Origin of the sequence: Mahella australiensis 50-1 BON (genome assembly GCF_000213255.1) — a bacterium.
Taxonomy (GTDB): Bacteria; Bacillota; Clostridia; order Mahellales; family Mahellaceae; genus Mahella; species Mahella australiensis.
Window position 1 is genome coordinate 747,336 of sequence record NC_015520.1, and the last position, 57,671, is coordinate 805,006.

A 57,671-nucleotide genomic window follows, 5' to 3' on the forward strand; every position below is an offset into this window, starting at 1 on the left:
CTATATTGGTGCGCGGAGATGTTATAGGGGATGTAATGTTCTACGGCATGGGTGCAGGTAAATTGCCAACGGCCAGTGCGGTAGTGGCTGATGTGATAGATGCGGTTAAGCACTTGAAAACGCGCAAAAAAGAGGTATGGGCGGACAGCGAAGGTTACCCTGTTATGGATATAAATGACGTTAAAAGCCGGTATTTCATAAGGGCGGCATATAAAGATAGGTCGGATGCTGTAAACGCTGTGAGAGAATTATTCGGAGATGTAAACTTGGTATTTTGCAATGACCCCATAGTAAAGGATGAATTTGGCTTTATATCCGATGAAGAACCTGAATCCATGCTTAACGACAAGATGGCTATATTAAGCGACAATGATGCTGTCAGCGCTGTTATAAACCGTATACGAGTAGAAGACAATTTATAGGAGGCCGATTATGTGGAAAGGACTTATAGATAGATACAGAGATTATTTGCCGGTAAACGATGCTACGCCGGTTATAACACTGAATGAAGGCGATACGCCGCTTATAAAGGCGCATAATATAGAGAAAGAATTGGGTGGCATAGAGCTTTATCTGAAATATGAGGGATTAAATCCTACCGGTTCATTTAAAGATAGGGGAATGACTATGGCTATATCCAAAGCTGCAGAAGAAGGGTCTAATACCGTTATGTGCGCCTCTACCGGCAATACGTCGGCATCTGCAGCTGCTTATGCGGCCAGGGCTGGTATGCGCTGCATAGTGCTTATACCCAATAATAAAATAGCATTGGGCAAATTAGCTCAAGCAATGGCATATGGTGCGGAAATAGTGGCTATAGACGGTAATTTCGACCAAGCATTGCAGCTGGTAAGAGAAATAACTTCATCACATCCCATAACGCTTGTAAATTCCATAAACCCGTTCCGCATAGAAGGCCAAAAGACGGGGGCATTCGAGGTATGTGACCAACTCGAGGGGGCACCGGCCTATTTGGCAATACCGGTTGGCAATGCCGGCAATATAACAGCTTATTGGAAGGGATTTAAACAATATTATGAAGGCGGAGTTATAAGTGTGCTTCCTAAAATGTTGGGTTTTCAAGCGGCCGGTGCAGCGCCTATAGTGGAGAATAGGGTAATAGAGCATCCAGAGACCATTGCAACGGCTATACGTATAGGTAATCCGGCTAGTTGGAAGGGAGCAAGCAATGCTATAACGGAATCCGAGGGCCATATAGATAAAGTAACCGACGATGAGATACTTGAAGCTTATAAGCTACTGGCGAGTGCCGAAGGCGTATTTGCAGAGCCTGCATCATGCGCTTCTGTGGCAGGTGTTATAAAATTATCACGCCGTGGATTTTTCAAGAGAGGTCAGCGCGTTGTCTGTATTTTGACGGGCAACGGTTTAAAAGATCCAGATACTGCTATAAGCTTAGGCGGTCAGCCTAAAGTATGGCCAGCTGATTTAAAGGTATTGGAACGAGAACTGCTCGCTTAAATGATTTCTGAAAGGACTGGCTTAATGATTAGAGTAAAAGTGCCGGCTACAAGTGCGAATATGGGAGCCGGATTCGATTGTTTGGGTATAGCTTTGGATTTATATAATATAATAGAAGCAGAGGAAATAGAAAGTGGCCTTAAAATAACTATACCAGAATCGGATAGGGGATATATAGAAACCGATGAACGAAATTTAGTCTTCATATCGATGAAGCGCTTGTTCGATGAGGTGGGATATCGACCTAAAGGCCTGCATATCAATCTTATAAACAATATACCCATCACGCGCGGTTTGGGTAGTAGCGCAGCATGTATAGCCGGAGGTTTGGTTGCTGCAAATGAATTAATAGGATGCCCGCTGAATAAAAATGATATAATATATTTGGCGGCTAAAATGGACGGTCATCCGGACAATGTACTGCCTGCGCTTATAGGAGGCATGACAGTGGCATGTATAGTAGAGGGAGAAGTCAAGTATGTGCGCATAGACCTGCCAGATTGTATAAAGCTGCTGGTTATGGTACCCGACTTTCAGTTGCCCACCTCGAAGGCACGCGCCATATTGCCTCAGAATGTGCCGTTGCAGGATGCGGTATTTAATATAAGCCGAGCAGCTTTGCTGACGGCATCGCTTATAACGGGCCGGTTGGATAATTTGCCGGCAGCTGTAGATGACAGGTTGCATCAACCTTACCGAAAGGGCCTCATACCTCACTGGAATGAGATAATGTCCAAAATGGCAGAACTAGGAACAAAAGGTACTTTCTTGAGCGGCGCCGGGCCCACTTTGATAGCAATAATGGATAAGGACTATGATAAGATACGAACAGAAATGGATAAATTTTTAGCTGCTTTTGAACAGCATTGGGATGTATATGTAATGGATGTTTGCCGTTATGGCGTAGAATTGCTTGCACAAGGGAAAGGAGAGATAGTTTGTCGTTAATAGTTCAAAAATATGGTGGTTCATCAGTGGCCAATGCCGAGCGTTTAATGAATGTGGCCGGAAGGATAAAAGCTGCTAAGGAGGCCGGAAACGATATAGTGGTAGTGGTCTCAGCACAAGGCGATACTACAGATCACTTAATGGATATGGCCATGGAAATAAATTCTAATCCATCCAAGCGCGAATTAGACATGTTGCTTTCTACCGGTGAACAGATATCTATAGCGTTGCTAGCGATGGCTATAGAAGCCTTAGGATTACCAGTTATCTCGCTGACAGGCCAGCAGGTGGGCATAAAAACCAGTAATTTGCACACCAATGCCCGAATAGAGGCCATAGATGGCAGCCGTATACGCAAGGAGCTAGACGGTGGCAAGATAGTGATAGTAGCCGGTTTTCAGGGCATGGATGATAATGACGATATAACCACCCTTGGTAGGGGTGGTTCAGATACTACTGCAGTAGCATTAGCTGCAGCTCTAAACGCTGATATGTGTGAAATATACACCGATGTGGATGGGGTATATACTGCTGACCCTCGTTTAGTACCAGAGGCCCGTAAGCTGGCTGATATATCATATGATGAGATGTTGGAAATGGCTAGCCTTGGAGCAAAGGTATTGCACAACCGCTCGGTAGAGCTGGCCAAGAATTTTAACGTTCCTTTAGTTGTAAAATGCAGCTTTAATAGTAATGATGGCACATATGTAAGGGAGGAATCAATTGTGGAAAAGATGGTAATCAAGGGCGTAGCCCATGATGTTGATATAGCCCGTATAGCGGTTATAGGGGTAGCTGATAAACCTGGTATGGCGCATAAGCTTTTTAAAGCACTGGCTGACCAAGGGATAAACGTGGATATAATATTGCAGAGCATAGGGCGTGGTGGTACAAAAGATATATCGTTCACGGTGAGTAAGTCAAATTTGAAGCAAGCTGTAGATATTATAAAGGGCCTATTGGATGAGCTCGGTGCTACTGATGTTAAGTATGCAGAGGATATAGCCAAGATATCCGTGGTAGGTGCTGGTATGGCCAATAATCCCGGGATAGCGTCCCTTATGTTCGAAGCATTGGCTGAAGAAGGTATAAATATAGAAATGATAAGCACGTCGGAAATAAAGATATCCTGTTTGATACCCAAAGAAGATATAGAAAGAGCGGTGAAAGCAGTTCACAAAAAATTTCGGTTGGATTCTGTTGCTTGACCTTGCCTTGACCGATCGTGTAATTGGGCTTATAATATAGTAGTCGGTGTAAGTAGTGTGCCTGTAGCTCAGTGGATAGAGCGTCTGGCTCCGGACCAGAAGGCCGTAGGTTCGACTCCTATCAGGCACACCAAAAATAAAGCTTAAAATAGCGGTTTGTAGCTGATCTACAAGCCGTTTTTTACTGTTTATGCTTTGACTAAAATAATGAGATCAGAAAACAAATTACATAGAAAATAATTGGAGGGCTTTATGGCAAAGTTTAGAGAGATTCTTGCCCCGAAGGATATGACTCAAGGGAGACCTTGGAAGAGAATTGTGGAGTTCGCCATACCGATGTTGATAGGCAATATAGCTCAGCAACTTTATAACACGGTTGATTCTATCGTTGTTGGAAAATATATTGGCGATAATGCGCTTGCGGCAGTAGGAAGCGCTTTCCCAGTATTAAATCTTTTGCTTGTATTTTTTGTAGGCATCGCGACGGGTTCGGGGATAATGGTTGCACAATATTTTGGAGCAAAATATCGGGAAGGGCTCTCTCGTTCAATTGGTGTATCCATTACACTCACTGCTATAATGTCGTTGATAATTATGATTATAGGGCCGCTGATTACTCGGCCTATGCTCATGCTTCTCAATACGCCGGAGACAATATTAAACTGGAGCAGCGAGTATCTTATAATCTTCTTTGTCGGTATAGCGGGTTTCTCTTACTTTAATATATTATCTGGCATTTTACGCGGATTAGGGGACTCTGTTTCGGCACTCGTATTTCTTTTGGTTTCTACTGCTATTAATGTATTGTTAGACATATGGTTTGTTGCGGGCCTTAATATGGGCGTCGGAGGGGTGGCATTGGCAACTATAATAGCTCAGAGCATATCGGCCATCTTATGTTTTAGGAAGCTAATGCAAATGAATGAGTTCTTTGATCTAAATTTTGAAATGTTAAAGCCTCTAAAGCAATATACCGTTAAGCTTATAAACCTTGGTTTACCGTCTGGATTGACCCAGGCTATATTTTCTTTGGCAATGATTGTTGTGCAGTCGTTGACCAATAGTTTCGGAGAAATGGTGATTGCATGCAATGTTATTGTCATGCGTGTGGATGGATTTGCTATGATGCCTAATTTTACCTTTGGCAATGCGATGACTACATTTGTCGGTCAGAACATAGGGGCCAACAGAATGGACAGGGTGGAAGAAGGTGTTCGAGACGGCACAAAAATAGCGGTAGGAGTTTCTGCTGCTATAACTGTTATTATTCTAATATTCGGTAAACACCTCATGTATCTATTTACTGATACGGTTGAACTGGTGGATCTTAGCATGCATATGATGCGCATTCTCGCGATAGGTTACGTTGCGGTGGCGGTGACTCAGAGCTTATCGGGTGTGATGCGCGGTGCCGGTGATACTATGACGCCGATGTGGCTCTCGCTTATTACTACGATTGTTCTGCGATTGCCGCTTGCTTATGGGATTGCTTATTTCACAAGGAATGAAGCTTATCCTGTGGGAAGACCTGAATCACTTTTTATATCGCTTGTCATTGCATGGGTGGCAGGTGCAGTTATTACAACGATCTTTTATAGGAAAGGCAAGTGGAAAGACAAAAGGATTATAGAAAATATAGCGTAAAGTTTAATAGATAAATAAAAGATGTTATAATATATATAGAATTTGCTGTTGCAGAAAGAAGGGACGATTGTGAGACGTTGGTTGGGTTTGGCGATAGTTACCGTACTTGTGTTTCAGTTTATAGCTGTAGGATGCCAGAATAGCGGATTGAACGGTGCAGGGGATATTGAAAACGTCAAAAATGAAGAATCTGCAGAAGAAGGGTCTGGGTTATCGCAACAGCCTGTTGAAAACGAAGGGAATGAGGATGACAAAGGTGAGGTATCAGACGAGGCGTCCAACGCACAAGCTGATCCGGGATTAAATATACCGATCATAACAGGGCTTTTGCCCAGTCAAACAGGATATAAGTGGCAGTATTTTGGTTTTGTCGAATATGCCCACACGATGACGTTGGATTCTATACAGCACGACCAGAACCGTATTATATACAATATAACCGGTGAAGTGGCAGACATGTCGGACGGCGAATCTGATAAGGATTTTTCATTGACTATAACGTATATTGTAGAACCAACTCGTTTGATTCAACAGAAGCAAGAGCAAGTTATGATGGACTCGAACTTTGACGAGATAGAGCTTATAAGGACGCCATTGGCAGCAGGTACGTCGTGGACGCAACAGGTGACAGATAAGCTGGGTAATCAGGCCACTCTGGAGTGCCAGATAGAAGACGTAACAGTAGATACGGATGGTAAGAAGGTCTATACGATTTTATACGATGGTCAAAACAGCGATTATTATGAAAAACGCAAGATCAAAGAGGGTATAGGCGTCATATTTTTTGAAAAACTTTATATAGATGCGGAACAGAGTTTCCCCATAAGCTACTCCATAGCCGATTAGAATATTATGGTTTGGAGCGGGTATTGTAAAAGGCCATCACATATAGTATAATCTCTAATATGAGCGGCAGCTTCTGCCGCTTTATTTATAGCGATCAGAGGAGTTTATAAACAGATGCATAGAATAGGGCTGATGGGTGGCACTTTCGACCCCATACATTATGGCCATTTGGTTACGGCTGAAGAAATTCGGGATAAATTCAATTTAGAAAAAGTGATATTTGTGCCGTCTGGTCATCCGCCTCACAAGATAGAACGGCATGTATCCGACCAGGAACACAGATATTTGATGACGTTTCTGGCTACAGCTCCTAATCCCTTTTTTGAGGTATCACGCATGGAAATAGATCGGCAGGGGCCGACTTATACCATAGATACCATAAAGCAGTTTAAGGCCGAATATGGCGATGAATATGAGTTTTATTTTATTACAGGCGCTGATGCTATATTTGAGATATTGACGTGGAAAGATGCCGAACAATTGCTTGGGCTTTGCGAGTTTATAGCTGCGACGCGGCCAGGTTTCAGTAATAATGATATAAGGGATCAATTGGAACATATAACATCGCGATACGGTAAAGAGGTTTATTCGGTGGAGGTTCCGTCGCTGGCTATATCTTCTACCGATATAAGACAACGGACGCGCGAAGGGCGTCCGATAAAATATTTATTGCCGGAATCGGTGGAATATTATATAAAAAAATGCAATCTTTATGTTAATCGAGATGTATGATGGAACTGGAATATATAGAGCAAAAGCTCAAAGAGATGTTAACGCCTTGCAGGTTTGAGCATTCATTGGGCGTACGTGAGGCTGCTGTACACCTGGCAAATATATATGCAGCGGATCGCGATAAAGCTGCTTTGGCCGGATTGGTACATGATTGTGCTAAAGATTTGAATTATCAGCAAATGAAGGCATTGATGATAAAATATGATATGGAGTTGGATGATGTGAGCAGCCATGAACCAGCGCTTATACATGGGCCGCTCGGAGCGCACATAGCGCACGATATGTTTGATATAAATGATGAAGAGGTATTGAACGCTATACGTTATCATACCACAGGCAGGCCGGGTATGGGGTTACTGGAGCAAATAGTTTACCTTGCTGATTATATAGAACCCAATCGGGATTTCCCTGGTGTGAATGAGCTGCGCGAGATTTCCGAGCGGGATTTAGACCAGGCATTACTTATGGCGTTCGATAATACTATAATGCGCGTTATATCTCGTAAGCGCTTATTGCATCCGAATACGATATTTGCTAGAAACGATTTTATAATGCATTTGAGTTCAAAGGAGTGACCTAGATATAGATAAAAGATTTATAAGGAATTTCTGCATAATAGCCCATATAGATCATGGCAAGTCCACGCTGGCCGATCGGTTGATAGAAAGAACCGGGGCGGTGGCCCAGCGCGATATGCAGGCTCAGCTACTGGATACAATGGAAATAGAACGCGAGCGCGGCATAACTATAAAAGCCCAGGCCGTACGGCTGGCGTATAGAGCAAAGGACGGCAATATTTATCAGCTTAATCTTATAGATACGCCGGGGCATGTAGACTTCACATATGAGGTATCCCGCAGCCTTGCAGCATGCGAAGGGGCTGTATTGGTGGTTGATGCTACGCAGGGCATAGAAGCTCAGACATTAGCCAATGTATATCTGGCAATGGAACATGACCTTGAGATAATACCGGTTATAAATAAGATAGACCTACCCAGCGCTGATCCGGATATGGTGCGCCGTGAGATAGAAGAAGTCCTTGGGCTGGATGCCGCGGATGCGCCGCTCATATCGGCAAAGATGGGCACAGGCATAGAAGAGGTGTTGGAGCAGATAGTGCAGCGCATACCGCCGCCTACGGGGAATGAGAGCGCACCGCTGAAGGCTCTTATATTCGATTCGTATTATGACCCTTATAAAGGTGCTGTGGCTTATGTAAGGGTGAAGGATGGTTATATACAGCCCGGCATGACCATAAAGATGATGTCGTCTGGTATGACGTTCGATGTTACTGAGGTGGGTGTATTTGCTCCGCGCCTGCAGCCCATCGAGCGCTTATCTGTGGGTGAGGTAGGTTATGTAGCAGCTAGCATGAAAGATGTTAGAGATACGCGCGTTGGAGATACTATAACCGATGCGGACCATCCTGCTGACAAACCATTGCCCGGCTATAAGAAGGTTACGCCTATGGTATATTGCGGTATATATCCTGCCGATGGCGCGCATTACGAGGACCTTCGCGATGCGCTGGAAAAACTTCAGTTAAATGATGCTGCCTTGGTGTTTGAACCGGAAAATTCAGCGGCGTTGGGTTTTGGTTTCAGGTGCGGCTTTTTGGGTCTGTTGCATATGGAGATAGTACAAGAGCGGCTGGAGCGCGAGTATGATATGGACTTGGTTACCACGGCTCCCAGCGTCATATACAGGATTGTAAAGACTGATGGGAGCGAGATGATGCTGGATAATCCCACCAATATGCCGCCTACAACCGAAATCGATCACATAGAAGAACCTGTAGTGGAAGCGCAGATAATGACGCCGTCGGATTATGTGGGCGCTATTATGGAACTATGTCAGGAACGGCGCGGCGTATTTAAGGATATGTCATATTTAGATGAAAAGAGAGTGATGCTCAGATACGAACTTCCGCTTAACGAGATCATATTCAATTTCTTCGACGCATTGAAATCAAGGACCAGAGGATATGCGTCGCTGGATTATGAGCTCAAGGGTTATAAAGAAGCTGATCTTGTGAAGCTCGATATATTGCTGAACGGCGAAGTGGTCGACGCTTTGTCCACCATTGTCCATCGAGATAAAGCGTATGCAAGAGGAAGGGCGATAGCCGAAAAGCTCAAGGAGGTTATACCGCGCCAGCTTTTTGAGATACCCATACAGGCGGCTATAGGTCAAAAGATCATTGCCCGGGAAACGGTCAGCGCATTGCGCAAAGACGTGTTGGCCAAATGCTACGGCGGCGATGTTACGAGGAAGCGCAAGCTGTTGGAAAAACAGAAAGAGGGCAAGAAACGTATGCGCCAGGTGGGATCGGTTGAATTACCTCAGGAGGCCTTTATGGCTGTATTGAAGGTGGATTGATTGGCTGACTCGATAGGATTATATATCCATGTACCGTTTTGTGCTAAGAAATGCTTATATTGCGACTTTACATCATACGCGGGTGTATTGGATAAACAATACGTGTACAAGGACGCGATAATAAAGGAAATGGGTATGCGCGCCAATATAATCGGTAATAAACATATATCCACCCTATTTATAGGCGGTGGCACACCTAGCATAGTCGATACGACTGTTATAAATGCGATAATAGATGAGGTGTATAAAAACTTTCATGTAGATCAAAATGCCGAGGTGACCATCGAGATAAACCCCGGTACAGTGAGTGTTAAAAATCTGACGGATTATAAGTCTATAGGAATCAATCGCCTTAGCATAGGTCTTCAAGCGTGGCAAGACGAGCTATTAAAGGCTATAGGGCGTATTCACACATCCGCTGAATTCGTGAATTCCTATAATGAAGCAAGGGAAGTCGGATTCGATAATATCAATGTGGATCTCATGTTCGGTTTGCCGCAGCAAACCATAGGCCAATGGATACGTACATTGCAAGCTGTGGTATCGCTGGGTCCTGAACATATTTCGTGCTATGACCTTCAGATAGAGGAAGGTACGCCGATGCATAAAATGGTGGTCGGCGGCGATATAAAGCCACTGGATGAGAATACCGACAGGCTTATGTATAAAACGGCTACCGCGTTATTGCGGAGTGAAGGTTATGAACGTTATGAGGTTTCTAATTTTGCAAAACCAGGTTTCAGATGCAGGCACAACCTGAATTATTGGCACAATGGCCCTTATGTTGGTCTTGGTTGCGCTGCCCATTCACATTTAGACCATATAAGATGGGCCAATGTGTCCGGCTTGCAATCATATATAGATACCATATTGGACGATAATATTCCTATAGCTTTTGAAGAATATATAGATCGTGATACTGAAATGTTTGAAACGATGATGCTGGGGCTTAGGACGAGTGAAGGAGTTGATAAGAAGCTCTTTGAAGAGCGGTTTGGAATACGGTTGTATCAGCGATATGGTCATGTTATAGATAAATTGTCTGCCATGGGGTTGATGCACAATGATGAAAGCGCTGTAAAGGTTAGCGATAAAGGTGTGGACGTGCTGAACAGCGTGCTGGTGGAATTTTTGCCATAGAATATTGACAAAAATTTTAGGAAGTGTTATCTTTATTTATAGATTAGCACTCTATTGCGGTGAGTGCTAATGATCAGCAGTATTTTGTATTTTGGCAAATGGGGGAGTGAAAATGGAATTAAATGAGCGCAAATTGATGATTTTGCAGGCTATAGTGGAAGATTATATTATGACCGGGGAGCCTGTTGGTTCACGCACCATTGCCAGAAAGCATGGCTTAGGCTTGAGCTCGGCTACTATACGTAACGAAATGTCGGATTTGGAGGAAATGGGATACTTGGAGCAGCCGCATACATCGGCCGGAAGGGTACCATCCGATAAAGGCTATAGATTTTATGTGGATCGCTTGATGCGTGCCAGGGCGCTTTCCAAAGCCGAGATCGAGAGCATAAAATCGCGTTATAATCAGCGCTTAGGCGCTGTAGAACAAATAATTATGGAGACAGCCAGGATATTGGCTGATAATACCAACTATACGTCGCTTGTGTTGGCGCCAAGGCTTAACTGCGTCAGAATAAAGCACGTAGAATTGGTACCTATAAGCGCTAATGTGGCTCTTATAGTTATAGTTACTACTGCCGGTATAGTAAAAGACAGCTTTATAGCTATACCCGATGGTGTAGACGATAATATGCTGCACAGGATATCAGCCGCCATATCCGACAGGGTTAATGGCCATATGCCTAGCGAACTGAGCGCTGACATGCTCGACGATCTGGAAAATGAATTGATGCGCGATAGGCACATGTTTAACATGATACTGGATAGTATCATAAACAGCCTTTTAGCATCGCAGGAACGTGATTTATATATGGAAGGGACCAATAATATCTTTAATTTTCCCGAATATAACGATTTGATAAAGGCGCGAGCCTTTCTGGATATATTGGAGGATAAGAAAGTTCCGATAGAATTATTGGCCGCTACCATGAACAACGATGTGAGCATAATAATAGGCTCAGAGAATGCATATAAGGAACTGCAGGATTATAGCGTTATTACAGCTACTTATAGGTTAGGCGATCAGATAATAGGTACTATAGGTGTATTGGGACCCAAACGCATGGAATATTCTCATGCGTTGTCTACTGTAAGATTTTTGAGGAACAAATTGAGTGAGATCCTCACTAAAATAGGCCAATAGGAAGGAGCAGATATTTATGAGCGATGAGTTTGAAACCAATAAGCAGTGTTGCGATGCAGATGATGAATGCTGTAAAGTTGATGAAATAATTATGGAAAGCGGCGAGGTTGCCGATGATGCTGCCAAGCAGCTAAAAGAGGAAATAGCTTTGCTAAAGCAGCAGGTCGAGTCGAATTCGAAACAAGCCGATGAGTATAAAGATTTACTGCAGAGGGTGCAAGCTGATTTTGATAACTATCGCAGGCGTAATGCCAGCGCCGTGCAGGACGCTTATAAAAATGGTATGCTGGACGCTGTGAAACAATTTCTACCAGTATTGGATAATCTCGAAAGAGCGGTAGAAGCGTCTGAATCGTCACAGGATTTCAAAGCACTGGCTGATGGCATCGACATGGTGGTAAAACAATTCCATGATGTCATGAATAAAATGGGCATAGAAGAGATAGAGGCGCTGGGCAAGCCGTTTGACCCAAATCTCCATGATGCAGTTATGTCGGTGGATAAAAATGGTGATCAAGATTCAAATACTGTAGTGGAGGTTTTTCAGAAGGGTTATAAAGTGGAAGATAAAGTATTAAGGCATAGTTTGGTTAAAGTTACAAACTGATTTTATGTAAATATATTATATTGAACATGATGAGGAGGATATAAAAATATGGCAAAGATTATAGGTATAGATTTGGGGACTACGTTTTCGTGCGTAGCCGTTTTAGAAGGCGGGGAACCTGTAGTCATACCGAATTCTGAAGGTACAAGGACCACGCCTTCTGTAGTGGCATTTACAAAAGAAGGAGAGCGTCTGGTAGGATGGCCTGCCAAACGCCAGGCTGTTATCAACCCAGAACGCACTATAATGTCCATAAAGAGGGATATGGGCACCAATCGTCGGATTAAGATAGACGATAAGGAGTATACGCCGCAGGAAATATCGGCTATGATACTTCAGAAATTAAAACAGGATGCTGAAAGCTATCTTGGAGAGCCTGTGACACAGGCTGTCATAACGGTGCCTGCATATTTTTCCGACAGTCAGAGACAGGCCACGAAGGATGCCGGCAAGATAGCCGGATTAGAGGTTCTGAGGATTATAAATGAGCCTACGGCCGCAGCGCTGGCTTACGGCTTGGATAAAGAAGGCACGCAGAAGATACTGGTATACGATTTGGGCGGCGGTACTTTCGATGTATCTATTCTGGAAATAGGCGATGGCGTATTCGAAGTGCTGGCTACCAGCGGCAACAACCGTTTGGGCGGCGACGACTTCGATCAGCGCATCGTGGATTACCTCGCCGATCAATTTAAAAAGGAAACCGGCATAGATTTGCACTCCGATAAAATGGCTATGCAGCGTTTGAAGGATGCTGCCGAGAAGGCCAAGATAGAGTTGTCCAGTGCTATGAGCACCAATATAAGCTTGCCGTTTATTACTGCCGATGCGAACGGGCCGAGGCATTTGGATACAGTGCTCACGCGGGCTAAGTTTGAAGAATTGATATCTGATCTCATAGATAAGACAAAGCAACCAGTACATCAGGCGTTAAAGGATGCCAATCTTACGCCGGATAAAGTAGATAAGGTCATACTGGTAGGCGGCTCTACGCGAGTACCAATAGTACAGCAGACTGTAAAACAGATAATGGGCAAAGACCCGTATAAAGGCATAAATCCGGATGAATGCGTGGCTATAGGTGCTGCCATACAGGCCGGTGTACTGGGAGGCGAGGTAAAGGACGTTCTTTTGCTGGATGTAACGCCGTTGTCGCTCGGTATAGAGACATTGGGCGGCGTATTCACCAAAATAATCGAGCGCAATACTACCATACCTACCAAAAAGAGCCAGATATTCAGCACTGCTGCTGATGGGCAGACCAGCGTCGAGATACACGTGCTGCAAGGCGAACGGCCTATGGCGGCCGACAATAAGACGCTGGGCAGGTTTACGCTGTCCGGTATACCGCCGGCACCCAGAGGCGTACCTCAAATAGAGGTAACGTTTGACATAGATGCCAATGGTATAGTTCATGTGTCGGCGAAAGATAAAGGAACGGGTAAAGAGCAGGCCATCACCATAACGGCGACGACCAATCTGTCCGATGAAGAGATAGATAAAGCGGTTAAAGAAGCCGAGCGTTTCGCCGAGGAAGATAGAAAGCGTAAGGAGCTTATCGAGGCCAGAAATAATGCCGAGTCTATAATATATCAAACTGAAAAAACCATGAATGAAATGGGAGACAAGATACCTGAGGCCGATAAGAAACGGCTACAGGATGAGCTTGATAACCTTAAAAAGGTCAAAGATGCCGATGATGCCGATACTATAAAAAACGCTATAGAAAAAGTAACTCAGATAAGCTACGAGGTATTCGGTAAGATATATCAAAGCGCCGGAGGAGATAGTACGTCGGACAATTCGGATAATACAGGTGGCGATGATAATATCCATACCGATTACGATGTGCACTAAACCGTATGTAGCTGAGCAGTGACTGCATAATATACAGAACGCATCGTGATAGCAATGGCTTATGTCATTGCGTAGCGAGGCATCCTTGTGCAGCGAAAGGCTATACATATATGCTGAGCGGGCTTTTGAAGCGTAGAACCACAGCAATCTTTGATTGCGTAGTGATTCAGCTTCACAGCCGTAGCGAGGCATATATGTTAGCCTATAATAATACGACTTAACCGGTTTTTAGAAAGGTGGTGAGTCAGGACTTGGCTTCTAAGGATTACTATGAAATACTGGGCGTAGATAAGAATGCCACCGATGATGATATAAAGAAAGCCTATAGGAGATTAGCCAAGCAATATCATCCGGATGTAAATAAAGATGATAAAGATGCTGAGGCTAAATTTAAAGAAATAAATGAAGCTTATGAGGTGTTGAGCGATCCGCAGAAACGTGCCCAATACGATCAATTTGGAACGGCCGACCCAAATGCCGCAGGTGGATTTGGCGGTTTTGGTGGGTTTGGTGATTTTGGCCAAAGCCCGTTTGGCGATATATTCGATATGTTTTTCGGCGATGGTTTTGGAGGCGGAAGGCGCGATCGGCGCAACGCACCTCAAAGAGGGGCTGATATACGCTACGATATAGAGCTCACATTTGAGGAAGCGGCTTTTGGCACTAAAAAGGATGTAAAAATAAATCGCACCGAACCATGTCCCGAATGCGGCGGTAGTGGAGCTAGGAAAGGTACCAGTCCAGAGACGTGTCCGCATTGTCATGGCACAGGGCAGATACAGTTTGCTCAGAACACGGCTTTTGGTCGTTTTGTGACCAGCCGTACCTGTGATAGATGCGGTGGTAAGGGCACTATAATAACCGATCCATGTCCGCATTGTCATGGCAGGGGTACGGTTAAACGCCAGCGTACAGTCAACATCAACATACCGGCAGGTATAGACGATGGACAGATACTCACATTGTCCGGAGAAGGTGAATTGGGTAAGAATGGTGGTAGCCCTGGAGACTTGCTCATAGCTGTCAAGGTAAAGCCACACAAAGTATTTCGGCGTCAAGGCGCTGATGTTTACTGCGATATACCAATATCGTTCGTTACCGCTGCATTGGGCGGCGATATCGAGGTATTGACACTAGATGGCAAGATAAAGTATCATATACCCGAAGGCACGCAGCCAGGGACGCAATTTAAGTTAAAAGGAAAGGGCATACCGTATATACGCGGCTACGGGAGAGGCGATCAATATATAAATGTTATAGTGGATATACCAAAAGGCTTGACGCAGGAGCAGAAAGATATTTTGCGCCAATTCGAGGCATCATACTATAACAGCGATAGCAGTGAGAAGAAATCGTTTTTCACCAAGGTGAAAGACGCTTTAGGAGGTTGAAATCATGGATTGGGTAGAGGTATCTATAAAGACCGGTGCTGAAACAGTGGAGATAGCTTCAAATATTTTATATGATGCCGGTGCCGGCGGTGTAGTGATAGAAGATCATAGGGATATAGTGGATTTGCAGCACGGCGATGTTAATTGGGATTATGTCGATGAAGAGCTATTAAAACAAGCTGTGGAAGATCGCGTGGTCGTGAAAGGATATCTCCCCCATGATACCGACCTTTATAACAAGATCGAGGAGATTCGTGCAAAGGTGGCTGATATGGGCAATTATGGCCTAGATGCCAAGGATAGTGCAGTGGTGCTGGCCGATGTGCACGATGAGGACTGGGCTAATAATTGGAAACAATACTATAAGCCGACGCGTGTTGGGGTGCATATAGTCATAAAACCCACATGGGAGTCATATATGCCGGCGGGCGATGATATAGTGGTAGAATTAGATCCGGGGATGGCTTTTGGCACAGGCACGCATGAGAGCACAATGTTGTGCTTGGAGTTGTTGGAGAGCCATATGATGGCTGACAGCAGCATTATAGATGTAGGCTGCGGTAGCGGTGTATTATCTATTGCGGCGGCTAAGCTTGGTGCCAAAAAAGTGTTGGCGCTGGATGTTGATCCTGTGGCCGTTAGGGTAGCCAGTGAGAATGCAAAGCTCAATTGCGTTGAAGATATAGTAGAGGTCCGGAAAAATGACTTATTGGATGGACTCGATGTGCAGGCCGATATCATAATAGCCAATATAGTTGCCGATGTTATAATAAGGCTTTTGCCTCAAATACCACCGCGTCTCAAAAAGCCCGGATTATTCATAGCTTCCGGCATAATAAAAGAGAGAGCTGATGATGTTAAAGCTGCGGTGGAGAGTATGAGATTTATTATAGAGGATGTGGCTGATGCCGGCGAGTGGGTGGCTTTTGTATGCCGAAGGTAGCCTTTTATACATTAGGATGCAAGGTTAATCAATATGAATCCGAGGCTATGGTTGGTTTGTTTCGGAAGGCTGGTTATGAGATAGTACCTTTTGAAGAGGACGCTGATGTATATGTCATAAATACATGTACTGTAACAAATATCAGCGATCGCAAGTCTAGGCAAATGATAAGGCGGGCGGTCAGGCGAAATCCAAATGCCGTTGTGGCGGTGACTGGCTGTTATACGCAACGGGCTGCTGACGAGGTATCATCTATAGAGGGTGTGGATTTAATAATAGGCACTGATGAGCGCCATAACATAGTGGAGCTTGTTCAAAAAGCGCATGGCGCTGATGGGCCGATAAATGTTGTAAAAGATATAAGGAATGTTAAATCGTTTGAGGAGATACCTATAGACTCATATGAGGGCAAGACGAGGGCTTTTGTAAAAATAGAGGATGGTTGTGACAGATATTGCACTTATTGTATCATACCGTATGCAAGGGGACCGGTGAGAAGCCGTGCGCCGCAGGATATAGTCGATGAGGTGAGCAGATTAAGCCAGTCGGGATTTAAGGAGATAGTGCTGACCGGCATACATGTGGCCTCATATGGCAAGGATATAGGCGGTATAGGACTTATAGACATTATAGAAATGGTGCATGGCATAAGCGGAATAGAGCGCATTAGGTTGAGTTCTGTGGAACCCATGCTGCTGGATAATGACTTTATAACCAGAATAAAAGAACTGCCCAAAGTGTGCCCGCATTTTCATATATCGCTGCAAAGTGGCTGTGACACCGTGCTGCGCCGCATGGGACGGTGCTATACAACCGCCGTGTATAAAGATATAGTGAACAGGCTTAGGAAGGCTATACCCGATGTGGCTATAACTACCGACGTAATAGTGGGTTTTCCCGGTGAAACCGACGGAGAATTTGAACAAACCCTGGCATTTGTAAAAGAAATAGCCTTTAGCCAGGTACACGTATTTCCGTATTCGCCTAGAGAAGGTACGCCTGCCGCGAAGCTTAAGGATCAGGTGCCGCCGCATATAAAGGAACAAAGGTCGCATATGATGCTGCAGATGGCTCGTGAGTTAAAGATGTCGTTTATGCGGTCGTATATAGGCAGAATTATGCCTGTATTGTTTGAGCATGAGATAGAGGATGGGTATTATGAAGGCTTAACGCCAAATTATATACGAGTATTGATGCCTTCCGATATAGATATAAGCGGTCGGATAATAAACGTGCAGTTGAACAAAGCAGAGGACGATTATATTGAAGGAGGAGCAGAAGATGGCAGATTGCATATTTTGCAAGATAGTGTCTGGTGAGATTCCCAGCCAAATGGTATATCAAGACGATGCCGTGGTAGCCTTTAAGGATGTTAACCCTCAGGCACCTGTTCATATACTCATAATACCGCGACAACATATACCGTCGCTGATGGATCTGGATGAAGCTAGTGCGGCAGTGGTGAGCCATATTATAGTGGTAGCCAAGAACCTAGCTCAGCAATTCGGTGTAGCAGAAAGCGGTTTTCGCATAGTTTCCAACTGCGGAGCCGATGCTGGACAGAGCGTCGATCACATACATTTTCATTTATTAGGCGGGCGTTCGCTGCAGTGGCCTCCGGGGTGATATAATAAAGAACAGCAGATATATTTTATCTGCTGTTCTTTATTATAATCCTGTTTTTGCCACGATAATGTACGAATACAGTTCTATGATTTATCCAAATCAGCTATAATTATTTTTATCCATATTGGCATTATGGTATAATTGCATGGGAAGGGGGAAGTGCTTTTGTACAAGGTAATCATCGTGGATGATGAGAGCGTTATACGCGAAAGCCTGGCAAATCTCGTGGATTGGCCGTCGCTGGGCTTCGAAGTGGCGGCTCGGTTCCGGGATGGCCAGGAGGCCATTGATTATATAACCAAAGCGCCTGTGGATGTAATATTGACCGATATAAAGATGACATTTGTATCAGGACTTGATGTGGCAAAGTACGTCCATGAAAATAAACTGCCTATAAAGGTCGTGCTTATAAGCGGTTATAAAGAGTTCGAATTTGCCAGGCAAGCCATAAGCTATAACGTGGTTCATTATCTCTTAAAGCCGACGCGCTTAAGTGAGATAAATCGGATTTTTAAGGATATAAAACTGCAGCTCGATAAGGAAGACCAAGAGAAGAGGCAGTATCAGGAGCTTATACCGATATTGCAAGAGCAGTTTCTATTCGATCTCGTTATGGGCGCCATACGCGACGAAAAAGAGATAAAACGCCGCATAGCTCTTTTGGGTATGGATATTTCTCTAGGGAATCGTTGCTGTGTAATCAGCGTGAAATTATCGCAATTTGAACAATATCTTAATAGCCAATGGGAATATGGAAAGGATAACTTTTATACCGCCATACGCAATATTTTGCGCGGCCAACAGGATAATGTAAATTATTTTCCCATATATGACATGCAAGACAATCAAAGCGTCATACAGGTCTTGGCGGTATCATCAGTCGATACTTCCGAGGACCTATTAAGGCAGGGCGTAGAAAGGCATTTTGATGCGGTAAAGCAAAGCATCGAAGGGCTTTTTGGCTTGAAAATATCTATAGACATACACCGAATATATGAGAATATTATCGAGATGGTAGCTGATAATAAATCGATCATGCATGCCGTTGATTTTAAAAATACCGGCAATGCACAAGCTATGGACGTTGAGGCCATCGATAAATTCTCAGAACCATATAAACTCTTTATGTCATATATAAGCGCCGGCAATATCGAAGCTGTACGCAATTTGTTTGATGGCTTTATGGCTGAAATCGGCGGTATGGATGTCAGGACCGTGCGCGACTTCGTGGTTAAGTTATTTGCCATGTTGAGCAATAAGCTGGAAGAGATAGGCGTAAATATGTATATCGCTTCTGATAGATTCAATTATGATGATATATTGAAATCGAAGAATATAGAGGCTATGAGAAGATGGGGCAGAGCGGTGTTGGACGACATAACGGCATATATGAGCCGATATAGGGAAGCATCGGACAAAAAGGTTATTCAGCAGGCTAAACAGTTTATGATGAAGAATTATTATAAGGATATATCATTGGAGGACGTGGCCGATTATGTGTTTTTAAGCCCGGTTTATTTCAGCCGTTTTTTCAAAGAGCAAACCAGTGAGAATTTTGTGGATTATCTCATATCCATAAGAATGAAAAAGGCTATGGAGTTGCTCGCAAAGCCACAATATAAAATCTACGATGTTGCATCTATGGTAGGTTATAAAAGCGCGAAATATTTCTCCAGGCTTTTTAAGGATTATACGGGCTTTACACCATCGGAATACAGGCATAATTTTCTTGAAGGCAGTGCTAAGGCAGATGAGTAATAAATTTCACATCTGGCATTATATAAGAAACTACAAATTCAATAGCATATTTATAAGGAACCTGTTTCTGATAATGATATTGCTTGTATTGCCTCTGATAGGCCTGAGCGTAGGCGTATACAACTACTATAACAATTTGATGAAGGATGAGATAAGCGCTGCCAATACAAGCGCTTTGAGCAGGGTGAAGGATATGGTGGACATGGTCGCTGCCGAGACTGATAAGCTATCGATTAGAATAGCATCGGACAGCGACGTGGAGGTATTTTTGTTGTCCGCCAAGCCCGGCATATTGGACTACGATAATATGTCCAGGATAGCCAATATACAAAGGGCCATAGGCGTTTCCACCATAACCAGCGATTATATAGATTCCATATATGTGTACTCCGAAGAAAATAATTATATAATCACATCCACGCGCAGTACCGGCCAACTAAGCAGCTTTGCAGACGTCGAATGGCTTAATTTTTATCAGGAGCAAAAACCTAAGGCAAATGCTTGGATAGAACCGCGGTCAGTCAAATGGCCACTTGACTCCAATGTCAGTTACTTTATCTCAAGCTTTCGTTTAGCGCCGCTTTATCATCAGCGCAAAGCCGGGGCGGTGGTTATAAACATCGATGTCAATAAGCTTGCGCGGTTGATAAACAATGCGAGCAGAGGGCGCTTTGAAAATATTTTTATCGTAGATAAATACGGCCGTATTTTGTATAACGCCGATACATCTCTAATAAATAAAAGCATGAGCTATATAGAATACCTAAAAGGTTTCTCTCCCGATCCCGGCACCGATCCTCTGATAAGAGATATCGGCGGGGTGAAAAGCATCATATCCTTTGTAAAATCGGGATACAACGATTGGTCCTATATATCGGTTATACCGTTGGTACAATATGAGCAGAAGACGGCATATCTGCGGCAATTTATGATTGTTTCCATAGCCGTTAGCGTCATAATCGCTCTTGTTCTTGCTTTCTTGATATCCATGCGTGTATTTCAACCCATAGGCAATATCATAGACATCATAGAAAATCCGGAACAATGGCTTAAGACAAACAAATTGAATGATAAAAACAAGCTTAATGAATTTAAGTATATTGCCTCCAACATTATAAAATATTTTGACCGTGACCGCCAAATGGAAGAAGAATTGGCTTATCGGACCTCCCTTTTGAGGAAGGCTCAGGTGGCGGCGTTGCAGTCGCAAATAAATCCTCATTTTTTGTATAATACTTTAGAAACCATCAATTGGATGGCTATCGATCTGGGAAAAGGCGAAAACAAGGTATCGGATATGATCTCATCGCTGTCTGAACTCTTGCGCATAAGCCTTGAAACCGAGGATAATTTGATACCATTGCACGTAGAATTAAAGCATGTGCATCTCTATGTGGAAATACAAAAGATTCGTTATGAAGATAAATTCGATGTGATATGGGATATCGACGAAAGCATCCTGGATTATAAGATCATTAAGATAACCCTTCAACCGCTGATAGAGAATGCCATATACCATGGCATAAAGCCCAAAAAGGGAAGAGGCATTATAAAGGTCAGGGGATATATGCAAGAGCCTAATATAGTATTAGAAATAATAGACGACGGCGTAGGCATGTCGCCCGAGGAAATGGAAAGCATCAATCGGGAAATGGCATACCAGTATACCAAAGAAGAACAGCATATAGGTATAAGGAATGTCAATCAACGCATAAAACTATTGTTTGGCAGCGAGTACGGCCTAACAGTGGAAAACGGCATTGGCAATGGTACCGAGGTTAAAATATTGATACCTATGGTAAAATAAACATACCATTTTAGCGACAAGTTGAAATAGCATGCATAATTGTATATAAAAGTCACCATCTTTCCATTTATAAATGCTTAATATCGTTATACAAAATGCTGATTTACAGTCATTTAAAAACGTTAAATAAACTCATATAATAGAATCGTTGACGGATAAAGGGCATTTATAAGGGAAAGGAATGGTGTAATGAGCAAACAGCAGGATATCGCGATTGCGCAAAAAGCGGTACCATCCAACAAGACAAATTCGTGGCAAAGCTTTGTAAGATACTTCATGCAAAATAAGTGGTTGTATATATTGCTTATCCCAGGTATGGCATTTTTTATAATATTTAATTATATACCGATGTATGGCATAGTCATCGCTTTCAAGGATTTTGATGTTGTAAAAGGCATAGGAGCCAGCCCGTGGATAGGCCTGGAAAACTTCAGGTATCTTTTCAAGTCACAGGATTTCTACGAAGTATTCAGGAACTCTTTATTGATAAGCCTATACAGGCTAATATGGGGTTTTCCGGCACCCATACTTCTGGCTATCATGCTCAATGAGGTCAAAAATATAACATTCAAGCGCACTGTACAGACTATAGTGTATCTGCCGCATTTCATATCATGGGTGGTTATAGCCGGTATCGTATTTAATTTCTTATCGCCATCGAACGGTATCATAAACTATATAATTACGGAAGTATTCGGCGGCAAGGCGATCCCATTCCTGCAAAAGCCGGAATATTTCAGGAGCATAATTGTAATAAGCGATATATGGAAGGAAACGGGATGGGGTACAATTATATATCTGGCCGCTATGGCCGGCATTGATCCCGAACTGTATGAGGCGGCTATTATGGACGGCGCCAGCCGCATGCAGCGCATCAGATATATAACTTTGCCTGGCATAATAGGTACAATAACGGTACTCTTTATATTGCGGATGGGTTCGGTATTGCGCAATGGCTTCGAACAGATATTTTTGTTATATAACCCATTGGTATACGAAGTGGCCGATGTCTTCGAAACCTACACATACAGAGTAGGTTTGCTGGAAGGCCGCTTCAGCTATTCCACGGCAGTCGGCATATTCCAGTCGGTCATAGGGTTGATACTGATATTGACTACGAATAAATTGGCCAAGAAATACGGCGAAGGCGGATTATGGTGAGAGGAGGGGGCTCAATTATGAGTAAAAAAAACAGAGAGATAGCTTTTGATATAGTAAATTATACTTTATTGACATTGATAGCCGCGATAATGTTATACCCGTTCTTAAACGTCATAGCTGTGGCCTTCAGCGATTACAGCGCCTATTTGGAAAATCCTCTGATGATCTGGCCGAGGCGAATAAATTTGGCAGCTTTTGAGCATGTGTTTAAGGATCCGTTGATATTGAGCAGCTATAAAAACACCATTATAATTACAATAGCGGGCACGCTTATAAGCTTGCTTTTAACCATAATGACGGCTTATCCTTTATCGAGGAAGGATTTAAAGGGCAAACCTATACTTATGAACATTATAATATTTACTATGCTATTTAGCGGCGGTTTGATTCCAAACTATTACCTTATACGCAGCCTCCATATGATCGATACGCTTTGGGCGTTGATATTGCCCGGGGCTTTGGGAGCTTATAATATCATACTGATGAAGAATTTTTTTGAAAGCATACCCGATAGCCTGGAAGAAGCTGCAAAAATAGACGGAGCATCCGATGTGTATATTTTATTTAAGATAATAGTTCCACTGTCAACACCGATTATAGCCACCATAGCGCTTTTTGTGGCTGTAGGTTACTGGAACAGTTTCTTTAGCGCCATAGTCTATATACGTGATCCTGGGAAGTGGACGCTGCAGTTGGTGCTGAGGGAGATCATAATGGCGGCGAATACTCAATTGCTGCAGACTGGCGGCAACTATGCCGAAATGACCAACATACCTCCTCAGACGCTCAAGTATGCTACATTGATAGTGGCTGTAGTACCTATATTGTGCGTATATCCATTTTTGCAAAAATACTTTGTCAAGGGCATCATGTTGGGTGCTGTGAAGGGATAATAAAGGCAAAGCCTTTGTTATAAATTTATTCAAAAAATGTAAGGAGGAGTTTCTGTGAAACGATATGTGAAGATTTTAGCGTTGTCTCTGGCTATAGTATTGGCCATGGCTGCTTTTGCCGGTTGTTCTGGGTCCGACGAAAAGCAGGGTGCCAGCACGCCGCCGGCTCAAAGCGGTGACGGTGGTGATAAACAAAATGAGCAGCAACAAACAGCTCCTGTGACCATTAAGATGTTTGCTAATTTTACTCCTGCGCAACCTCCAAACGCTGTTAAGTCGGCAATCGAAGCTGTGGAAAAAGCAAATAATGTTAAATTGGAGTTCGAAATACCGCCGGCTACCAATTATGCTGAACGACAGCAGATCATGATGGCTAGTGGCGAATATCCGGATGTGGTGTTGTTCAATAGCAATACCGATAAGATCTTGGTGGATGCGGTCAGCAACGGTGTTGTAATACCGATAACGCAGTATGTGAAGGATGCGCCAAATCTGCAAAAGTACACGTATCCTATGTCATGGGACTCGATGAAACTCAAGGGCGATGAAGATATATACGGTATTCCAAGGACCAGCGTTATGAGGGCCGATGGATATATAGTAAGAAAGGATTGGCTGGATAATGTCGGATTATCCATACCGGAGAACGGGCAGGTCACTTTAGATGAGTTTGCTGAAATACTAAAGCGGTTTACGTCAAATGATCCTGATAAAAATGATAAAAATGATACCTATGGATTTGCGGCTAATGCCGATGGCAATGGCTATATATGGCCAATAATCAGTTGGCCTTTCGGCTTGTTGGGATGGCAGGAACATGCAGGACAATATGCGTATATGGATGAGCAGTACTGCAAAGAACATGATAATTATAAGCAAGCGCTGGAGTATACCGCTAAACTTTATAAAGAGGGCGCCATAGATCCTGATTATCCTGTGCAAAAACGCGAGACGGCCATAGAAAGATTCAAACAGGGCACAGATGGCGTGATAGGAGAATTCTCCGGTTGGATCGCGCAGTATATACAAGATATGGAGAAGATAAACCCCAATGCTGAATTAACTTATATTACAGGGATCAAAGATGCTAACGGTCAAGTAAAAGGTACTGCTTTTGGTACCGGTTATTGGGGATTATGGGTTATAACCAAATCGGCTAAGAATCCCGAGGCTATAGTTAAGATGTTCGATTGGATGCTCTCCGATGAGGGTTGGCCCATAATAAATTATGGTCCTGAGGGCGTGACATATACTGTGCAAGGCGATAAAAAAGTACCTACAGAGGCGTATGCTGAATATTCTGCTACAGGTGGCTGGTTACGAGCGACGGTTAGACGCAACAATGATCCCGACTTCTTTATCCCACTTAACATGCCCGAAGATTTTCAGCCTAGAGTGCGCGGTTGGCTAGATCAAGCCATCAAACAATGCATACCGTCAAAGAATAGGGACTTCAGGCCGGCTGCGGCCGATAAACCCGAGTACATCGATTATCAAAAGACATATGCTCAGATAGTGGCTAAGATAATAACCGGTGAACTGCCGGTCAGCGAATACGATAAAGCCTTGGATGGCTGGTATAAAGCCGGCGGAGAGGAATATGTGCAGCAGATGAACGACTACATTAAAAAAGCAGAGGGCAAGTAAAATAACGTTAAAAGGGCAGGCTTTAGCCTGCCCTTATAAATATATGGCTTCATGGAGGAATGAAATATGGAGTTTGAAAGGTACGATGTTACGAAGGACCTCGTGATAATAGGCGCCGGTATGCCCGGCATATGCGCCGCTATACAGGCTGCTCGATTAGGTCTTACGGTAGCGCTGATCAACAACAGAGGCTATGTCGGAGGGAATGCCAGCGCAGAGATAGACGTAAGCGTGGATGGGGCCGATGGAGCGCAGGAATTCAACCTTTATGCCAGAGAGGGCGGTATATTGGAAGAAATTCGACTGGAGAATCTGCATCGTAACCCGCAACGCAATCGCTATATATGGGATGCTGTTCTTATGGATTTTTTGCTTAAAGAAAAAACATAGAGCTATTTCTGAATACCAATATAGATTCGGTTGTGATGAAGGATAAAAACACTATAGAATATGTTTCGGGTTCACAGCAGGGCAGCGAGAAACGCTTTGACTTTTACGGAACGTATTTTCTCGACGATACAGGCGACGCTACCGTCGGTTACCTCGCAGGCGCTGACTATAGGATGGGCAGAGAGAGTAAGGACGAATTCGGTGAGAGAATAGCTCCGGATGTGGCCGATCCATATGTTATACCTAGTACACTGACTTTCTATGCAAAAGATGTCGGTAAACCGGTTAAATATATACGCCCGGACTTTGCCATCGATCTTTTTAAAACCGATGTCCTGAATTATAGGACCATCCCTAAGGATAAATTCTGGCGGTTTCAGTGGTATTATGAGGTCGGTGTAGGAGCAGATCCTATCGGAGATAGCGAAACCATTACACAAAAGCACAGGGCGCTGGTTTACGGTATATGGGATTATATAAAGAACAGCGGCGAATATGACGCTGAGAACTACGATCTCGAGTATGTGGCTTGCATTCCCGGTAAGAGGGAGTCCAGAAGGTTGATGGGCGATTATATATTGAAGGAACGGGATATAGTGGCCCAGACCGATTTCGATGATACGGTGGGCCATGGCGGTTGGTCTATAGATCTGCATGCTATCGAAGGGTTCTTCTCCAAAGAGTTGGTCAACAAACATTTTTATTTGAAAGGAATCTATCAGATACCATATAGGACAGGGTATTCGAGAAACGTAGATAATCTGTTCATGGCGGGGCGATGCATGTCGGCCACACATGTGGCTTTCGGCAGTACCAGGGTTATGGCTACGCTGAGTACACTGGGTCAGGCCTTAGGAGCAGCAGCTTATCTATGCAAAAAATACGATGTGATGCCCAGAGATGTCTCTCAGCATCATGTCAAAGAGCTTCAGCAGTTGCTGCTAAAACATGATCAATATATAGTCGGATGCAAGAATGAGGATGAGGACGATAAAGCCCGAAATGCCAAGATAAAAACATCATCCATAAAACAATGCCGATTACTAGAAATAGCTGACGGAATGATACCGGAAGATAACATAGCCATGCTTATTCCCGTAAAAGCGCGCGTTGAAGACGTGTCATTGTCGGTTAAGGCTTTTAAGGATACATGCCTGCGTTATACTGTTTATGTGCCGAGCAAAAAAGAGAACTATTATCCGGAAACGAAGATAACCGAAGGGCAGATAGACATAAGCGCTTCGGACGACTACCGGTGGATAAAGCTGCCCGTAAATCAAGATGTGGGCGGCAAGATTATATTTTTGGAGATAGAGGCTAATCGGGACATAGAATTGGGAATATCCGATGAGAAGCTTCCCGGTGTGGTCTGCATGCGAAAGAATGAAAATAGAGCGCAGACTTTATGCGATATAGAAACGTTGGAGAAAAAAGACTTCATGTGGCACAATCTCAACGCTCAGCTATGCTTTGACATATTCCCTACACAGGGTGTTTATGAGCCTGAAAACATAAACAACGGTTATGCCAGGCCTTACGGTTTGCCTAATCTATGGCTTTCCGACGGCAAAGTCGACGGCGAATACGTGTCGATTAACTTTGATAATGTAAAGAATATTCATGAAATAGTTTTATATTTTGATTCGGATTTTAACCAGAGATTAGGATATGAGCCGAAAGATTTTGATGTCATGCCTACGGTTATCAAAGACTATGATGTATACTATAAAGAGGGTGAGGCTTACAATAAACTGGTGGAAGTAAGGAACAATTACCAGAGGGTAAACCGGATAGAATTTGATCCTATTGAAACCGATGAGGTAAAAATCGTTTTCAGGGCAACAAACGGCAGCCTTAACGCAGGTTTATTTGAGGCAAGGGTATATTGATGATTTTTGTATTTCAGCAATACTCTCATTTGAGTACAGTAGACAAAATTTAGCTTGTTCAACCCTAAAGTATGCGGTTAAATTAAGGTACGGGCTAAAAGGTGTGATATAATGATAAAGGATTTATTATGATGTTGATCGATAATTTGAAGGGAATGAGTTAAGTGAGGGCCAAAACAACAATAGAGAGGCAGTATGATATTGTAATCGTAGGCGGTGGAATGTCAGGCATTTGCGCGGCAATTGCCGCAGCTCGGCATGGGAGCAAGACAGCGATCATTCAAAATCGCCCTGTTTTCGGCGGAAATGCCAGCTCGGAAATCCGCATGCATATTTGCGGGGCTGATGTCCATGGTAGCCGGTCGGATGCGCGGGAAACCGGTATTTTGGAGGAAATCCTGCTGGAAAACCGGCGAGTTAATCCGCAGATGTCATTTTCGGTATTTGATACGGTTATGTGGGAAAAAGTAAAGTTCCAAGATAATCTGGATATGTATCTGAATACCCATATGACGCAGGTTGAAACAACGGACAATAAAATCGTTAAGATAATAGCGGAACAGATCACCACTGAGAAAATATTTGAATTTAAGGCGAAGATATTCGTCGATGCCACAGGCGACGCGACGCTTGCCTATCTGGCCGGCGCGGAGTATATGTTCGGTCGGGAAGGCAAAGCCGTGTTCGGTGAAAAAGATGCACCCGATGAGAGCGATGATGTTACCATGGGAAGTTCTTTGCTTTTCAAGGCAGTGGATGCCGGCCATCCAGTACCGTTTATAAAGCCATCGTGGGCGAATTCATACACCGATGATGATTTGGCCTACCGTGGACATAATGAAATCACATCGGGTTATTGGTGGATCGAATTGGGCGGTGATGATACTGATGTTATAGCTGACGGCGAAGTGATCCGCGATGAGTTGCTCAAAGCGGTATACGGGATATGGGATCATATTAAAAACAGCGGCCATCACAATGCGGACAATTTTGTTCTGGATTGGGTGGGTTTCCTGCCTGGCAAACGGGAGAGCCGCAGAGTCGTCGGAGATTATGTGCTAAAGGAGCAGGACTGTTTGGCTGGCAAGATATTCGATGATGCTGTGGCTTACGGCGGTTGGCCTATGGATATGCATGTATCCGGAGGTATTCGCACGAGGCTGGAACCTAACCTGAACATTCAATGCGATGAGATGTATACCATCCCATATCGCTGCCTTTATTCAAAGAATATCAGCAACCTGATAGTGGGAGGAAGAGCTATAAGCGCCTCGCATATGGCTTTCGGCTCAACACGTGTAATGGCTACGTGCGCCGTAGTGGGTCAGGCGATCGGGACTGCCGGGGCCATGGCTGTGGAAAAGGGAGTTATGCCGAGGGATGTAAACGAATATATAAAGGAGCTTCAGCAGGAACTTTTGAAAGACGACTGCTACATTCCCGGCTTCAAAAATGAAGATGCCGCTGATTTGGCTAAAAAAGCAAAGGTAACGTGCTCATCCTTTGTGGAAGGAAGCGATGGACAAAACGTTATTAGCGGCGTTACAAGAAGGGTGAAAGAAAATACAAACTGCTGGATCTCGAGCGAAATGGGCGATACTCCGGAATGGATCGATCTTGCTTTCGACTGTAAAGTCAAAGTGAAAGAAATTCATTTTAAGTTTGATTCCAACCTTTCCAAGGAGTTAATGCCATCCCTTTCACATTCGGTACTGTCGAGACAGATACCCGGCATTCCTGCGGAACTAGTGAAAGATTACACCATTGAATTTTACAGTGATGGCAAGCTGGTCCAGTCGCTTGCTGAAAAAGAAAATTACTTGCGGCTCAGGGTTTATAAATTGCCTGCGCCGGTAGAATGTGATGACATTAAAGTCGTCATAAATGCTACCAATGGTGATAAGCATGCAAGGATATTTGAGGTTAGGGTATATTGAACGAGGGGCCGCCAGGTCCCTCAAACATGGTGAGAGTAGGAGATAAGAGAATGATACAAACCGTTCTTAGCAGCCGCGAAAGGCTGACTCGCTTATTCAATGGACAGGATATAGACCGCATTCCCATATGGCTGCTGGCGCCATATCATCGTCTGGGTTGTTATGCGGATATCTATGACCTGGAATGCTATAAACCCATCGTCGATGCCATAGACAAATACTGCGATACATTTGATCGGCGTGGCTTTAACATGGGATTTTGCTACAACGGAAATCCGGAAATCAAGTGGGAACATTCGGAGGAAGATAATGCGGGCAATCATATAATAAAAGATATACTGCGGTATAAAGATATGTCTCTTATGAAATACGTTTCTACAGGCAAGGATGGGACTAAAGTAAAACCGCTTATAGAAGACGTCGACGAGCTGAAGAAAATTGTGGATATTCCTTATGTTCCACCAAGCCCTGATGTTTCAAAATTTTTTAGAGAGCAAGAAGAATTGGGAGACAAAGGTTTAATGATGGTGGATATAGGGGATCCGTTGATGCCGTTATATAATTTGACCAGTGCGGAGAATTTCTCACTCTGGACGGCCACCGATTACGATAAGATACTTTCCTTTCTCGACGCAATATATGACAGGGTGCTGTATGCGTATAAATATTTGCTGGATAGGAATGTAGGCGATGTATTCTTTATCGTAGGCGCGGAATTCGCAGGTCCGCCGCTGGTGTCGCCGACTAAATTCCGGGATCTATCGGTGCGCTATGTCAAAGGCATAGTGGATCTGATCCGCGGATACGGCAAAAAATCCATTGTTCATTATCACGGCAATCTTTATAAAGTATTAGCCGGTATGAAAGAAATAAATCCCGACGGCCTGCATACCATAGAAGCTCCGCCTATCGGCGACTGTACCATAACGCAGGCGCGTGAGGCGCTGGGCAAGGACATGGTGCTTATAGGCAACATACAATATGATGATCTGGTCCGCAAGGATAAGGATGAGATAGAGCAAATGATAAAGGATGCAATCGGAGAGGGCAAAAGCGGGCGCTTTATTCTTTCGCCTACGGCGGGGCCATATGAAACGTTCATTAATGAAAAAACGGTGGAAAACTACCTTGCGTTCATAAATGCGGGGATTAGATATGGAAGGGTGGAATAGATGCTCTTTAAATAAAAATTTGTAATAGAATATGGAAAGGAGGAAACGTTATATTGGACTATACCGTTATCACCGCTATGGAAAATCCAGAGCAGAAAAGAATGCATGATGAAATTACGCATCAAATATGGCCCGAATTTATCTTGCATGATCCGATTTCGAATCAAAATTGGAGGAACTTATATACAACATTTGCCGAATACCAGATATCTATATTAATAGATGGTGAGGTTGCCGGATTCGCAAACAGTATTCCTTTTTGTTGGTGTGAATCTCTGGAAAACTTGCCGGAAGAAGGATGGGATTGGGCATTACTTAAAGGATTTGAAGATAAGTCAAACAATAAGAAACCTAATATTTTATGTGGCCTTCAAATAGCTATAAATAGGAATTATCAGGAACATAGATTGAGTTATTCGATAGTAGCGGAAATGAAATCAATTGCTTATAACAATGGATTTAAATATTTTGTGGTTCCGGTGAGGCCGAACTTAAAAAGTAAGTATCCATTAATTCCTATTGAAGATTATATCAAATGGGAAAATAGCGATGGGTATCCTTTTGATCCTTGGCTGAGAGTACATGTTAAACTTGGTGCAAGAGTAACTAAAATATGTCATGAGGCAATGTATATTCCTGGGAAGATAGGAGACTGGGAGAAGTGGACAGGCATGAAAATGCCAGGCAGTGGGAATTATGTGGTTGACGGAGCGTTAGTTCCCGTTAGGGTTGATATTATAAAGGACATAGCCGAATATTCGGAACCTAATATATGGGTGTCCTATTATTTAAGATAGAATAAATAGGTGTTATAGTATCCTCTTCGATTCCGCTCGATGTAGCTGGAAAACGGTATGAACAGCGCAGAGGAATAGCCCTGCCGCCGCAGGTACCACAGATGCATGAGGCGAGCCATACGTCCGTTGCCATCAAAACACGGGTGCAGATAGGCAATGTAAAAGTGAATGGCTGCGGCCTTAAGCAGGTCATTCGTCGGACTGTCCGCATTAATGAGGAAACAAACTTGCCCATAAGAAATAAAAAAAGTTCTGCGGGCTATTTGTTGTTATCTGTTTGGCACAATGATCGTTGTCAATGATTTTTTCTGTTCCGTTGTCGGCGACTTCAGTTTTCCATTTCCAGCAAGTTATTTCAGGCAATGCAGCACGAACCAATCGTCAGAAAAGAAGATATACTGCAAGCCATATTTTTGCATATTTTGTAGCTGTTTCGGCGTATCGGCAAGCACATACTTGCTTTATCGAACGATGCGGTATATAATATCACTTGGGATATGTTCCCTAGATTATATAACGCGCGAGGAGGTATTTTTCTATGAAGTTAGGCGTATTTGAAGTGCTATTTGCCGGCATGAAGTTCGAAGATGCATTGGATTACATAGTCAAATCGGGTGTGCAAGCAGTGGAGCTTGGCACTGGGGGCTTCCCAGGCAATGCTCATTGCAATCCCGATGTATTGTTGAATGATGAAGGGGCATTCAAAAAATTTAAGGATGCCATAGACTCCAGAGGGTTGGAGATAAGCGCGTTGAGCTGTCACGGCAACGCTGTTCATCCGCAGAAGGAAATAGCCCAGAAGTTCCATGAGGACTTTGAAAAAACCGTATTATTGGCCGAAAAGCTGGGCTTGAACCGTATAATAACATTCTCCGGGTGTCCGGGCGATTCGGAAGGCTCTATGTATCCCAATTGGGTTACATGTCCGTGGCCTGAAGACTTCCTGAAAATACTGGATTATCAATGGAATGAAAAACTTATACCCTATTGGGAAAAGGCCGTTAAGTTCGCCAATGACCATGGCGTAACCAAGATAGCGCTGGAAATGCATCCGGGTTTTTGCGTATATAACCCTGAAACATTATTGAAGTTAAGAAATGCTGTAGGCGATACAATAGGTGCGAATTTCGATCCCAGTCACCTTTTCTGGCAGGGCGTTGATCCGGTATATGCCATAAGACAGCTAGGCGATGCGATATACTTCTTCCATGCTAAGGATACCAGAATAGATGAGATAAATACAAAGACTTACGGTGTACTGGATACCAAGCATTACAGCGATGAGATTCATCGTTCATGGATATTCCGCTCGGTCGGCTATGGCCATGACTACCAGGTTTGGAAGGATATAGTCAGCAACTTGCGCATGGTAGGTTACGATGACGTATTGAGCATAGAGCATGAGGATAGTTTATTGTCCGGAAACGAGGGTTTCCAGAAGGCTGTTGCTTTCTTAAAGGATGTATTGGCTACAGAACCGGTCAGCGGTATGTGGTGGGCATAAGCATGATTTAAAACGGCAAGGGCGTGAATGTTGCGTCATGTTCTTGCCGTTTATTCAATAAAGGGGGAAGTTAAGTTATGAAAGAACTCAATGTAGGCATGGTGGGATATAAGTTTATGGGCAAGGCGCACAGCCATGCATACAAGGACGTCAGCATGTTCTTCGATGTGCCCATGCAGCCGATTATGAAAGCCATATGCGGTCGCGATGAGGCAGGCGTAAAAGAGGCCGCGCATAAATTTGGATGGGAAAGCTATGAGACTTCATGGCGAAATCTGGTAAACAGAAGCGATATAGACCTTATAGATATAACCGCGCCGAGCAATGCACATAAAGATATTGCTATAGCTGCTGCTCAGGCAGGTAAGCATGTCTTCTGTGAGAAACCGTTGGCGTTAACATTGGCTGATGCCCGTGAGATATTGGCCGCAGTGGAAAAAAGCGGCGTCAAACATATGATAGGATTCAATTACCGAAGAGCACCTGCTATACAACTGATAAAAAAGCTTATCGATGAAGGGAAATTAGGCAAGATATATCATTTTAGAGGATTTTATTTGCAGGATTGGATCATAGATCCGGATTTCCCGTTGGTATGGCGACTTCAAAAGGAGGTGGCCGGTTCCGGTTCATTAGGTGATTTGGGAGCGCATCTCATCGATATGGCGCGCTATCTCGTCGGTGAATTTGACGAGGTGATGGGTATGAACGAAACATTTGTAAAAGAACGCCCCATGGTCAGCGAAATGACTGGCTTGAGCGGTAAAGCAGCGGATAATAGTCCTAAAGTATCGGTTAATGTCGATGATGCCACCGTATTTATAGGGCGTTTTAAGAATGGAGCGCTGAGCGTGATAGAGGCTACGCGCTTTGCCGCAGGTCATAGAAATGGCATGTGGTTTGAAATAAACGGCAGCAAAGGTAGCGTCAGGTTCGAGTTCGAGCGTATGAACGAGCTGCAGTATTATTCTACTGAGGATGAAGAAGGCGTTCAAGGTTTCAGGACCATACAAGTGACAGAACCGGTGCACGCATATATGCAGGCGTGGTGGCCGGCCGGGCATGTTATAGGATATGAGCATACCTTTATACATGAGGTGTATGACCTGATAAATGCTATAGCCTCCGATAAGATGCCGGAACCGAATTTCTATGACGGAGTGAAATGCCAGCAGGTACTGGAGGCGGTTGATGCATCTGTGGCGGAGAGACGATGGATCAAAGTAGATGATATATAATTATAGCATAAAGAGGCTGCGCATATGCGCAGCCTCTTTATGCTATAGGTTAAAAGCCTGCCGCAATAATGTCATTGCGGCTTCTTCCTGTTCACGGTCTATTACACAGGATATCTTGGTTTCCGATGTTGTTATCAGCTTTATCCTTATATCATCTTGTGCCAATACGTCGAATATCTTAGCCGCTATACCTGGTTGACGTTCCATGCCGCTGCCCTCTATTGTGAGCTTGGATATGCCGCCGAACACATCTATGCGGAAAGAATCGCTTTGTTTTTTGAATCTGCTCATAGCGTTTATAGCGTCGTTTAAGTCGGTTTCCGGTATGGTGAAGGATATGTTCACCAAGCCCTCTACAGGCGTGGTTTGGCTTATCATATCGACGTTTATGTGTTTATCAGCCAATGAATTGAACACATCCGCTATTATGCGTGCGCTGTGTGGTATGGCATTTAGCGTTATCATAGCTTCTTCATTGGAAACATATAGGTTGGTGACAGCGCTCTTCTCCAACATGAGATCTACCATATTGTATAGTCCGGCTGGTTTATTTACTATAAATTTGGCGGCATTCAAGGCGCCTACCGCAAATATATCCCTGGATTGAGCTGTATGCGTCAATTCCAGTACCTCGTCATGGCCGGCCAGGATTACTGAGTGTTCACCGGCCATAGTGCCGCCTCGTATAGCGTGTATACCTATTTCATCGGCGGAGCGTTTAGCGGATGTGCCGTAACGGCCGTATGTAAAGCGTTTTCGATCCAAAAGCACCTGGTTTATGGCTTCGGCTATCGACAGCGCCGTACCGCTGGGTGCATCCTCTTTCTGATTGTGATGCTTTTCAATGATTTCTATATCGAACGCATTGCCGAGTACAGATGCAGCCCTTCTGGCAAGGTCTATGAGCACATTTACGCCAAGCGACATATTGGATGAAGTAAATACTGCTATCTCATCGGCGGCACGTGCTATCGCCGCCCGGTTTTCATCGTTCATTCCGGTGGTGGCTATAACCACAGCTAGATGATGTTCCTTGGCGTAGTCCAGTATGGATGGCAGTGCCTCGGGCCGGGAAAAATCTATTATAGCATCGGCCGATATGTCGGCGCATTGGGCTAATGCGCCGCAAGTAGGAAAAGGATTATTTATGGCGTCGGGGAATTTATCAACGCCGGCAACAATAGCCACTTCAGGGTCAGATGCAGCCGTTTTGGCCACGACCTGTCCCATACGCCCATTGCATCCGTTTAATATAATATTTATCATATAACGATGTTACACCTCATTTCAATTCAAATCCGTATTCTATCATGCGCTGCCTTAGAAATGCTAGATTGCTTTCGGACATCTCGGTTAGCGGAAGCCTTAGATTACCGGCGTTAAAGCCCATAAGATTTAATGCTGTCTTTACCGGTATCGGGTTTACTTCTATGAACAGCGCTTCTACCAATGGATTTAGCTTAAACTGGAGCTGTCGGCTACCCTCTATATCGCCGTTTAAGAATTTTATTACCATATCGTGCGTATCCTTTGGCGCTATATTAGCTACGACCGATATCACGCCTTTACCACCTAAGGATAATATAGGCACTACTTGGTCATCGTTGCCGGAATAAATATCGATTCTGTCGCTGCACAACCGCGCCATCTCGGCTACCTGGACGATATTGCCACTGGCCTCTTTCATGCCAGCAATGTTTCTGACGTGGGATAGTTTCTCCAGTGTAGACGGTGTCATATTAAGCCCTGTACGACTGGGAACGTTGTATATTATAATCGGTATGTCCACGGCATTGGCTATCGCGGTATAATGTTCTACCAATCCTTTTTGTGTAGTCTTGTTATAATAAGGCGTTACTATGAGCAGCGCATCGGCACCGAGCTGCTGGGCATCAACCGAGGCTTCTATGACCTCGGCTGTGTTATTGCCGCCGGTGCCGGCTATGACAGGTATACGATGGTTTACTCTTTCTATAGAAAACTTTATGGTATCGTGTTTTTCTTTAGCAGTCATGGTAGACGGTTCGCCGGTAGTACCACACACTATAAGGGCATCGGTGCCGCCGGCTATCTGAAATTCTATCATTTGTTCTAATGCGTCAAAGTTTACGCCATCTTTTGTGAATGGCGTAACCAAGGCTACGCCTGATCCTGTAAAAACGCTCATATAATTGGCCTCCTTCTTTATTTTTCCCACATTTTTATAAGTTCTTGGGCAATCTGTACAGCGTTGGTCGCAGCACCTTTCCTTATATTATCGGCTACCACCCAAAGATTAACGCCGTTCTCTACACTTTCGTCGCGGCGTATGCGACCTACGAATACCTCATCTTTATCTTCAGCCAGTATAGGCATAGGGTATATATTGTTTGCTGGGTCATCCATTATCACAATGCCGGGGGCGTGCGATAATGCATCGCGCAGCTCGTCAAGGTCGAATTCATTGTAAAATTCCACATTTATCGATTCGCTGTGTCCGTAATATACCGGTACGCGCACAGTAGTGGCTGTTATCTTTAAGCTATTATCGCCCAGAATCTTGCGCGTTTCATTCACCATTTTCATTTCTTCTTTAGTATATCCGTTAGGCAGGAATACATCTATATGCGGTATGCAATTGCCGGCTATAGGATATGGGAATTTCTTTGGAGGCTCGCCGTTGATTCCATTTTTGAGGTCATTGTACCCGCCCATGCCAGCGCCTGATACCGCTTGATAAGTGGAATACACGATGCGTTTTATTTTATAGAGATCGTGCAATGGTTTTAGTGCTACGACCGCTTGTATGGTGGAACAATTGGGGTTGGCTATTATGCCATGATGCCACGATATATCATGCGGGTTTACTTCCGGCACTACCAGCGGTACAGAATCATCCATGCGCCATGCGGCACTGTTATCTATAACTACTGCTCCGTGAGCAGCAAATTTAGGCGCGAATTCCAAGCTGGTGCCGCTGCCGGCAGAGAATAGTGCTATATCGATTTTCTTATTTATTATATTGGCTTCGGTGAGCTCTTCGACAATGTACGTATTGCCCATAAATTCCAATTGTTTTCCGGCTGAGCGTGCCGATGCAAACATATAATAATTTTCCACAGGTAATTGCCGTTCCTCCAATACTTGAAGAAACTTGCGGCCTACCATACCGGTTACGCCTACTATTGCCAAATTATATTTTTTCATTCTAATGCGTAGCAGAGCTTAAATGGCTCTGCTGCCTCCCTTCTATTAATAAAAAACAGCCGGAGATTTGCTACCGGCTGCTTCAATAGCTTTTATTACTATTTAATGCAACAGATAGCTCTCCATCAACCTAATGTTGACGACAGACCGACGATTATTAACCGGCGATCCAGGCTCTGGGTCATTCAGGGTCCCCATACCTTCGGCACCTTTTCCTTTCATATCGTATCGATGGCCCCGAAAACCTCAACGATATTACTATTAAAAGGCGCACCTCTATCCTGTTCGTATATTCGATTCAACGCTATTATATCATATGGCAAACAGCAGTGCAAGGTGATTATATTGGGAGAAAATGTTATCATTCTGTAATATTGTCATAGTAGAATTATTCTGTATAGTGTCACTATGAGAAAGGAACAGTATTGTATGACACAAAGAAAAATTAGATGTTTCCAGTCATTATATGGGTTATATTTCTGCATAACTGTCGAATCGCCGGGAGGTTTTTTATCATAATCTTAACAAAAATTGTTTTGATAATGGGGGTCACTATGTGTATAATTGTATTATAAAGGATGATCAAAAAAGGGAGGTGGTTTCATTGCACGTATTATTTGAGTAACTATTAAATGTTAAGCCCAAAGCGGAAAAGCCACATGTGTGCTTGTGAATGGAATCAGGCAATCCATTCACAATACAAATTATTATTGGTTGGTTTGATGCAGGATATTAATATTTATAATCATAGTTATGTTTATGCAATAAAAATAGATATATACAGTAGTATCGGTATGAAACTTATATACTGACACTACTGTATATTTAATGGAGGGAAAATAATGTCATCTAAGCAAAAGTGGGTAATAGCTGTTGTTGCAATATTTCTCGTGGTAGTGTATTTATACTTTAACATTAATAAAGCTAACTGGGATATTTTCCTATATAAGCATGGTTATAAGCAACCTATTATGTGGGATTCTTATAATGAAAAGGATGAGCCGGTGCATATAAAAATAGAAAACCGCCAATTTGAAAAGACAAGCGTTCAAATGACTGACTTGTATTATTTACCCAACTTAAAGCGTTTGCATTTTGGTATATGGTTTGATAAAAGTATCTATTCGTCAACCGAATCTAATTCACCAAAGTTTCATATAGAAATTGTTAATGATAAAGGAGAGACATTTGATAAAAACGCTTATGTTGAAGAAATAGGGACTTTTGAAATATTTCAGCTGCGAGAGATAGAAGGAGTGGATTTGAAGGGCTGTCGAGAGATTAAAATAATGCTTTATCCGGTGTATAGTGTAAAGCCTGGATCTCCAATGAAAATGGGAGAGCCAGAGGAAAAAGTAACATCCTTAGAGAATATTGAGTAAAACTGTTATAAATGATATTTTATCTATAAAGCTATAATTTCGCTTATTTATATCGCTCTTGGTTGCATCATTAATTCTTCGTCCGGCATATATTCAATTACCAAACGCAGCCTTTCCAAATCGCCTAATTCGTTATCATCATCCCACACATCGAATGAAATTTGTGGTATAATAGCCATATAGGATAACCCCCTCTTTCCTTGTTTTTTTATTATACAATAAATGAGGGGGTCTTTCCATTTTCTTCTCTGGGTGAATTTTCGCCTTTTGCTGTTCCATCGTTTAACAATCAGCTATTTTGGGGCATGTGCGTGGGGTAAAATGTTTTTTGTCGCGCCTGCAAACGTGCTATTTATCTCTAGTCTAGAACATCGCGATTAGCTTAATTTACAATTTATATTAAATACAGTGTTTAATACGCCATGTGAACGTAGGGTGTACACATCTCTCTTTGTGTTCATAGAATCGGGCCTAGCCATCCAAGGCTCTATGCATACGAAATTCTTTCCTTCCAGAGACCATATTACCACATATCTGAAGACATCATCGTAGTTTAACGATATAACCCAGCCGTCGGTTTTATTGGTCATAGATACGCCTCCAGCATGAGCGTCCAATAATATCATATTAACCTCGGGAGCAGAAAAATCTATATTATTCGGATCTTTTACATCTTTGAGACAACCATTTACCGAATCCCAAAAATGCAAAGCTCCGGTGTCGAATGTGAGCGCGGTTTTATCGCTTGTATAGAAATATGGGTGAAATCCAGCATAAAATGGCATATCCTTATCGCTGTCGTTTATATAGCTTTGATGTATAGCGAGGCCTTTGTCGGTTAACTCATACCTATATATCAAGCGAAAGTCAAACGGGTAAGACTTTTTAGTTTGCTCGCTGGATTCGAAGCACAGCGTCATATCGGTACCATGCTCTCCAACAAAACTGTCTATAACCGTCCATTTAGCCCTTCGGGCAAGACCATGTTGAGGCATATTATATGATATGCCGTCTATTTTGTAACATTCATCCTGCAACCAGCCGCATATTGGGAACAATACCGGTATGCCGCCCCTTATATTTTTAGAAGCATCGTATAATGTTTCTGGTTCCAGATAAAGTATCATCTTTCCTTTATAAAAGAGGCTGGTTATTATACCTCCACGGTCGGGCACCACTTTTATAAAAGTATCATCATTGCCCAGTTTATAGGTTTCAAATACGTCTATGTAGCGCTCTATGCTATACATGTAGATTAAATCCTCCTGATCTAATTTCTTGTTACAGCAACGTTTATATCGATATTATACCATATACGATATGTAAATGACAAAAGCCGGTATGCATATTTAGCACACCGGCTTTATAAGTTCAGGGAAGGGACTATGTTGTTATGCTTTAGCACTTGTATCGGTGCCAGATGACTTGGTTGCCCACGGAGATACTACGTATTTCCATATCACGTCTAGTACTATAGCGCCTATAAGGCCTCCAACGATATTATAATCATTTATAAGTGCCCAATTACCGAAAACTATATCACCAAGCCATGCACCTATTAAATCCACTACTAATAATCCCCAATATCCAAGGAAAGATTTTTTAGATTTAAGTACCACAAAGTTAGATAAAAGCGATATTACTACACCAACTATAATTAACCAAACCCAATACATATTATACACCCCCTTTGAATTATTGTTATGTTACTTTTATCCCTTCCTTTATATCTCTTCTTTCTAATTTGAATTATATTCATCGCATTTTATAATTTCAATAGGAAAATATAACTAATTTTATGTAGAATTCTTACAAATTTTTTCGATTTGTAATATGTAATTGAAACGGATGATATAAAGCGATGCAAATGATATAAAGCCGGAGAACGCCTTGAAATATTGCGTAGGCGTACTCACTGAGTGCAGCGTAGAGCAAGCGTAGGTCGGGCATGGATGCCCGACCAGCCGGCACTGAGCATGGACGCGAATTGCCGGTGTTAGCTTGCTCAAGCGAAACGAATTGTAAGTACGCCTACGCAATATTTCATGAGCGGGCGTAGGATTTATATCATTGTGCGCGCTGAATTTGTCATGTTACAAATTTTTAAATGTGTCGTTTTGTTGTAAAATGTGGTATAATAGAAAAAAACATTTGAGGGGGTTACATTGATATGTCATTACATAGTCGAGAGGATATAAGGAAAGCCGTGTACAAAGCGGTAGAAGATGTTGCTATAACCGATGTTCATACGCATCTCTATCCGCCATCATTTGGGGATATGCTGTTATGGGGCGTAGATGAGCTGCTGAATTATCATTATCTTATAGCCGAGACGATGCGCTGGACCAGTATGCCTTATGAGGAGTTCTGGTCTATGACCAAAAAAGAGCAGGCTGATATGATATGGAACACGCTTTTTGTCGAACATTCACCGTACAGCGAAGCATGCAGAGGTGTTTTGACTGCCTTGAATAAATTAGGATTGGATACGGCCAGCAGAGACTTGACAAGCTATAGGGGTTTCTTTGCCGGTATGACAGTAGAACAGTATACCGACAAAGTCTTCGATACGGCTAATATAAAAGCAGTGGTTATGACCAATGATCCTTTTAACCCGGTGGAGCGAGAAAAATGGCTGAGCGATTTACAAGACGATGAGAGATTTAAGGCTGCTTTGCGCCTGGATGTATTGCTCAATTCATGGCCGCAAGCCTGCCTGCAACTGCAACAATGGGGTTATGAAGTGAAAGAGGATTTATCCGATATGAGTGTTGACGAAATAAAACGCTTCTTGAGCGAATGGATGGATAGGATGAACGCGGTGTATATGGCTGCGTCGCTACCTTATGATTTTATCATGCCCGAGGATTCTGACAGAGCAAGGATAATAGAGGATTGTGTATTGCCGGTCGCACGTGAAAAAAATAAACCGTTCGCCATGATGATAGGTGTAAACAGGCAGGTTAATCCTGAGTTAAAAGATGCCGGTGATGCCGTATATAAGGCGGATATAAACACCGTGATATATTTATGCTCGAAGTATCCGCATAATAAGTTTATGGTGACCATGCTTTCGCGCGAGAATCAGCATGAATTAGCGGTAGCAGCACGTAAATTCAGAAATCTCATGCCTTTTGGATGCTGGTGGTTTTTGAACAATCCCAGCCTGGTCGATGAGATAACGCGCATGAGAGCAGAACTCCTGGGTGTGAGCTTTATACCGCAACATTCGGATGCTAGGGTGTTGGACCAGCTAATATATAAGTGGACTCATTCCCGCCGTATTATAGCCGATGTGCTTGTAGACAAATATAACGATTTGCGCAAGACCGGATGGAAGGTGAAAGAGGCCGAAATAAAACGCGATGTGGAGAGTTTATTTAACAGCAACTTTTGGGAATTTATAGACAGGGTATTGTGATGAATATATTTAATGGCCTTTCTGAATGTTTTTTGGAAAGGCCATTTCTTTTATTAAGCCATAGATGATATAATATATAAAAATGAATTTTGGAGGTAAAAACGATGAATGCATTGCCTAAACGTGAAGAAATCGATAAAAAATATAAGTGGCATTTGGAAGATATATATTCATCGGATGACGAATGGGAAAGGGATTTTAAAAGGCTTAAGGATATGGTGCCTGCGATGGAGAAATATAAGGGCAGGTTAAATTCAGCGGATAGTCTATATAACGCGCTTAAATTGCGCGATGAGATAAGCCAGTTGGCAGAGAGGCTCTTTACATATGCTCGCATGCGGCGCGATGAGGATAACGCCAATACGAAATACCAGGCGTTAGCTGACAGGGCTATGAGCCTTATTATAGAAATACAGAGTGCTTTATCATTTATAGTACCAGAAATATTGGCCATACCGGCTGACGAGGTTTATGGCTATATGATTGAAGAACCAAATCTTGAGCTATACAGGCATTATATAGATGATATCATGAGGCAGAAGGCACATGTGCTGTCAGCCTCGGAGGAGAGAATATTGGCTCAGGCTGGAGAGATGGCCGAAGCGGCAGATATTATATTTACCATGATAAACGATGCGGATATAAAATTTCCGTCTATAAAGGATGAGAACGGCAATGAGGTAGAACTGACCAAGGGGCGCTATATGCAGTTTATGGAAAGCCAGGACCGTCGTGTGCGTAAAGATGCTTTCGAGGCGTTGTATGATACATATGGCAAACTGAAAAATACATTATCAGCCACATTGAGCTCAAACGTAAAAAAAGATATATTTTTTAGCCGCGTGCGCAAATATCCTTCGTCTTTAGCTGCTTCGTTAGATGACGATAATGTGCCTACATCGGTGTACGACGGCCTTATAAAGGCTATACACGATAACATGGATCTTATGTATCGTTATGTGAAACTGCGCAAGAAAATGCTGGGCGTGGATGAGCTCCATATGTATGACTTATATGTACCCTTGGTGCCTGATATAAAGGTAAAGGTATCATATGAAGAAGCGATTGATAAGGTATTGGAGGGGCTTCGGCCTTTGGGGCAGGAATATATAAGTTTGCTCGAACATGGATTTAAAAACGGTTGGATAGATGCGTACGAAAATCAAGGCAAGACCAGCGGTGCTTATTCATGGGGATGTTATGGGGTTCACCCGTTTGTGTTGTTGAATTTCCAAGGGACATTGGATGATATATTTACCATAGCTCATGAGATGGGACATTCTCTTCATACTCATTACTCATTCTCAGCACAGCCGTATATCTATGCAGAGTACCGCATATTCGTAGCTGAGGTGGCATCAACGCTGAATGAAGCCCTGCTCATGGATCATATGCTGAAGACTACAGATCAACGCAGCATGAAGCTGTATCTTATAAACCATTATCTGGAACAGTTCAGGGGTACGGTGTATCGTCAGACAATGTTTGCCGAATTTGAAAAGATCGTACACGACAAGGCTGAAACCGGTGAATCGTTGACGCCAGATATGATGTCATCCATATACCATAATTTGAATGAAAAATATTACGGACCGAATATAGTGGTAGATGATCGTATAGACTTGGAATGGTCGCGCATACCCCATTTTTACAGCAGTTTTTATGTCTACAAATATGCTACCGGTTTTTCAGCGGCCACGGCTTTATCGCAGCAAATATTGAGTGAAGGTAAGACCGCAGTGGATAGATATATAAACTTTCTAAAAAGCGGCGGATCGGACTATCCCATAGAATTGCTGAAGAAAGCCGGTGTGGATATGACTACGCCGAAACCAGTAGAAGCAGCGCTTAAGGTATTTGCTGGGCTGCTCGATCAAATGGAAAGCATGATATAGGGGGATAAAGCAATTGTTACTTTTGTTTAAGGCTTTTATAATGGGCATAGTAGAGGGTATAACGGAATTTTTGCCAGTATCCTCTACAGGGCATCTTATTATAGTGGGTGACCTCATTGGTTTTAACGATGAGAGGTTCTCGGTTATGTTTGAAATAGTAATCCAGTTGGGTGCTATACTGGCCGTAATATTCTATTATAGAAAGAAGATAGCCGATTCTTTCAGGCATATGAAACCCGGCCAATGGGGATTCAATCTCTGGCTTAAGATAATCATAGCCTTTATACCAGCCGCTGTGATAGGGTTGGCGGTAAATGATTTTGTAGAAGCTCATTTATTTTCTTCCTTTACCGTGGCTATAGCGCTCGTGGTGGGAGCTGTATTGATGTTGTTGGTCGAGCGGGTATTCTGGAATTACAGAGCAGATGACATGGATGAAATAAATGGTAGACAGGCGTTGCTCATAGGTGCGGTACAGTGTTTGTCGTTGTTTCCGGGCATGTCACGTTCGGCGTCCACCATTATGGGCGGCATGATGGCCGGCATGTCGGTTAAAGCGGCAGCGGAGTTCTCCTTCTTTCTCGCCATGCCCACTATGATAGCGGCTACGGGGTATTCATTTTTAAAAGGATTCAGCGCTATGTCGGGATTGGAATGGGCCGCCCTTGCCGTAGGATTTATAATGTCTTTCGTAGTGGCGCTTATCGTGGTAGACAGATTTTTAACGTATTTGGGCAAGCATCCGCTAAAACCGTTCGCCTATTACAGGCTGGTTGTGGGTATATTGATGATTGTGCTGACGCTGACGGGTATAGTAAGCTAGAATGCAAAAATATGTTTGCGCATTGCACATATGTGTAGAACTTGTGTATAATAAAAGCGTAAAAATAGAGAATAGGAGGTGCCACTAGATTACGGTGGCCTTTTTATGAGATGTCCATATTGTAATTGTATAGAGAGCAGGGTTATAGATTCGAGACCGGCTGAAGAATACACTATCATACGCCGCAGGCGCGAGTGCGTTGAATGCGGTAAACGCTTTACCACCTATGAAAAGGTGGAAAGGATACCGTTGATGGTTATAAAAAAAGACGGCCGCAGAGAGCCCTTCGATATTGATAAGATAAAAAACGGTATTATAAAGGCATGTGAGAAACGGCCGGTTTCTATGGACGACATAGAAGATGTGGTATCGGATATAGAGAAGCAGGTATATACAGATGTCAAGTCCGAGATAACAAGCCATGAGATAGGCGAGATGGTCATGAAACATCTAAAGGACCTCGACGAGGTGGCATATGTGCGCTTTGCGTCGGTTTACAGGCAGTTTAGAGACGTGAATACATTTATGGATGAACTTAAAAAACTTTTGAACGAACGCGATGAGACTGAAGAATGATTGGACATGCAGGCATTTGTGCATTATAATAAGAAGAGAATATGTCAAGGAGGGCAGCGGATGCCTAATGAAACTATTTTGGTAGTAGATGATGAAGCGCACATACTGGAGCTGATTCGCTTTAATTTAGAAAATGCGGGGTATAAAGTCGAAGTTGCGGAGGATGGTGAAACGGCATTGAAATTTTGCCGGCAGCAGGTTCCGGACCTCATCATATTGGATATAATGTTGCCCGGTATAGACGGCTTGGAAGTGTGTAAAACGCTGAGAGCGTCGGTTGCTACTGCCAAAGTCCCGATCATTATGCTTACTGCTAAAGGAGAAGAGATAGATAAGGTAGTAGGCCTTGAAATAGGAGCTGACGATTATATTGCCAAGCCGTTCGGTATAAGAGAATTAATAGCACGCGTTAAGGCTCTTTTAAGGAGAACAGAGAATAACGATATGGAGCCTAAAATAATAAAAGTAGGCGGTTTAACGATAGATACGTCAAAGTATGAGGTTTATAAAAACGGCAATAAATTAGATTTCACGCTTAAAGAATTCGAATTATTGAAATTATTGGTTTTGAATCAGGGCAAGGTGCTGTCAAGGGATTATTTGCTAGATCAGGTGTGGGGATATGAATATTTCGGTGAAACCCGAACAGTAGATGTTCATATACGACATATAAGACAAAAATTAGGGGACGATATGGACGAAGCTAAATATATCGAAACTATACGCGGCGTAGGCTATAAATTTATCGCTTCCGAGGAAGGCGAATAGAATAATATCCGTGGGAGAGGTTGTATTAGATGAATAAAATAGAGGTACATGATTTAAATTTGTTTTATGGTGATTTCCAAGCCCTCAAAAACATAAATATGAATATAGAGGTTAATAAAGTAACAGCGCTTATAGGGCCGTCAGGTTGTGGCAAGTCGACGTTTTTGCGGACTATAAATCGTATGAATGACTTGATAAACGGCGTTTCCATTACAGGCGACGTGCTTATGGACGGTAAAAATATATATAAAGATTACGATGTTATAGATCTACGCAAGCGCGTAGGTATGGTCTTTCAAAAACCCAACCCGTTTCCGATGAGCGTTTACGATAATATAGCTTATGGGCCGAGGATACATGGCATAAAGAATAAATATGAGCTGGACGCTGTAGTGGAGAGAAGCTTGAAGGCTGCGGCTCTGTGGGATGAGGTCAACGACAGGCTTAAAAAATCAGCATTGGGTCTGTCCGGGGGGCAGCAACAACGATTGTGCATAGCAAGGGTTCTGGCGGTTGAACCGGAAGTGGTGCTTATGGATGAACCCACAGCTTCTTTGGACCCTATATCCACGTCAAAGATTGAAGATCTCATAGATCACTTGAAAGAGAAATATACTATAGTAATCGTAACGCATAATATGCAGCAAGCTGCACGTATATCCGATTATACGGCTTTCTTTCTCATGGGAGAGATGATAGAATGGGGTCTGACCGAAAAGCTGTTTTATAAGCCGGAAGATAAGCGTACTGAGGATTACATTACGGGAAGATTCGGTTGATTAATAATACTTAAAGGAGGTGGCGACAATGGTTATGCGCGAGCATTTTAACGAGGAGCTAAGCGAATTGCATAATATGGTACTGCGCATGGGCAGCGTGGTCGAAGAGAGTATAGATCGTGCCATTGATTCACTGTTGCAACATGACATGGAACTGGCTGAGGGTATCATAAAAGATGATGATATACCGGATAATATGGAGTTAGAGATACAAGATAAGTGTGTTACTTTGATAGCCACTCAGCAGCCGTTAGCCAAAGACTTAAGGACTATATGTGCGGCGCTAAAAATAAGCACTGATTTGGAACGTATAGGTGATTATGCAGTGGATATAGCCAAGACTACTATACGGTTGAAGGGTCAGAATTATATAAAACCGCTTATAGATATACCGCAAATGGCCAAGACGACCATAGGGATGATAAAAGATGCTTTGGATTCATATGTTAATGAAAATGTTGCTTTGGCGGAAGAAGTATGCGTAAGAGATGACGTTATAGATGGAATATATAGAAATATTTTCCATGAGATGATTTCTATAATGATGGATGATAATTCTACGATACTGCAAGCTATGTATTTGCTGTTGGTAGCGAGGTATATAGAGCGTATAGCTGATCATACGACCAACATATGTGAATGGGTTATTTATACTGTGACCGGGGAGAAGAAAAACCTGAACGATTAATTTTTGAGTTGATTAAAGTAGGAAATAGTGGTATATTATTATATGTGACCAAGTACTAATAGCAGATAATATGGGGAGGTGGTATGATGATAAGGGAAAACATAAACGGACATTATCCTCAGATCGATCACACGGCGTATATTGATCCAACCGCTGTTATCGTTGGTAATGTCCACATAGGCAAACGCGTTTACGTAGGGCCCAATGTCGTCATAAGGGCTGATGAGTTGACAGATATATATACCGTTGGGTCTATAACCATAGGTGACGACTGCAATATTCAGGATGGTGTGATCATACATACATTGGGTGATGCATGCGTGACTATAGGGTCACGGACATCGTTGGGCCATGGCTGCGTAATCCATGCACCGTGCAATATAGGTGCGCACTGTTTTATAGGGTATAGATCGGTCATATCCAATGCCGATATAGGGGATTGGTGTTATGTGGGCATAAGCGTCGTAGCTGAAGGCATTAAAGTAGAGAAACGCCGTGTAGTACCAACCGGGGCGATACTATCTTACCAGCAGCAAAATGCCGATTTATTGCCGGTTATAGATAAACAGCGCTGTGATTACATGGAAAGGGTAATAGACAGCAATATAAAGCTCACAAATGGCTATAATGCTATAAACTGCTAAAAAGCCGTGCCTAGGCACGGCTTTAAATATCGATTTTACATATGATTTATCATGCTGGCCATATAACCAGCGCCGAAGCCGTTGTCTATGTTTACCACAGCCACGCCGGATGCGCAGCTGTTAAGCATGGACAGCAGCGCGGCTAAGCCGTGGAAATTGGCGCCATAACCGACGCTGGTGGGTACTGCGATAACCGGTTTATCTACTAAACCGCCCACTACGCTGGCTAACGCGCCTTCCATACCAGCTACTGCTATAACCACATTGGCGCTCATAATCTCGTCAAGGTGGCTTAGTAATCGGTGCAGTCCGGCCACACCGACATCGTATATGCGTTTAACATTATTGCCCATTATTTCCGCTGTGATAGCGGCCTCTTCAGCCACAGGCATATCGGATGTACCTCCCGTTACCACCGCTATAGTGCCGGCCGGTTGTGGCAACGGCTTGCGGTTTATCACAGCTATACGCGCTGTTGTGCTGTACTCGACGTTGGGCGTTAATGCCTGGAGAGCACGAGCTACGTCGCTATTGGCCCTGGTAGCCAGTATATTGCTATAATCCAGTTCTAGCATCCTTTTTACTATTGCCGCTACTTGATCAGTTGTTTTACCGGCACAATATATGACTTCCGGATAACCGTTTCTAAGTTCCCGATGCGTATCCAGATGTGCAAATCCCATATCCTCAAACGGCAGCTTTTTGAGTTCTGCCATAGCATCTTCTATGGCCAGTCGGCCATCTTTTACGTCATTGAGCAGTTGTTTCAGTTGTTGTGCGTTCATCAGGCATTTCTTCTTTCAAAACTTCATTCATGCTTCCGGTTCGATATCCGGCGAGGTCCAGAGCCGTATATGCGAAGCCTATTTGTTTGAAACGTGCAGCTATTTCATCCATCAAATGCTCGTCGAAAAAACGATGACGTTCTTCGGGAGCTACTTCTATGCGTGCGATATCGCCGTGATATCTTACCCTTACCTGTATAAATCCTTTATCCAAAAGAAATTGTTCGGCCTGTTCTACCATGCTCAGTTTTTTCTCGCTTATGGGCTGACCATAAGGAAAGCGGGATGACAAACAGGCGAAAGAGGGCTTGTTCCATGTGGGAAGGCCCATGGCCTTGGATAAAGCGCGTATATCGCTTTTTGTCATACCGGATTCTCTGAGCGGACTTTCCACGCCCAATTCATGGGCTGCTTTCATGCCAGGCCGAAAATCGTCTGTATCATCCACATTTGAGCCGTCGAGCACATGGTTTATGCCATGTTCGTTGGCGATGTCCCATATCTTATTGAATAATTCCTTTTTGCAATAATAACATCGGTTGACAGGATTGCTACGAAAGCCTTCTATTTCAAGTTCTTCCGATATTATGACCACATGTTTGGCTCCTATTTGCTTGACCAGCTCGCAGGCTTCGTTGAATTCGCGTTCGGGATAGGTGGAAGAACGAGCTGTAACGGCTATGACATTGTCGCCTAAAACGTCATGTGCGACTTTTAAAAGGAAAGTGCTGTCCACCCCACCGGAGTAAGCAATCACTGCATTACCCATGTCGGTGAGTATATCTTTTAATCTCTGCAACTTGGCTTGCAAATCTGTATCGCTTAAATTTATCATCCTAGAGCCTCCGCAGTTTCGCGTAATTGTTTTATGATATCTAGCCCTTGAGGGCATAGAGGTACACAAGTACCGCATTCGGTGCAGTCTTCAGCTTTACCGCCGGACATATTATCATCGATGCCTATACGTGCATATTGACTTTTGGCATATTCGGTTAAACCATAGACCCTATGGTAATTCATTACCTGAAAGTTAAGGGGTATATTTACACCTGTGGGGCAAGGCATGCAATAATTGCAACCGGTACAGTATAGGTCGGCCAAACGTTTATTTTCTTCCAACATTTGATCTATTATTTGGCGTTCTTTATCGTTTAAGGCGCCGAGCAAAGATGCTACTTTGACATTTTCTTCGACCATATCGATAGAGCTCATGCCCGATAGTGCACAGCTTACATTCGGATTGGCCATGACAAATCGAAGTGCCATTTCAGCAGTGCTCTTTGCTTTGCCGGGTAAGAGATTTTGTATTTGCGAGGACGGTTCACCCAATCTTCCTCCTCCTACAGGGCCCATTATGACAACACCAAGCCCCTTTGATCTAGCATAGGCGATGGCTTCCTCGTTGGCCCTATCCAACAAATTATATTGGCACAATACCGATTCAAAGTTACCTGTATCTATGATTTTTATCATGTTTTCCGGTACGTCATGAAAGGAAAATGATATATGTTTTATAAGACCTTCTTTTTTAGCTTTGTGAGCAGCCTCCATAGGACCATTCGGTACATCTATGCTATCGATATATGTTTGCCAATTTATACCCCACATATGGTAGAAATCTATATAATCAACGTCTAAATTTTTCAAAGAATCTTCCAAGCGTCTTCTCCAATTATCACCTGAGGCATCCTCTATAGGATTCTTAGTGGAAAGATATACCTTGTCGCGCCATCCTTTTAATGCCTTACCGACAGCTATTTCGCTTGTTTTATTGCAATAGCCGGGAGCGGTATCTATATAATTGACCCCCAACTCAAAAGCCCTATGTATCAAAGGTATTGCTTTATCTTCATCTACGACATCATTGCCGTTTGCATTTATCATGGGCAAACGCATAGCTCCAAAACCCAATAATGATACTTTTATACCAGTATTACCGAAGTCCCTGTATTGCATATGTTGTTCTCCTTGTTTTATTTTTCTATTTCATTTTGTAAATCATCGAATAAGCATTTTATCTTGTCCATATTGACGGCATAGTAGGAAAAGCCTTCATGCTTAGCGCATTTAACCAGCCCTACCGATTTGAGTATCTTTAAATGATGAGATACATTTGGCTGCGAAATACCCAATTCGTCCGCCAACGCGCATACGCATAATTCCTTTTCTTCACCATGCTTGGGAAGCAATTTAAGGACCTTCAAACGCATAGGATCGCTTAACGCCTTAAATATATCGGACATTTCATCTACATTGCTCAACCTCGCACCTCATTTCTTTGTATAACATACATATATTTATATATGTGAATTTGTGAATATTATATTACATGAGGCACATGTTGTCAACTATGGGGCAAGATAATGTTATTATTCTATGATATTGTCATAGTAAAATTATTCTGCGATAATGTCATTATGAGGAGAGAGGAACAGTATTGTATGACAGAGAGCGAAATGCAAAAACTTGTTGTTATTAATAAAGTCATCGATGGGACGTTAACCGCAAGTGAAGCTGCGCAGGTTTTAGACCTCAGTGTTCGTCAAATATTTAGACTTAAGAAGGGGGTTAAAGAACAAGGTGCGTCTTTCGTTATTCATAAGAACAGAGGCCGTAAACCTGCTAATGCTTTAAGCGATGAGCTAGTAAACCATATCCTCACTTTGAGGAAGGAACAGTATTTTGATACGAATTTCTCTCATTTTAGAGATTTGCTTGAGGATGATAAGGGTATTATTCTTAGTAATTCCTCGGTTTATAGAATCCTTGATAATGCCGGTATTCAAAGCCCTAGAAAGCATAGACGCCCTCGTAAGATTCATGCTAGAAGGGAACGTATGCCTCAGGCTGGCATGTTGGTGCAAATCGATTGCACCTCTTTTGAATGGATTCCTTCTGTAGGTAATATGGCTCTCCACGGTGCCATAGACGATGCCACCGGTCAGGTCCTCGCGCTCTATTTTACTGAAAACGAGTGTATGAATGGCTATTTTGAGCTCATGCGTACCATCATTGGCCAATATGGTATCCCTATATCTCTATATGCCGATAAGCATACTATATTTGCTTCTCCTAATAAGGGTAAAATCTCTATCGAGGAGCAGCTTGAGGGTAAAGTGGTAAATGAAACCCAGTTCCAAATGGCTATGAGTACATTGGGTATATCTATCATTAATGCCAGGTCCCCTCAGGCTAAGGGCCGCGTAGAGAGGCTATGGAATACTTTGCAGGATAGGCTCAGGGCAGAATTGAGGATTTATGGCATTGATTCTATGGAAAAGGCCAATGAGTTTTTGCCTAAGTTCCTGGAGAGATATAATAAAAGGTTCGCCATAGAGCCTCAAGATCCCGAGCCTGCTTTTAGAGAATTACCGCCGGATATCGACTTAGATAATATACTTTGTGTTAAGTTATCTAGAAAAGTTGATAATGGCGGCGTATTTTCTCTACACAGCCAATATTATCAAGTTGTATGTGATGATGGCAAAACCGTTGCACCTATCGTTCCTAGAGCTAAGATAACGGTTCTTACCAGCCCCAGGATAGGTATACGGTGCAGTATGGCAATAATATATATGCTGTGAAAAAGCTCGATGAACCGCCTAAGAAAGCTCAGAAAGCTAATAAGGCAAGTTCATCGAGCACAGCTAAGCCTTATAAGCCTTCTCCCACTCATCCTTGGAAACAAGGTTGGCAGAAGGCGCCATCATATTGGTATGAGGAATCAGACAGAGAGATTTTAGAGGCTCTGTATAATTCCTCACGCGCCTGGCACTAGCCAGTATTAAGGCTTACAGCCTAATTATATAATAGCTGCGAAATGAACGTGCGTCAAGGGCAAGCGGAGCTTGTTTATTTTACCCTTGACGCACGGGAATGGAGCAGCTAGAATTTAGCAAAGCAGTAAGCCTTAAGATAGTATTATCTTTTTTGCTCATTTGGTGGTAATATATGTTCTCATATCATATTAATGTAAGTTGCTAAAGTTATATAACCAGCTTACTGTAATATAATCTATATTTAATGTTCCAATTATAGTAAATCTATGCCTCGCTATGAAATTTTCGTTGAATAAATATCAGCCATTTACTATGACATTTTCGCTGACTATTGACACTATGGGGCAAGATAAGCGTTATAAGGGCAAAAAATTATTTGATATGCCTAGAGGCGTGAAGTATAATATAAAGTGTTAAAACTGAATAGTGATGTTCATGTACCGATTGCAGGGAAGCCGGTGAGAAGCCGGCGCGGTGCCGCCACTGTATGGCAGAGTATGCTGCATATGCCACTGAAGTATTTCGGGAAGGCGCAGCAAAGCGATGATGCCGAGCCAGGATACCGGACCGGTGCATGCCCCATCAAACCTACGAGCCATAGGGGAGGGATAGTTATGAAGTGTATTTACGCCTTTCGGCCTTATGGTTGAAAGGCTTTTTTATGATGAATCAATGGAGAAAAAACGTAAAAAAACAGAAAGGAGAAATGCGCGGTTTTGTTGCGCTATTAAAGTAATATGAAAAAGTTGAAACGAAATTTATCGATATTAATCGTTATAATTATACTGGCTTTGACCGCTTGTGCTGGCCGGCAGCCCGCCGACCAACCCAATGCCAGCGATGCAGTGGGTTCTTCTGAACAGCAGGCTGAAACGCCTCCGGCGGCGTATCCGGTTACGGTTACCGATGTGAAGGGTCGCAGCGTTACCATCGAGAAGAAACCGGAATCGATAGTATCATTGACGCCCAGCAATACTGAGACACTGTTTGCTCTAGGATTAGGCGATAAAATAGTTGGCGTGGACGAGTACTCAAATTATCCTGAACAAGCAAATGCCATAAAGAAGGTGGGCGATTTCAACGGCCCTAATATAGAACTTATAACCCAGCTTAAGCCCGATCTGGTCGTAGCCGGAGGTTATATACAGGACGAGGCTATAAAGAAGCTGGAGGATATTAAGATACAGGTTGTTTCATCTGAAGCGGCCGGTCTGGAAGAGCTGTACCAGACTATAGACGTGCTGGGCGAGGCTACCGGTACACAGCAGCAAGCTAAGCAATTAGTGGAAAAGCTTAAGAGCAATATGAAAGCTATAGCCGATAAGACGACCTCTTTAGATAAGCCGAAGGTTTATTTTAATGTCGATATAAACGGGTTTTTTACAGCCGGTAAGGGTACGTTTATAAGCGAGCTTATAGCTATGGCCGGTGGCACTAATGTGGCTGATGACAGTGAGGGCTATGCTCAATATAGTGTGGAAAAAATCGTCGAAAAGAATCCCGATATAATAATAACCACCGAACATGCCGGCAGCCCGGAGGATATAAAGAATATAGAGGCGCTAAAAAGTGTCAACGCCGTAAAGAACGATAAGATATATTCATTGGACGCTGATATAGTAAACCGCTTGGGCCCGAGAGTAGATCAGGCCTTGGAACAATTGGCCAGGGTTATACATCCTGAGATATTTGAATAATCCGTGTTTATGAAAAATAAAGGTCGCCTACTGTTTAGTGCGTTTATGCTGGCAATGGTCGTTATATTGTTTTTGTCCATATTGTTGGCTGTGTCCTTGGGCGCTGCCGACATTGCTATGGCCGATGCTTTCGGCGTATTGATAAAGCCGTTGCCTATTGTGGGGCGATGGGTGAATGCTTCATATGATGACGCTTATTACAGCATTGTATGGGGTATCCGCCTGCCACGTGTGCTGCTGGCCGCGACCGTGGGTATGGGCCTGGCGGTGGCGGGTACAGCATTTCAAGGGCTGTTGCAAAATCCGATGGCCGATCCTTATGTGCTCGGAGTGTCATCAGGAGCGTCATTCGGCGCAACGATATCTATCGTGCTCGGCATAGGTAGCGGATTCATGGGCCTAGCAGGTTCTACGATAGCAGCTTTTGTGGGAGCTGTACTGACCATGGCTGCAGTTTATACGTTGGGCAGGGCTGGGAGAAAATCATCCATGGTGACGCTGCTGCTGGCAGGTATAGCCGTAAGCTCGTTTTTATCGGCCATGGTATCATTTATGATGATATTAAATCACGATAAACTCGAGAGCATAGTGCTATGGACGATGGGTAGCTTTGCTACCGCGAGTTGGGCATCGCTGTATATATCATTTCCTATCATCTTTATCGGCGGCGTTGTGCTGTTGTCCATGTCGAAGGAGATGAATGCTTTGCTTATGGGTGATGAGACGGCTTTGCACCTAGGTGTGGACGTCAATAAAATCCGCAAGTTATTGCTGGTTGTGGGTTCGCTCATAACCGCTTCGGCCGTATCGGTCAGCGGTATCATAGGTTTCGTTGGCCTTATAATACCTCATGTGGTCAGGCTGTTTACCGGGCCTGACCATAGGCGCCTTTTACCCGCTGCCACTGTAAGCGGTGCTATATTCATGATAATAAGCGACACTTTGGCTCGTACGCTTATGGCACCTATAGAAATACCGGTAGGCATTATAACATCTTTAGTGGGCGGGCCGTTTTTCCTTTACCTGTTGGTGCGGAACAGGAATGCAGCATATAGGGGTTGATGGTATGGAGTATATATTGGAAGCACGCGATTTAAGCTGTGCATATGACCAAACGACGATAATAGAGCATCTGGATTTGGCTATCGAAAGAAGCAGCATGGTGGGTATACTCGGTCCCAATGGTTCGGGCAAAACTACGTTGTTAAGGCATATATCGGCGGCGTTAAAGCCACGGTCAGGTGTAGTATTGTTAAATGGCGTCGATGTCTTTGCTATGCGCCGCCGCATGTTGGCCCGTAAAATAGCCTATGTACCGCAGAGCACGGCTGCCGATTTTGAGTTTTCAGCCATGGATGTCGTCATGATGGGCCGTATACCGTATATGAAGGGGTTTCAATCTGAGAGCCATGCAGATATGAGCGCTGTCAAGCAGGCCATGGATATGACCGGTACATGGCAGTTTAGGGACAGAAGCATAACCGAACTGTCGGGCGGCGAATTACAACGCGTGATGATAGCGCGGGCTTTAGCCCAGCAACCTGAGATATTGATGTTGGATGAGCCTACGGCCCATCTCGACTTGCAATTTCAAATGGAGATATTGGATTTGTTGAGGCAATTGGTGGATCATCACGGCCTGACTGTTATAGTGGTATTGCATGATATAAATCTGGCTGTTCAATTCTGCGATAAAGTGGTCTTCATGCAAAGCGGTTCGATTATAGCAGACGGCCGTCCGCAAGATGTTATAACCGAACAGCTCATAAGCGATGTATACAATGTAGCTGTAAGCATATGGCATGATGAAGCGACAGGCTCCATATGCATAGCCCCTGTAAGGCAGGCATCATCGGAAACGTCGGCCTGCTTAAAACGGATAGGGTAGGTGTTTTGATGAGAGCCAAAGCTATAATGATACAGGGTACTGGTTCATCGGTTGGCAAAAGCCTGATAACCGCAGCTTTATGCCGCATATTCCATCAGGACGGCTATAAGGTGGCTCCATTTAAGTCTCAGAACATGGCTTTGAATTCATATGTAACCAAAGAAGGTGGCGAAATGGGGAGGGCTCAGGTGGTACAAGCCCAGGCCTGCGGTATAGAGCCGTCAGTGGCCATGAACCCGATACTGCTCAAACCGTCGAGCGATATAGGGTCACAGGTTGTAATAAACGGTCGCGTTTACGGCAATATGACGGCCACCCAATATCAAGCCTTTAAGCCGCAACTCAAGGATGTGATAATGTCGGCTTATAACAGCTTGGCCGAGCGATATGACATAGTGGTCATAGAGGGGGCAGGCAGTCCGGCTGAAATAAATCTGAAAGACGATGATATAGTCAATATGGGTATGGCTGAGATGGCCGATGCGCCGGTGCTACTGATAGGCGATATAGATAGGGGCGGCGTATTTGCGTCTATAGCCGGTACCATGCTATTGTTGGATCATAATGAGCGACGGCGAGTCAAAGGTGCCATCATAAACAAATTTCGCGGCGATGTTTCGATACTGCAGCCAGGTCTGGATATGCTGACCGATATAATACACCGACCGGTGCTGGGAGTGGTGCCGTTTATTCATACCGAAATAGATGAGGAGGATGGCGCCACCGATCGATTTGCTGCCAGGAACCGCAAAGGCCTGCTGGATATAGCGGTCGTATATGTACCGCATATAGCCAATTTCACTGATTTCGAGCCGCTCAGGGCCCTAGCCGATGTCGATTTGCGCTACGTGCCTAAACCGGAAGATTTGGGTGTGCCCGACCTTCTCATTTTACCGGGTACCAAAAATACTACCGGCGATATGCTTTATATAAAGCGCTCCGGCTGGGAAGAGGCTATAACCCGCTATGCTGCCAGCGGAGGCTATATCATGGGCATATGCGGTGGGTTCCAGATGTTGGGCAAAGTGATACGCGATCCGTTGCATGTGGAATCGGATATAGATGAGATAGAGGGCCTAAAGCTGCTCGATGTGGAGACCACTATGGATGCCCAAAAGATAACCGCTCAAGCGGCAGCAAAGGTGGTGGCCAATGAGGGACCGCTCACAAAAGGGCTGTCAGGTATGACGATAAAAGGATATGAGATACATAAAGGGTTT

Annotated in this window: 52 protein-coding genes, 1 tRNA gene, 3 pseudogenes and 2 riboswitches (2 of these 58 cut by a window edge); of the genes and pseudogenes, 44 read left to right on the top strand and 12 right to left on the bottom strand. The window is 43.4% G+C overall.

Features of this window, described 5'->3' with window-relative positions; all coding sequences use genetic code 11:
* The 28 genes from MAHAU_RS03475 to MAHAU_RS03605 form a co-directional block, all read left to right on the top strand.
* Positions 1 to 422 carry the 3' end of a homoserine dehydrogenase gene (locus MAHAU_RS03475; protein ID WP_013780334.1) on the top strand. It extends 832 nt beyond the left edge of the window, so only the last 422 of its 1,254 coding nucleotides appear in the window; the start codon falls outside the window, past its left edge; it ends in the stop codon at positions 420 to 422.
* 7 nt (positions 423 to 429) lie between these two features.
* Positions 430 to 1,482, top strand: a complete 1,053-nt coding sequence (thrC, locus tag MAHAU_RS03480) for a threonine synthase (RefSeq protein ID WP_041643818.1) — start codon at positions 430 to 432, stop codon at positions 1,480 to 1,482.
* A 24-nt stretch (positions 1,483 to 1,506) separates the two neighbouring features.
* Positions 1,507 to 2,430: a homoserine kinase gene (gene thrB / locus MAHAU_RS03485; RefSeq protein WP_013780336.1), complete on the top strand. Its 924-nt coding sequence runs from the start codon at positions 1,507 to 1,509 to the stop codon at positions 2,428 to 2,430.
* A complete protein-coding gene (locus tag MAHAU_RS03490) occupies positions 2,421 to 3,638 on the top strand; it encodes an aspartate kinase (protein WP_013780337.1) in 1,218 nt (405 codons plus the stop codon). The genes thrB and MAHAU_RS03490 overlap by 10 nt, the downstream gene beginning before the upstream one ends.
* A gap of 57 nt (positions 3,639 to 3,695) precedes the next feature.
* Positions 3,696 to 3,771 (top strand) — tRNA-Arg (locus MAHAU_RS03495).
* A 119-nt stretch (positions 3,772 to 3,890) separates the two neighbouring features.
* A complete protein-coding gene (locus MAHAU_RS03500) occupies positions 3,891 to 5,282 on the top strand; it encodes an MATE family efflux transporter (protein ID WP_013780338.1) in 1,392 nt (463 codons plus the stop codon).
* A 69-nt stretch (positions 5,283 to 5,351) separates the two neighbouring features.
* Positions 5,352 to 6,128 carry a hypothetical protein gene (locus MAHAU_RS03505; protein WP_013780339.1) on the top strand — a complete coding sequence of 259 codons (777 nt, stop codon included), beginning with the start codon at positions 5,352 to 5,354 and terminating at the stop codon, positions 6,126 to 6,128.
* A gap of 114 nt (positions 6,129 to 6,242) precedes the next feature.
* Positions 6,243 to 6,860: a nicotinate-nucleotide adenylyltransferase gene (gene nadD / locus MAHAU_RS03510; protein WP_013780340.1), complete on the top strand. Its 618-nt coding sequence runs from the start codon at positions 6,243 to 6,245 to the stop codon at positions 6,858 to 6,860.
* Entirely contained in the window at positions 6,857 to 7,435 is a 579-nt protein-coding gene (gene yqeK, locus MAHAU_RS03515; protein ID WP_013780341.1) for a bis(5'-nucleosyl)-tetraphosphatase (symmetrical) YqeK, read from the top strand. Before nadD ends, yqeK begins: the two co-directional genes overlap by 4 nt.
* A gap of 7 nt (positions 7,436 to 7,442) precedes the next feature.
* Complete coding sequence (lepA, locus tag MAHAU_RS03520) at positions 7,443 to 9,239, top strand: translation elongation factor 4 (protein WP_013780342.1); 1,797 nt, start codon at positions 7,443 to 7,445, stop codon at positions 9,237 to 9,239.
* On the top strand, positions 9,240 to 10,379 hold the full coding sequence (gene hemW / locus MAHAU_RS03525) for a radical SAM family heme chaperone HemW (protein ID WP_013780343.1): 1,140 nt from the start codon (positions 9,240 to 9,242) through the stop codon (positions 10,377 to 10,379).
* A gap of 112 nt (positions 10,380 to 10,491) precedes the next feature.
* Positions 10,492 to 11,523 carry a heat-inducible transcriptional repressor HrcA gene (hrcA, locus tag MAHAU_RS03530; RefSeq protein ID WP_013780344.1) on the top strand — a complete coding sequence of 344 codons (1,032 nt, stop codon included), beginning with the start codon at positions 10,492 to 10,494 and terminating at the stop codon, positions 11,521 to 11,523.
* Between the two features lie 16 nt (positions 11,524 to 11,539).
* Positions 11,540 to 12,130 carry a nucleotide exchange factor GrpE gene (gene grpE / locus MAHAU_RS03535; RefSeq protein ID WP_013780345.1) on the top strand — a complete coding sequence of 197 codons (591 nt, stop codon included), beginning with the start codon at positions 11,540 to 11,542 and terminating at the stop codon, positions 12,128 to 12,130.
* Between the two features lie 48 nt (positions 12,131 to 12,178).
* Positions 12,179 to 13,987 carry a molecular chaperone DnaK gene (gene dnaK, locus MAHAU_RS03540; RefSeq protein ID WP_013780346.1) on the top strand — a complete coding sequence of 603 codons (1,809 nt, stop codon included), beginning with the start codon at positions 12,179 to 12,181 and terminating at the stop codon, positions 13,985 to 13,987.
* Between the two features lie 251 nt (positions 13,988 to 14,238).
* Entirely contained in the window at positions 14,239 to 15,378 is a 1,140-nt protein-coding gene (dnaJ, locus tag MAHAU_RS03545) for a molecular chaperone DnaJ (RefSeq protein WP_013780347.1), read from the top strand.
* A gap of 4 nt (positions 15,379 to 15,382) precedes the next feature.
* A complete protein-coding gene (gene prmA, locus MAHAU_RS03550) occupies positions 15,383 to 16,321 on the top strand; it encodes a 50S ribosomal protein L11 methyltransferase (protein ID WP_013780348.1) in 939 nt (312 codons plus the stop codon).
* Positions 16,309 to 17,640 carry a tRNA (N(6)-L-threonylcarbamoyladenosine(37)-C(2))-methylthiotransferase MtaB gene (gene mtaB / locus MAHAU_RS03555; protein WP_013780349.1) on the top strand — a complete coding sequence of 444 codons (1,332 nt, stop codon included), beginning with the start codon at positions 16,309 to 16,311 and terminating at the stop codon, positions 17,638 to 17,640. The genes prmA and mtaB overlap by 13 nt, the downstream gene beginning before the upstream one ends.
* Positions 17,603 to 17,947, top strand: a complete 345-nt coding sequence (locus tag MAHAU_RS03560; protein WP_013780350.1) for a histidine triad nucleotide-binding protein — start codon at positions 17,603 to 17,605, stop codon at positions 17,945 to 17,947. Before mtaB ends, MAHAU_RS03560 begins: the two co-directional genes overlap by 38 nt.
* Positions 17,948 to 18,112: 165 nt before the next feature.
* Positions 18,113 to 19,705, top strand: coding sequence for a response regulator transcription factor (locus MAHAU_RS03565; protein ID WP_013780351.1), 1,593 nt, complete (start codon positions 18,113 to 18,115; stop codon positions 19,703 to 19,705).
* Positions 19,698 to 21,512: a cache domain-containing sensor histidine kinase gene (locus MAHAU_RS03570; RefSeq protein ID WP_041643822.1), complete on the top strand. Its 1,815-nt coding sequence runs from the start codon at positions 19,698 to 19,700 to the stop codon at positions 21,510 to 21,512. The genes MAHAU_RS03565 and MAHAU_RS03570 overlap by 8 nt, the downstream gene beginning before the upstream one ends.
* Positions 21,513 to 21,701: 189 nt before the next feature.
* Positions 21,702 to 22,673 carry an ABC transporter permease gene (locus MAHAU_RS03575; RefSeq protein WP_013780353.1) on the top strand — a complete coding sequence of 324 codons (972 nt, stop codon included), beginning with the start codon at positions 21,702 to 21,704 and terminating at the stop codon, positions 22,671 to 22,673.
* Between the two features lie 17 nt (positions 22,674 to 22,690).
* Positions 22,691 to 23,566, top strand: coding sequence for a carbohydrate ABC transporter permease (locus tag MAHAU_RS03580; RefSeq protein ID WP_013780354.1), 876 nt, complete (start codon positions 22,691 to 22,693; stop codon positions 23,564 to 23,566).
* Positions 23,567 to 23,620: 54 nt separating this feature from the next.
* Complete coding sequence (locus tag MAHAU_RS03585; protein ID WP_013780355.1) at positions 23,621 to 25,213, top strand: extracellular solute-binding protein; 1,593 nt, start codon at positions 23,621 to 23,623, stop codon at positions 25,211 to 25,213.
* Between the two features lie 66 nt (positions 25,214 to 25,279).
* Entirely contained in the window at positions 25,280 to 25,603 is a 324-nt protein-coding gene (locus tag MAHAU_RS16020) for an FAD-dependent oxidoreductase (RefSeq protein WP_013780356.1), read from the top strand.
* A gap of 35 nt (positions 25,604 to 25,638) precedes the next feature.
* Positions 25,639 to 27,492 (top strand): FAD-dependent oxidoreductase, encoded by a 1,854-nt coding sequence (locus MAHAU_RS03590; RefSeq protein ID WP_013780357.1) that lies wholly within the window; start codon positions 25,639 to 25,641, stop codon positions 27,490 to 27,492.
* A 164-nt stretch (positions 27,493 to 27,656) separates the two neighbouring features.
* Positions 27,657 to 29,429 (top strand): FAD-dependent oxidoreductase, encoded by a 1,773-nt coding sequence (locus tag MAHAU_RS03595; protein ID WP_013780358.1) that lies wholly within the window; start codon positions 27,657 to 27,659, stop codon positions 29,427 to 29,429.
* 50 nt (positions 29,430 to 29,479) lie between these two features.
* The gene (locus tag MAHAU_RS03600; RefSeq protein ID WP_148258379.1) at positions 29,480 to 30,601 is read left to right on the top strand and encodes a uroporphyrinogen decarboxylase family protein; all 1,122 of its coding nucleotides are present in this window, start codon (positions 29,480 to 29,482) and stop codon (positions 30,599 to 30,601) included.
* A gap of 53 nt (positions 30,602 to 30,654) precedes the next feature.
* The gene (locus tag MAHAU_RS03605; protein WP_013780360.1) at positions 30,655 to 31,398 is read left to right on the top strand and encodes a hypothetical protein; all 744 of its coding nucleotides are present in this window, start codon (positions 30,655 to 30,657) and stop codon (positions 31,396 to 31,398) included.
* On the opposite strand, the gene MAHAU_RS16125 is transcribed toward MAHAU_RS03605, so the two are convergent.
* A complete protein-coding gene (locus MAHAU_RS16125) occupies positions 31,386 to 31,661 on the bottom strand; it encodes a Fic family protein (RefSeq protein WP_083809832.1) in 276 nt (91 codons plus the stop codon). The genes MAHAU_RS03605 and MAHAU_RS16125 overlap by 13 nt on opposite strands.
* Before the next feature lie 275 nt (positions 31,662 to 31,936).
* Between MAHAU_RS16125 and MAHAU_RS03610 the strand changes: the two genes are divergently transcribed.
* Entirely contained in the window at positions 31,937 to 32,902 is a 966-nt protein-coding gene (locus tag MAHAU_RS03610) for a sugar phosphate isomerase/epimerase family protein (RefSeq protein WP_013780361.1), read from the top strand.
* A gap of 77 nt (positions 32,903 to 32,979) precedes the next feature.
* Positions 32,980 to 34,140, top strand: coding sequence for a Gfo/Idh/MocA family protein (locus MAHAU_RS03615; RefSeq protein ID WP_013780362.1), 1,161 nt, complete (start codon positions 32,980 to 32,982; stop codon positions 34,138 to 34,140).
* Between the two features lie 42 nt (positions 34,141 to 34,182).
* Here the strand turns inward: MAHAU_RS03615 and MAHAU_RS16220 are convergent, their stop codons facing one another.
* From MAHAU_RS16220 to MAHAU_RS03630, 4 genes and pseudogenes are all read right to left on the bottom strand, one after another.
* The gene (locus MAHAU_RS16220) at positions 34,183 to 34,668 is read right to left on the bottom strand and encodes an ACT domain-containing protein (protein ID WP_483466649.1); all 486 of its coding nucleotides are present in this window, start codon (positions 34,666 to 34,668) and stop codon (positions 34,183 to 34,185) included.
* Positions 34,654 to 35,406: pseudogene (dapB, locus tag MAHAU_RS16225) on the bottom strand (4-hydroxy-tetrahydrodipicolinate reductase); the annotation flags it as partial. The gene MAHAU_RS16220 and the pseudogene dapB, both read right to left, overlap by 15 nt.
* Positions 35,407 to 35,422: 16 nt before the next feature.
* Positions 35,423 to 36,307 (bottom strand): 4-hydroxy-tetrahydrodipicolinate synthase, encoded by an 885-nt coding sequence (gene dapA, locus MAHAU_RS03625; protein ID WP_013780364.1) that lies wholly within the window; start codon positions 36,305 to 36,307, stop codon positions 35,423 to 35,425.
* A 17-nt stretch (positions 36,308 to 36,324) separates the two neighbouring features.
* Positions 36,325 to 37,326 carry an aspartate-semialdehyde dehydrogenase gene (locus tag MAHAU_RS03630; protein ID WP_013780365.1) on the bottom strand — a complete coding sequence of 334 codons (1,002 nt, stop codon included), beginning with the start codon at positions 37,324 to 37,326 and terminating at the stop codon, positions 36,325 to 36,327.
* A gap of 107 nt (positions 37,327 to 37,433) precedes the next feature.
* Positions 37,434 to 37,613: riboswitch (Lysine riboswitch) on the bottom strand.
* A gap of 555 nt (positions 37,614 to 38,168) precedes the next feature.
* On the opposite strand from MAHAU_RS03630, the gene MAHAU_RS03635 reads away from it, so the two are divergent.
* Positions 38,169 to 38,708: a hypothetical protein gene (locus MAHAU_RS03635; protein WP_013780366.1), complete on the top strand. Its 540-nt coding sequence runs from the start codon at positions 38,169 to 38,171 to the stop codon at positions 38,706 to 38,708.
* A gap of 68 nt (positions 38,709 to 38,776) precedes the next feature.
* On the opposite strand, the pseudogene MAHAU_RS16025 reads toward MAHAU_RS03635, so the two are convergent.
* The 3 genes and pseudogenes from MAHAU_RS16025 to MAHAU_RS03645 all read right to left on the bottom strand — a co-directional run.
* Positions 38,777 to 38,887 (bottom strand): annotated as a pseudogene (locus MAHAU_RS16025) (transposase); the annotation flags it as partial.
* A gap of 198 nt (positions 38,888 to 39,085) precedes the next feature.
* Complete coding sequence (locus MAHAU_RS03640) at positions 39,086 to 39,958, bottom strand: aldose epimerase family protein (protein ID WP_013780368.1); 873 nt, start codon at positions 39,956 to 39,958, stop codon at positions 39,086 to 39,088.
* A gap of 141 nt (positions 39,959 to 40,099) precedes the next feature.
* A complete protein-coding gene (locus tag MAHAU_RS03645) occupies positions 40,100 to 40,384 on the bottom strand; it encodes a hypothetical protein (protein ID WP_013780369.1) in 285 nt (94 codons plus the stop codon).
* A gap of 494 nt (positions 40,385 to 40,878) precedes the next feature.
* Between MAHAU_RS03645 and MAHAU_RS03650 the strand changes: the two genes are divergently transcribed.
* The 8 genes from MAHAU_RS03650 to MAHAU_RS03685 all read left to right on the top strand — a co-directional run bounded on the left by MAHAU_RS03650 (position 40,879) and on the right by MAHAU_RS03685 (position 48,302).
* Positions 40,879 to 42,129, top strand: coding sequence for a glucuronate isomerase (locus tag MAHAU_RS03650; protein WP_013780370.1), 1,251 nt, complete (start codon positions 40,879 to 40,881; stop codon positions 42,127 to 42,129).
* A 104-nt stretch (positions 42,130 to 42,233) separates the two neighbouring features.
* Positions 42,234 to 44,024 (top strand): oligoendopeptidase F, encoded by a 1,791-nt coding sequence (gene pepF / locus MAHAU_RS03655; protein WP_013780371.1) that lies wholly within the window; start codon positions 42,234 to 42,236, stop codon positions 44,022 to 44,024.
* A 13-nt stretch (positions 44,025 to 44,037) separates the two neighbouring features.
* Positions 44,038 to 44,847 (top strand): undecaprenyl-diphosphate phosphatase, encoded by an 810-nt coding sequence (locus tag MAHAU_RS03660; RefSeq protein WP_013780372.1) that lies wholly within the window; start codon positions 44,038 to 44,040, stop codon positions 44,845 to 44,847.
* A gap of 105 nt (positions 44,848 to 44,952) precedes the next feature.
* Entirely contained in the window at positions 44,953 to 45,423 is a 471-nt protein-coding gene (gene nrdR, locus MAHAU_RS03665) for a transcriptional regulator NrdR (protein ID WP_013780373.1), read from the top strand.
* Positions 45,424 to 45,483: 60 nt separating this feature from the next.
* Entirely contained in the window at positions 45,484 to 46,191 is a 708-nt protein-coding gene (locus tag MAHAU_RS03670) for a response regulator transcription factor (protein ID WP_013780374.1), read from the top strand.
* A gap of 29 nt (positions 46,192 to 46,220) precedes the next feature.
* Entirely contained in the window at positions 46,221 to 46,970 is a 750-nt protein-coding gene (gene pstB / locus MAHAU_RS03675; RefSeq protein WP_013780375.1) for a phosphate ABC transporter ATP-binding protein PstB, read from the top strand.
* A 34-nt stretch (positions 46,971 to 47,004) separates the two neighbouring features.
* On the top strand, positions 47,005 to 47,658 hold the full coding sequence (gene phoU / locus MAHAU_RS03680) for a phosphate signaling complex protein PhoU (RefSeq protein WP_041644310.1): 654 nt from the start codon (positions 47,005 to 47,007) through the stop codon (positions 47,656 to 47,658).
* 83 nt (positions 47,659 to 47,741) lie between these two features.
* The gene (locus MAHAU_RS03685) at positions 47,742 to 48,302 is read left to right on the top strand and encodes a DapH/DapD/GlmU-related protein (RefSeq protein WP_083809833.1); all 561 of its coding nucleotides are present in this window, start codon (positions 47,742 to 47,744) and stop codon (positions 48,300 to 48,302) included.
* Between the two features lie 35 nt (positions 48,303 to 48,337).
* Here MAHAU_RS03685 and larB read toward each other — a convergent pair whose 3' ends face one another.
* The 4 genes from larB to MAHAU_RS03705 are packed head-to-tail and all read right to left on the bottom strand — an operon-like array spanning position 48,338 to position 51,348.
* Positions 48,338 to 49,087: a nickel pincer cofactor biosynthesis protein LarB gene (larB, locus tag MAHAU_RS03690; protein WP_013780378.1), complete on the bottom strand. Its 750-nt coding sequence runs from the start codon at positions 49,085 to 49,087 to the stop codon at positions 48,338 to 48,340.
* Positions 49,053 to 49,922: an ATP-dependent sacrificial sulfur transferase LarE gene (larE, locus tag MAHAU_RS03695; protein WP_013780379.1), complete on the bottom strand. Its 870-nt coding sequence runs from the start codon at positions 49,920 to 49,922 to the stop codon at positions 49,053 to 49,055. Before larE ends, larB begins: the two co-directional genes overlap by 35 nt.
* On the bottom strand, positions 49,919 to 51,043 hold the full coding sequence (locus tag MAHAU_RS03700) for an aldo/keto reductase (protein ID WP_013780380.1): 1,125 nt from the start codon (positions 51,041 to 51,043) through the stop codon (positions 49,919 to 49,921). Before MAHAU_RS03700 ends, larE begins: the two co-directional genes overlap by 4 nt.
* 17 nt (positions 51,044 to 51,060) lie before the next feature.
* A complete protein-coding gene (locus MAHAU_RS03705; RefSeq protein WP_013780381.1) occupies positions 51,061 to 51,348 on the bottom strand; it encodes an ArsR/SmtB family transcription factor in 288 nt (95 codons plus the stop codon).
* 180 nt (positions 51,349 to 51,528) lie between these two features.
* Between MAHAU_RS03705 and MAHAU_RS03710 the strand changes: the two are divergent.
* From MAHAU_RS03710 to MAHAU_RS03730, 5 genes and pseudogenes are all read left to right on the top strand, one after another.
* Positions 51,529 to 52,865 (top strand): annotated as a pseudogene (locus tag MAHAU_RS03710) (ISNCY family transposase).
* A 426-nt stretch (positions 52,866 to 53,291) separates the two neighbouring features.
* Positions 53,292 to 53,451: riboswitch (cobalamin riboswitch) on the top strand.
* Between the two features lie 152 nt (positions 53,452 to 53,603).
* Positions 53,604 to 54,563 carry an ABC transporter substrate-binding protein gene (locus tag MAHAU_RS03715; protein WP_013780382.1) on the top strand — a complete coding sequence of 320 codons (960 nt, stop codon included), beginning with the start codon at positions 53,604 to 53,606 and terminating at the stop codon, positions 54,561 to 54,563.
* 9 nt (positions 54,564 to 54,572) lie between these two features.
* On the top strand, positions 54,573 to 55,625 hold the full coding sequence (locus MAHAU_RS03720) for a FecCD family ABC transporter permease (protein ID WP_013780383.1): 1,053 nt from the start codon (positions 54,573 to 54,575) through the stop codon (positions 55,623 to 55,625).
* A gap of 4 nt (positions 55,626 to 55,629) precedes the next feature.
* Complete coding sequence (locus tag MAHAU_RS03725) at positions 55,630 to 56,451, top strand: ABC transporter ATP-binding protein (RefSeq protein ID WP_171804958.1); 822 nt, start codon at positions 55,630 to 55,632, stop codon at positions 56,449 to 56,451.
* An 8-nt stretch (positions 56,452 to 56,459) separates the two neighbouring features.
* Positions 56,460 to 57,671: the 5' portion of a cobyric acid synthase gene (locus MAHAU_RS03730; protein ID WP_013780385.1), read on the top strand. 312 nt of this gene lie beyond the right edge of the window; 1,212 of the gene's 1,524 nt are visible here — the first part of the coding sequence; its start codon is at positions 56,460 to 56,462; its stop codon lies beyond the right edge, outside the window.

Bases quoted from the DNA above. Each gene is read 5' to 3' on its own strand.
- thrB (WP_013780336.1), top strand. From the start codon at position 1,507: ATGATTAGAGTAAAAGTGCCGGCTACAAGTGCGAATATGGGAGCCGGA.
- MAHAU_RS03500 (WP_013780338.1), top strand. From the start codon at position 3,891: ATGGCAAAGTTTAGAGAGATTCTTGCCCCGAAGGATATGACTCAAGGG.
- nadD (WP_013780340.1), top strand. From the start codon at position 6,243: ATGCATAGAATAGGGCTGATGGGTGGCACTTTCGACCCCATACATTAT.
- yqeK (WP_013780341.1), top strand. From the start codon at position 6,857: ATGATGGAACTGGAATATATAGAGCAAAAGCTCAAAGAGATGTTAACG.
- hrcA (WP_013780344.1), top strand. From the start codon at position 10,492: ATGGAATTAAATGAGCGCAAATTGATGATTTTGCAGGCTATAGTGGAA.
- grpE (WP_013780345.1), top strand. From the start codon at position 11,540: ATGAGCGATGAGTTTGAAACCAATAAGCAGTGTTGCGATGCAGATGAT.
- dnaK (WP_013780346.1), top strand. From the start codon at position 12,179: ATGGCAAAGATTATAGGTATAGATTTGGGGACTACGTTTTCGTGCGTA.
- prmA (WP_013780348.1), top strand. From the start codon at position 15,383: ATGGATTGGGTAGAGGTATCTATAAAGACCGGTGCTGAAACAGTGGAG.
- mtaB (WP_013780349.1), top strand. From the start codon at position 16,309: ATGCCGAAGGTAGCCTTTTATACATTAGGATGCAAGGTTAATCAATAT.
- MAHAU_RS03560 (WP_013780350.1), top strand. From the start codon at position 17,603: ATGGCAGATTGCATATTTTGCAAGATAGTGTCTGGTGAGATTCCCAGC.
- MAHAU_RS03570 (WP_041643822.1), top strand. From the start codon at position 19,698: ATGAGTAATAAATTTCACATCTGGCATTATATAAGAAACTACAAATTC.
- MAHAU_RS03575 (WP_013780353.1), top strand. From the start codon at position 21,702: ATGAGCAAACAGCAGGATATCGCGATTGCGCAAAAAGCGGTACCATCC.
- MAHAU_RS03580 (WP_013780354.1), top strand. From the start codon at position 22,691: ATGAGTAAAAAAAACAGAGAGATAGCTTTTGATATAGTAAATTATACT.
- MAHAU_RS16020 (WP_013780356.1), top strand. From the start codon at position 25,280: ATGGAGTTTGAAAGGTACGATGTTACGAAGGACCTCGTGATAATAGGC.
- MAHAU_RS03590 (WP_013780357.1), top strand. From the start codon at position 25,639: ATGAAGGATAAAAACACTATAGAATATGTTTCGGGTTCACAGCAGGGC.
- MAHAU_RS03600 (WP_148258379.1), top strand. From the start codon at position 29,480: ATGATACAAACCGTTCTTAGCAGCCGCGAAAGGCTGACTCGCTTATTC.
- MAHAU_RS03610 (WP_013780361.1), top strand. From the start codon at position 31,937: ATGAAGTTAGGCGTATTTGAAGTGCTATTTGCCGGCATGAAGTTCGAA.
- MAHAU_RS03615 (WP_013780362.1), top strand. From the start codon at position 32,980: ATGAAAGAACTCAATGTAGGCATGGTGGGATATAAGTTTATGGGCAAG.
- MAHAU_RS16220 (WP_483466649.1), bottom strand. From the start codon at position 34,668: ATGGTAGATCTCATGTTGGAGAAGAGCGCTGTCACCAACCTATATGTT.
- dapA (WP_013780364.1), bottom strand. From the start codon at position 36,307: ATGAGCGTTTTTACAGGATCAGGCGTAGCCTTGGTTACGCCATTCACA.
- MAHAU_RS03630 (WP_013780365.1), bottom strand. From the start codon at position 37,326: ATGAAAAAATATAATTTGGCAATAGTAGGCGTAACCGGTATGGTAGGC.
- MAHAU_RS03635 (WP_013780366.1), top strand. From the start codon at position 38,169: ATGTCATCTAAGCAAAAGTGGGTAATAGCTGTTGTTGCAATATTTCTC.
- MAHAU_RS03640 (WP_013780368.1), bottom strand. From the start codon at position 39,958: ATGTATAGCATAGAGCGCTACATAGACGTATTTGAAACCTATAAACTG.
- MAHAU_RS03645 (WP_013780369.1), bottom strand. From the start codon at position 40,384: ATGTATTGGGTTTGGTTAATTATAGTTGGTGTAGTAATATCGCTTTTA.
- MAHAU_RS03650 (WP_013780370.1), top strand. From the start codon at position 40,879: ATGTCATTACATAGTCGAGAGGATATAAGGAAAGCCGTGTACAAAGCG.
- pepF (WP_013780371.1), top strand. From the start codon at position 42,234: ATGAATGCATTGCCTAAACGTGAAGAAATCGATAAAAAATATAAGTGG.
- nrdR (WP_013780373.1), top strand. From the start codon at position 44,953: ATGAGATGTCCATATTGTAATTGTATAGAGAGCAGGGTTATAGATTCG.
- MAHAU_RS03670 (WP_013780374.1), top strand. From the start codon at position 45,484: ATGCCTAATGAAACTATTTTGGTAGTAGATGATGAAGCGCACATACTG.
- pstB (WP_013780375.1), top strand. From the start codon at position 46,221: ATGAATAAAATAGAGGTACATGATTTAAATTTGTTTTATGGTGATTTC.
- phoU (WP_041644310.1), top strand. From the start codon at position 47,005: ATGCGCGAGCATTTTAACGAGGAGCTAAGCGAATTGCATAATATGGTA.
- MAHAU_RS03685 (WP_083809833.1), top strand. From the start codon at position 47,742: ATGATGATAAGGGAAAACATAAACGGACATTATCCTCAGATCGATCAC.
- larB (WP_013780378.1), bottom strand. From the start codon at position 49,087: ATGAACGCACAACAACTGAAACAACTGCTCAATGACGTAAAAGATGGC.
- larE (WP_013780379.1), bottom strand. From the start codon at position 49,922: ATGATAAATTTAAGCGATACAGATTTGCAAGCCAAGTTGCAGAGATTA.
- MAHAU_RS03700 (WP_013780380.1), bottom strand. From the start codon at position 51,043: ATGCAATACAGGGACTTCGGTAATACTGGTATAAAAGTATCATTATTG.
- MAHAU_RS03715 (WP_013780382.1), top strand. From the start codon at position 53,604: ATGAAAAAGTTGAAACGAAATTTATCGATATTAATCGTTATAATTATA.
- MAHAU_RS03720 (WP_013780383.1), top strand. From the start codon at position 54,573: ATGAAAAATAAAGGTCGCCTACTGTTTAGTGCGTTTATGCTGGCAATG.
- MAHAU_RS03725 (WP_171804958.1), top strand. From the start codon at position 55,630: ATGGAGTATATATTGGAAGCACGCGATTTAAGCTGTGCATATGACCAA.